General features: G+C 59.6%; 55 protein-coding genes and 1 tRNA gene (2 of these 56 cut by a window edge). 27 read left to right on the forward strand and 29 right to left on the reverse strand.

Annotated features, from left to right (window positions below):
- Both BLV67_RS12990 and BLV67_RS12995 read left to right on the forward strand, forming a co-directional pair.
- Positions 1–168: the 3' portion of a 3-hydroxyacyl-CoA dehydrogenase NAD-binding domain-containing protein gene (locus tag BLV67_RS12990; protein WP_069787984.1), read on the forward strand. 1,980 nt of this gene lie to the left of the window's left edge; 168 of the gene's 2,148 nt are visible here — the last part of the coding sequence; the start codon falls outside the window, past its left edge; its stop codon occupies positions 166–168.
- A 188-nt stretch (positions 169–356) separates the two neighbouring features.
- Entirely contained in the window at positions 357–1,082 is a 726-nt protein-coding gene (locus BLV67_RS12995) for an amidotransferase (RefSeq protein ID WP_065929918.1), read from the forward strand.
- On the opposite strand, the gene BLV67_RS13000 is transcribed toward BLV67_RS12995, so the two are convergent.
- The 3 genes from BLV67_RS13000 to BLV67_RS13010 all read right to left on the reverse strand — a co-directional run bounded on the left by BLV67_RS13000 (position 1,079) and on the right by BLV67_RS13010 (position 3,745).
- The gene (locus BLV67_RS13000; RefSeq protein WP_065929917.1) at positions 1,079–2,050 is read right to left on the reverse strand and encodes a magnesium and cobalt transport protein CorA; all 972 of its coding nucleotides are present in this window, start codon (positions 2,048–2,050) and stop codon (positions 1,079–1,081) included. The two genes, BLV67_RS12995 and BLV67_RS13000, sit on opposite strands and share 4 nt — an antisense overlap.
- A gap of 42 nt (positions 2,051–2,092) precedes the next feature.
- A complete protein-coding gene (locus BLV67_RS13005) occupies positions 2,093–2,839 on the reverse strand; it encodes a lysophospholipid acyltransferase family protein (protein ID WP_065929916.1) in 747 nt (248 codons plus the stop codon).
- 213 nt (positions 2,840–3,052) lie between these two features.
- Positions 3,053–3,745, reverse strand: coding sequence for a crotonase/enoyl-CoA hydratase family protein (locus BLV67_RS13010; RefSeq protein WP_069787985.1), 693 nt, complete (start codon positions 3,743–3,745; stop codon positions 3,053–3,055).
- Positions 3,746–4,081: 336 nt separating this feature from the next.
- Here BLV67_RS13010 and BLV67_RS13015 point away from each other — a divergent pair.
- Positions 4,082–4,171 (forward strand) — tRNA-Ser (locus tag BLV67_RS13015).
- A 268-nt stretch (positions 4,172–4,439) separates the two neighbouring features.
- Here BLV67_RS13015 and BLV67_RS13020 read toward each other — a convergent pair.
- Positions 4,440–4,712 (reverse strand): short-chain dehydrogenase, encoded by a 273-nt coding sequence (locus BLV67_RS13020; protein ID WP_065929915.1) that lies wholly within the window; start codon positions 4,710–4,712, stop codon positions 4,440–4,442.
- A 468-nt stretch (positions 4,713–5,180) separates the two neighbouring features.
- Here BLV67_RS13020 and BLV67_RS33675 point away from each other — a divergent pair, with 468 nt between their 5' ends.
- From BLV67_RS33675 to BLV67_RS13040, 4 genes are all read left to right on the forward strand, one after another.
- A complete protein-coding gene (locus BLV67_RS33675; protein ID WP_074854473.1) occupies positions 5,181–5,375 on the forward strand; it encodes a DUF4160 domain-containing protein in 195 nt (64 codons plus the stop codon).
- Positions 5,376–5,378: 3 nt separating this feature from the next.
- Positions 5,379–5,837 (forward strand): DUF2442 domain-containing protein, encoded by a 459-nt coding sequence (locus BLV67_RS13030; protein WP_065929914.1) that lies wholly within the window; start codon positions 5,379–5,381, stop codon positions 5,835–5,837.
- A 235-nt stretch (positions 5,838–6,072) separates the two neighbouring features.
- Positions 6,073–7,047 carry a hypothetical protein gene (locus BLV67_RS13035; RefSeq protein WP_069787986.1) on the forward strand — a complete coding sequence of 325 codons (975 nt, stop codon included), beginning with the start codon at positions 6,073–6,075 and terminating at the stop codon, positions 7,045–7,047.
- Positions 7,048–7,407, forward strand: a complete 360-nt coding sequence (locus BLV67_RS13040; protein WP_065929913.1) for a hypothetical protein — start codon at positions 7,048–7,050, stop codon at positions 7,405–7,407. It begins immediately after the preceding gene.
- A gap of 71 nt (positions 7,408–7,478) precedes the next feature.
- On the opposite strand, the gene BLV67_RS13045 is transcribed toward BLV67_RS13040, so the two are convergent.
- From BLV67_RS13045 to BLV67_RS13060, 4 genes are all read right to left on the reverse strand, one after another.
- Positions 7,479–8,519, reverse strand: a complete 1,041-nt coding sequence (locus tag BLV67_RS13045; protein WP_069787987.1) for an EamA family transporter — start codon at positions 8,517–8,519, stop codon at positions 7,479–7,481.
- Positions 8,520–8,587: 68 nt separating this feature from the next.
- On the reverse strand, positions 8,588–8,923 hold the full coding sequence (locus BLV67_RS13050) for a hypothetical protein (protein WP_056861597.1): 336 nt from the start codon (positions 8,921–8,923) through the stop codon (positions 8,588–8,590).
- A gap of 252 nt (positions 8,924–9,175) precedes the next feature.
- A complete protein-coding gene (locus BLV67_RS13055; protein WP_065929911.1) occupies positions 9,176–9,754 on the reverse strand; it encodes a DUF4337 domain-containing protein in 579 nt (192 codons plus the stop codon).
- Positions 9,755–9,808: 54 nt separating this feature from the next.
- Positions 9,809–10,693, reverse strand: coding sequence for a LysR family transcriptional regulator (locus tag BLV67_RS13060; protein WP_069787988.1), 885 nt, complete (start codon positions 10,691–10,693; stop codon positions 9,809–9,811).
- 93 nt (positions 10,694–10,786) lie between these two features.
- On the opposite strand from BLV67_RS13060, the gene BLV67_RS13065 reads away from it, so the two are divergent.
- Entirely contained in the window at positions 10,787–11,755 is a 969-nt protein-coding gene (locus tag BLV67_RS13065) for an NAD-dependent epimerase/dehydratase family protein (protein ID WP_065929909.1), read from the forward strand.
- Here the strand turns inward: BLV67_RS13065 and BLV67_RS13070 are convergent.
- Entirely contained in the window at positions 11,715–12,098 is a 384-nt protein-coding gene (locus BLV67_RS13070; protein ID WP_065929908.1) for a DUF2784 domain-containing protein, read from the reverse strand. The genes BLV67_RS13065 and BLV67_RS13070 overlap by 41 nt on opposite strands.
- Before the next feature lie 222 nt (positions 12,099–12,320).
- Between BLV67_RS13070 and BLV67_RS13075 the strand changes: the two genes are divergently transcribed.
- Positions 12,321–13,010, forward strand: coding sequence for an HAD-IA family hydrolase (locus BLV67_RS13075; protein WP_069787989.1), 690 nt, complete (start codon positions 12,321–12,323; stop codon positions 13,008–13,010).
- Between the two features lie 125 nt (positions 13,011–13,135).
- Here the strand turns inward: BLV67_RS13075 and BLV67_RS13080 are convergent, their stop codons facing one another.
- On the reverse strand, positions 13,136–13,882 hold the full coding sequence (locus BLV67_RS13080) for a 3-oxoacyl-ACP reductase family protein (RefSeq protein WP_065929906.1): 747 nt from the start codon (positions 13,880–13,882) through the stop codon (positions 13,136–13,138).
- 105 nt (positions 13,883–13,987) lie between these two features.
- Between BLV67_RS13080 and BLV67_RS13085 the strand changes: the two genes are divergently transcribed.
- On the forward strand, positions 13,988–14,911 hold the full coding sequence (locus BLV67_RS13085; RefSeq protein WP_069787990.1) for a LysR family transcriptional regulator: 924 nt from the start codon (positions 13,988–13,990) through the stop codon (positions 14,909–14,911).
- A gap of 10 nt (positions 14,912–14,921) precedes the next feature.
- Here BLV67_RS13085 and BLV67_RS13090 read toward each other — a convergent pair whose 3' ends face one another.
- The 3 genes from BLV67_RS13090 to BLV67_RS13100 form a co-directional block, all read right to left on the reverse strand.
- Entirely contained in the window at positions 14,922–15,641 is a 720-nt protein-coding gene (locus tag BLV67_RS13090) for an aspartate/glutamate racemase family protein (protein WP_069787991.1), read from the reverse strand.
- A 13-nt stretch (positions 15,642–15,654) separates the two neighbouring features.
- Complete coding sequence (locus tag BLV67_RS13095; protein WP_065929903.1) at positions 15,655–17,184, reverse strand: NCS1 family nucleobase:cation symporter-1; 1,530 nt, start codon at positions 17,182–17,184, stop codon at positions 15,655–15,657.
- A 471-nt stretch (positions 17,185–17,655) separates the two neighbouring features.
- The gene (locus BLV67_RS13100; protein ID WP_069787992.1) at positions 17,656–18,390 is read right to left on the reverse strand and encodes a phosphoadenylyl-sulfate reductase; all 735 of its coding nucleotides are present in this window, start codon (positions 18,388–18,390) and stop codon (positions 17,656–17,658) included.
- Between the two features lie 151 nt (positions 18,391–18,541).
- Here BLV67_RS13100 and thrH point away from each other — a divergent pair, with 151 nt between their 5' ends.
- Positions 18,542–19,159 carry a bifunctional phosphoserine phosphatase/homoserine phosphotransferase ThrH gene (thrH, locus tag BLV67_RS13105; protein ID WP_069787993.1) on the forward strand — a complete coding sequence of 206 codons (618 nt, stop codon included), beginning with the start codon at positions 18,542–18,544 and terminating at the stop codon, positions 19,157–19,159.
- A 98-nt stretch (positions 19,160–19,257) separates the two neighbouring features.
- Here the strand turns inward: thrH and BLV67_RS13110 are convergent, their stop codons facing one another.
- The 6 genes from BLV67_RS13110 to rloA form a co-directional block, all read right to left on the reverse strand.
- On the reverse strand, positions 19,258–19,614 hold the full coding sequence (locus BLV67_RS13110; RefSeq protein WP_065929900.1) for a helix-turn-helix domain-containing protein: 357 nt from the start codon (positions 19,612–19,614) through the stop codon (positions 19,258–19,260).
- Positions 19,614–19,916, reverse strand: a complete 303-nt coding sequence (locus BLV67_RS13115; RefSeq protein ID WP_069787994.1) for a type II toxin-antitoxin system HigB family toxin — start codon at positions 19,914–19,916, stop codon at positions 19,614–19,616. The genes BLV67_RS13110 and BLV67_RS13115 overlap by 1 nt, the downstream gene beginning before the upstream one ends.
- Before the next feature lie 227 nt (positions 19,917–20,143).
- Complete coding sequence (pabB, locus tag BLV67_RS13120) at positions 20,144–21,487, reverse strand: aminodeoxychorismate synthase component I (protein ID WP_069787995.1); 1,344 nt, start codon at positions 21,485–21,487, stop codon at positions 20,144–20,146.
- A 185-nt stretch (positions 21,488–21,672) separates the two neighbouring features.
- Complete coding sequence (locus BLV67_RS13125; RefSeq protein WP_065929897.1) at positions 21,673–22,659, reverse strand: alpha-L-glutamate ligase-like protein; 987 nt, start codon at positions 22,657–22,659, stop codon at positions 21,673–21,675.
- The gene (gene rloB / locus BLV67_RS13130) at positions 22,659–24,191 is read right to left on the reverse strand and encodes an osmotic stress tolerance membrane protein RloB (protein ID WP_069787996.1); all 1,533 of its coding nucleotides are present in this window, start codon (positions 24,189–24,191) and stop codon (positions 22,659–22,661) included. Before rloB ends, BLV67_RS13125 begins: the two co-directional genes overlap by 1 nt.
- Before the next feature lie 5 nt (positions 24,192–24,196).
- Positions 24,197–24,730: a retropepsin-like aspartic peptidase RloA gene (gene rloA, locus BLV67_RS13135; protein ID WP_058422048.1), complete on the reverse strand. Its 534-nt coding sequence runs from the start codon at positions 24,728–24,730 to the stop codon at positions 24,197–24,199.
- 272 nt (positions 24,731–25,002) lie between these two features.
- Between rloA and BLV67_RS13140 the strand changes: the two genes are divergently transcribed.
- From BLV67_RS13140 to prpD, 6 genes are all read left to right on the forward strand, one after another.
- Complete coding sequence (locus tag BLV67_RS13140) at positions 25,003–25,716, forward strand: GntR family transcriptional regulator (protein ID WP_065929895.1); 714 nt, start codon at positions 25,003–25,005, stop codon at positions 25,714–25,716.
- A complete protein-coding gene (gene prpB / locus BLV67_RS13145; RefSeq protein WP_017134742.1) occupies positions 25,713–26,606 on the forward strand; it encodes a methylisocitrate lyase in 894 nt (297 codons plus the stop codon). The genes BLV67_RS13140 and prpB overlap by 4 nt, the downstream gene beginning before the upstream one ends.
- A 42-nt stretch (positions 26,607–26,648) precedes the next feature.
- Positions 26,649–27,776, forward strand: a complete 1,128-nt coding sequence (gene prpC / locus BLV67_RS13150; protein WP_065929894.1) for a bifunctional 2-methylcitrate synthase/citrate synthase — start codon at positions 26,649–26,651, stop codon at positions 27,774–27,776.
- A gap of 198 nt (positions 27,777–27,974) precedes the next feature.
- Positions 27,975–30,569 (forward strand): Fe/S-dependent 2-methylisocitrate dehydratase AcnD, encoded by a 2,595-nt coding sequence (acnD, locus tag BLV67_RS13155; RefSeq protein ID WP_069787997.1) that lies wholly within the window; start codon positions 27,975–27,977, stop codon positions 30,567–30,569.
- A 10-nt stretch (positions 30,570–30,579) separates the two neighbouring features.
- Positions 30,580–31,770 carry a 2-methylaconitate cis-trans isomerase PrpF gene (prpF, locus tag BLV67_RS13160; protein ID WP_069787998.1) on the forward strand — a complete coding sequence of 397 codons (1,191 nt, stop codon included), beginning with the start codon at positions 30,580–30,582 and terminating at the stop codon, positions 31,768–31,770.
- 227 nt (positions 31,771–31,997) lie between these two features.
- Positions 31,998–33,482, forward strand: coding sequence for a 2-methylcitrate dehydratase (gene prpD / locus BLV67_RS13165; RefSeq protein WP_069787999.1), 1,485 nt, complete (start codon positions 31,998–32,000; stop codon positions 33,480–33,482).
- An 81-nt stretch (positions 33,483–33,563) separates the two neighbouring features.
- On the opposite strand, the gene BLV67_RS13170 is transcribed toward prpD, so the two are convergent.
- Entirely contained in the window at positions 33,564–34,886 is a 1,323-nt protein-coding gene (locus BLV67_RS13170) for an ABC transporter ATP-binding protein (RefSeq protein WP_065929890.1), read from the reverse strand.
- 14 nt (positions 34,887–34,900) lie between these two features.
- Complete coding sequence (locus BLV67_RS13175) at positions 34,901–36,646, reverse strand: ABC transporter permease (RefSeq protein WP_069788000.1); 1,746 nt, start codon at positions 36,644–36,646, stop codon at positions 34,901–34,903.
- A 207-nt stretch (positions 36,647–36,853) separates the two neighbouring features.
- Here BLV67_RS13175 and BLV67_RS13180 point away from each other — a divergent pair, with 207 nt between their 5' ends.
- Positions 36,854–37,876, forward strand: coding sequence for a hypothetical protein (locus BLV67_RS13180; protein WP_141722754.1), 1,023 nt, complete (start codon positions 36,854–36,856; stop codon positions 37,874–37,876).
- Between the two features lie 61 nt (positions 37,877–37,937).
- On the opposite strand, the gene BLV67_RS13185 is transcribed toward BLV67_RS13180, so the two are convergent.
- The 5 genes from BLV67_RS13185 to BLV67_RS13205 are packed head-to-tail and all read right to left on the reverse strand — an operon-like array spanning position 37,938 to position 43,423.
- Entirely contained in the window at positions 37,938–38,669 is a 732-nt protein-coding gene (locus BLV67_RS13185; RefSeq protein ID WP_065929887.1) for an alanyl-tRNA editing protein, read from the reverse strand.
- Positions 38,670–38,671: 2 nt separating this feature from the next.
- Positions 38,672–39,664, reverse strand: a complete 993-nt coding sequence (locus BLV67_RS13190) for a serine O-acetyltransferase (RefSeq protein ID WP_069788002.1) — start codon at positions 39,662–39,664, stop codon at positions 38,672–38,674.
- Positions 39,665–39,701: 37 nt separating this feature from the next.
- Entirely contained in the window at positions 39,702–40,616 is a 915-nt protein-coding gene (locus BLV67_RS13195) for a PLP-dependent cysteine synthase family protein (RefSeq protein ID WP_069788003.1), read from the reverse strand.
- Positions 40,617–40,631: 15 nt separating this feature from the next.
- Positions 40,632–42,494, reverse strand: coding sequence for a molybdopterin-synthase adenylyltransferase MoeB (gene moeB / locus BLV67_RS13200; protein ID WP_069788004.1), 1,863 nt, complete (start codon positions 42,492–42,494; stop codon positions 40,632–40,634).
- 35 nt (positions 42,495–42,529) lie between these two features.
- On the reverse strand, positions 42,530–43,423 hold the full coding sequence (locus BLV67_RS13205) for a DMT family transporter (RefSeq protein ID WP_167365880.1): 894 nt from the start codon (positions 43,421–43,423) through the stop codon (positions 42,530–42,532).
- A 160-nt stretch (positions 43,424–43,583) separates the two neighbouring features.
- Here BLV67_RS13205 and BLV67_RS13210 point away from each other — a divergent pair, with 160 nt between their 5' ends.
- Complete coding sequence (locus tag BLV67_RS13210; RefSeq protein WP_056861688.1) at positions 43,584–45,008, forward strand: aminotransferase-like domain-containing protein; 1,425 nt, start codon at positions 43,584–43,586, stop codon at positions 45,006–45,008.
- A 64-nt stretch (positions 45,009–45,072) separates the two neighbouring features.
- Here BLV67_RS13210 and ppsR read toward each other — a convergent pair whose 3' ends face one another.
- On the reverse strand, positions 45,073–45,891 hold the full coding sequence (gene ppsR / locus BLV67_RS13215) for a posphoenolpyruvate synthetase regulatory kinase/phosphorylase PpsR (RefSeq protein WP_003193298.1): 819 nt from the start codon (positions 45,889–45,891) through the stop codon (positions 45,073–45,075).
- A gap of 178 nt (positions 45,892–46,069) precedes the next feature.
- On the opposite strand from ppsR, the gene ppsA reads away from it, so the two are divergent.
- The 8 genes from ppsA (at position 46,070) to BLV67_RS13255 (ending at position 54,213) form a co-directional block, all read left to right on the forward strand.
- Positions 46,070–48,445 carry a phosphoenolpyruvate synthase gene (gene ppsA, locus BLV67_RS13220; protein ID WP_069788006.1) on the forward strand — a complete coding sequence of 792 codons (2,376 nt, stop codon included), beginning with the start codon at positions 46,070–46,072 and terminating at the stop codon, positions 48,443–48,445.
- 106 nt (positions 48,446–48,551) lie between these two features.
- Positions 48,552–49,541 (forward strand): alpha/beta fold hydrolase, encoded by a 990-nt coding sequence (locus BLV67_RS13225; RefSeq protein WP_069788007.1) that lies wholly within the window; start codon positions 48,552–48,554, stop codon positions 49,539–49,541.
- 234 nt (positions 49,542–49,775) lie between these two features.
- Positions 49,776–50,264 carry a ribonuclease E activity regulator RraA gene (gene rraA, locus BLV67_RS13230; RefSeq protein ID WP_170875840.1) on the forward strand — a complete coding sequence of 163 codons (489 nt, stop codon included), beginning with the start codon at positions 49,776–49,778 and terminating at the stop codon, positions 50,262–50,264.
- Between the two features lie 25 nt (positions 50,265–50,289).
- Positions 50,290–51,285, forward strand: a complete 996-nt coding sequence (locus BLV67_RS13235) for a zinc transporter ZntB (protein ID WP_065929882.1) — start codon at positions 50,290–50,292, stop codon at positions 51,283–51,285.
- An 86-nt stretch (positions 51,286–51,371) separates the two neighbouring features.
- Positions 51,372–51,617, forward strand: a complete 246-nt coding sequence (locus BLV67_RS13240; RefSeq protein ID WP_005790375.1) for a hypothetical protein — start codon at positions 51,372–51,374, stop codon at positions 51,615–51,617.
- Between the two features lie 2 nt (positions 51,618–51,619).
- Positions 51,620–52,444 carry a mechanosensitive ion channel family protein gene (locus BLV67_RS13245; protein ID WP_003193288.1) on the forward strand — a complete coding sequence of 275 codons (825 nt, stop codon included), beginning with the start codon at positions 51,620–51,622 and terminating at the stop codon, positions 52,442–52,444.
- An 87-nt stretch (positions 52,445–52,531) separates the two neighbouring features.
- Complete coding sequence (gene sigX, locus BLV67_RS13250; RefSeq protein WP_141722755.1) at positions 52,532–53,122, forward strand: RNA polymerase sigma factor SigX; 591 nt, start codon at positions 52,532–52,534, stop codon at positions 53,120–53,122.
- A gap of 107 nt (positions 53,123–53,229) precedes the next feature.
- Positions 53,230–54,213, forward strand: a complete 984-nt coding sequence (locus BLV67_RS13255) for an OmpA family protein (protein ID WP_065929880.1) — start codon at positions 53,230–53,232, stop codon at positions 54,211–54,213.
- Between the two features lie 59 nt (positions 54,214–54,272).
- Here BLV67_RS13255 and cobA read toward each other — a convergent pair whose 3' ends face one another.
- Positions 54,273–55,016 (reverse strand): uroporphyrinogen-III C-methyltransferase, encoded by a 744-nt coding sequence (cobA, locus tag BLV67_RS13260; RefSeq protein WP_065929879.1) that lies wholly within the window; start codon positions 55,014–55,016, stop codon positions 54,273–54,275.
- A 10-nt stretch (positions 55,017–55,026) separates the two neighbouring features.
- Positions 55,027–56,905 carry the 3' portion of a nitrate reductase gene (locus BLV67_RS13265; RefSeq protein ID WP_069788009.1) on the reverse strand. It continues 830 nt past the right edge of the window, so the window shows 1,879 of its 2,709 coding nt (coding positions 831–2,709); its start codon lies off the right edge, out of view; the stop codon is at positions 55,027–55,029.

The raw sequence follows: 56,905 nt of genomic DNA on the forward strand, positions 1-56,905 counted from the left end.
GGCATAGGTTTTGCCGCGTGGAGCGGCGGCGCGCTGCAGTTTATCAACCAGTATGGCCTGAACGACTTTATTGCCCGGGCGCGTTACCTGGCCGAGCAATACGGGGAGCGGTTCTCGCCGCCGGCGTTGTTGCTTGAGAAGGCTGCACGGGACGAAACCTTCCAGTGATCAAAATGTGGGAGCCGGGCTTGCCCGCGATAGCGGTATGCCAGCCACTGCAATATCGGCTGATATGACGCCATCGCGGGCAAGCCCGGCTCCCACAAGTGTTCACTCGGTGGGACTTGCTTTGCTGGGGTGTTTCAAGGCAGGCTCTGGGCTGTGCATTATTCCCATCACCGTGTCAGGTATTTTTTATGTCGCTACGCGTCTGTATCCTGGAAACCGATATCCTGCGTCCAGGCTTGATCGATCAATACCAAGGGTACGGGCAGATGTTCAAGCGCCTGTTCTCCAAGCAACCGATTGCCGCCGAATTCGTCATCTACAACGTGGTGCAGGGCGAATACCCGCCTGCCGACGAGGTGTTTGACGCCTACCTGATCACCGGCAGCAAGGCCGACTCCTTCGGCACCGACCCGTGGATCCAGACCCTCAAAACCTACCTGCTGGAGCGCTATAAGCGTGGCGACAAGCTGCTGGGCGTGTGTTTCGGCCACCAGTTACTCGCGCTGCTGCTGGGCGGCAAGACCGAGCGCGCCAGCCAAGGCTGGGGCATGGGCATCCACGACTACAAGCTCAACGCCAAGGCGCCGTGGATGAGCCCGGTGGTGGAAGAACTGACCTTGCTGATCAGCCATCAGGACCAGGTCACCACGTTGCCGGCCAACGCCACCGTGATCGCCTCCAGCGATTTCTGCCCGTATGCCGCGTACCACATCGAAGACCAGGTGCTGTGCTTCCAGGGCCATCCGGAATTTATCCACGACTATTCCCGCGAGTTGCTGGAGATTCTTCAGACAACACTCGGCGAAAAGGTCTACACCCACGGCGTGGCCAGCCTGGCGCGTGACCACCATGGCGCTACCGTGGCGGAATGGATGATGCGCTTTGTCGCCCACAAGCCAGATACGGCGGTTTAAAGCCAGCCCGAGCGTTTAAAGCTGGCCCATAAACTGGTGCAGCCCACCGCAATCAACCCGAGCACCGCAAAATAGCCGTAGTGCCATTGCAGCTCGGGCATGTTCTGGAAGTTCATCCCGTAAATCCCCGCCACCGCCGTGGGGAACGCCAGAATCGCCGCCCAGGCGGCGAACTTGCGCTGCACCACGCTTTGCCGTGAAGCCTCCAGTAACACACCAATCTCGATGGTCTGGCTGGCGATGTCGCGCAGGGTGGTGAGGTCTTCCATCTGCCGCGTCACGTGGATCTGCACATCACGAAAATACGGGCGCATATTCTTGTCGATAAACGGGAAACTGAGCTTCTGCAGCTCCTGGCTGATCTCCACCATCGGCGCCACATACCGCTTGAGGCGCAGCACATCGCGGCGCAGGCCATGCAGGTTCTGGATATCGCGCTCGCTCAGGGAACTGCACAGCACGTTGCGTTCCAGCTCATCAATCTCGGCGTGGATCGCTTCGCTCACCGGTTGGTAGTTTTCGGTGACGAAATCCAGCAGCGCATAGAGTACGAAATCTTCCCCATGCTCCAGCAACAACGGCCGCGCCTCACAGCGCTGGCGCACAAAACCGTAGGACGCCGAGTGACCGTTGCGCGCAGTGATGATGTAGCCATTGCCGGCAAAAATATGGGTTTCGATAAACTCCAGCTTGCCGTTCTCGCGCACCGGTGAATAGGTGACGATAAACAGCGCATCGCCGAAGGTTTCAAGCTTGGGGCGGCTGTGTTTTTCCAGGGCGTCTTCGATGGCCAGTTCATGCAGGTTGAACTGGCGTTGCAGGTTGGCCAGTTCCTGGGCGTTGGGTTCTTCCAGGCCGATCCACACGAAGTGGTCGGGTTTAGCGGCCCAGGCGGCGCCTTCGTCGAGGGTGATATCCGTGACTTTCTTACCGGCGCTGTAAACGGCTGCCGCAACAACTCTACCCATGGTGCTGATCGCTTCTTGTTAGGAGGACAGGTGTTGGGCAGCTTAGCTGGAGGGGAGTTCTATTGTTGCGGCATTTTGCAGTTCGCGGTCCATTGCCGCGATGCAGTCTTCCATCTGCGCCTGACAGGTCTGCATCAGCGCCGGGATGTCATCCGAAGTCAGCCCACAGGTTGGAATCGGCGGCAACGAGCGTATGAGCACGCCACCGCTGTTCCAGCGATTGAGCTGCATATGCTTGACGTAAGTGCTGGCGCACACCTGCACAATCGGTACGCCGGCCGCAATTGCCATATGGAACGCGCCTTTCTTGAACGGCAGCAAACCGTTACCCAGGTTGCGCGTGCCTTCGGCGAACACCCAAATCGAGGTGTCCTCATGCTGCAAGGTCTGTGTGGTGGTAAGCATCGCCCGGCGCGCCTTGTGCGCATTGCCGCGGTCAATCAACACGTTGCCCGCCAGCCAGAACAACTGGCCGAACAACGGCACCCACTTCAGACTCTTTTTGGCGATACACACGGTGCGATGGGGCACCACGTTGCCGAATATAAACAGGTCATAGTTGGACTGATGGTTGGCGATGACCACACAGGTGCCGGGCTTGTTACGCAGCGAGTCGACATCGGCCTTCAGGTGCAGGCCCAGAATACGCATGGCAGGCAATGCATAGAGGCGAGCACACAGGCGGCTGTTGTCCGGGTTGAACGGCCGGCACACACCCAAAAGCACGCCCAATACCCCGGCGACCATAAAGTGCAGGCCCATCAACAACATACGTAACAGAAAAAGCATCGACACAGCCCATCGGGACAAAAGGTGGCGCAGTGTACGGATGTGCACTGTATTCGGCAATTGCCCCTACAGACGTAGGAGATAGGCGATGTTTAAGCACATGTTTCAACGTCTGCCGACACAGCCCGACTAGAGCGGCTAAAGACGTTTCGGATTTATTTGTAAGAAAAAGCCCGACTCAAGGTCGGGCTTTGGCACATCAGCGATAGGGCATTAGCCCAGGTTGTGGCCCTGATCCTGAATAATTGCATCATCCAGGGCTTCCAGCAGTGCCTTACGCACCTTCAGCTTGGTGTGCTTGTGGGCATTCATATTGATCTTCTTCAACTGCCGCGCCGCTTCCAGGGCCGCTGCGTGCAACTCATCCGGCGCCACCACCTTATCCAGGAAGCCAGCGCCCAACGCGCCCTGCGGATCAAACATCTCGGCATTGATCACCGAACGATGAAACGCAGATTTACGCAAACGATCCCGCGCCAACTCGATACCGGCGTGGTGCATGGTCATGCCGATCGCCACTTCGTTCAGGCCAATGCTGAACGGGCCTTCCACACCAATCCGGTAATCCGCCGACAACAGCAGGAACGCACCCTTGGCCACCGCATGCCCAGGGCACGCCACAATCACCGGAAACGGGTGCGACAACAGGCGCCGCGCCAACGTCGAACCCGACGTCACCAGGCCAATGGCTTCTTTGGGCCCGGCCGTCATCACCTTCAAATCATAACCACCCGACAGAATCCCCGGCGTACCGGTGATGATCACCACCGCCCGATCCTTCTCGGCCTGATCCAGCGCAGTGTTGAACTCAGCAACCACTGCCGGAGAAATGGCGTTTACCTTGCCGTTGCTCAAGGTCAGGGTCGCGATACCGTCTTCGAAGTGGTAGGCAATCAACTCACTCATGACGCGGTTCCTTGTAGGAATTGTTATAGATAGGCTGTTAATAGAAGCGCATGCGCAGACGTTACCCACCACGCCCGCCCTGGTAAAGCGCCGTGACTGACTACACAGTCAGACTTTTGCCGCTTGCCCAAGGGTAGACGGCCCGCAGCAGGGCACAGCCGCCGTGCCAGACGCCCACGACCAATGCCCAAGAATGGCAGATTCACCGCCCCTCACCAGGCGAGTCACGGCATAACCGTCTAAGCGCATGAAAATTCTGAAAAAAACCTTTGCCATCAGAAAGGCTTTCGACTACATTAGCGCGCCTCGACAGACTGAACTGGTTTGACGAGATACGGTGAAGTGTCCGAGTGGCTTAAGGAGCACGCCTGGAAAGTGTGTATACAAGAAATTGTATCGAGAGTTCGAATCTCTCCTTCACCGCCACATTAAGTAAACACAAACCCCTGATTTTCCTAGAGAAAGTCGGGGGTTTGTGGTTTTTGGCGTTTGAAAAAGAGCCGTTTGGGAACATGCCTGGGAATACACCTCGCCAGACAGGGCTGCGCTAGCAAGCGTACTGAGGAATCGAAAAAGCAAAACGGGGGACGGTTTTTTTATTCTTCAAGCACCCCTGTGACAAACAAAACCCCTGGTTTCGTGAGAAGTCAGGGGTTTTATAGTTTCTGGCGTGTGAAAACGTGTCTTTTTTAAATCATGCGGCGCAAGGCATATCCATGCGCCGGCCTATCACGTCCAGCAAGTCGCAGCCATCGCGTAACGGGATTGAACACAGCAAGGCAAAATCACTGAGAACAACGGCATCACTGCTGATCTCGCTGCGCAGTGCAAGGTTCTCAAGGACTTGGGTGACGGCACGCAGCCGAAAACTCGCGGCGTCGAGGAGGATTTCCAGGGGGACGGTGGTATCGACAAAAAGAGCAGGGGTGGCGCTGTCGTTGCTGGTGAGGGCTATGTATTGGTTCATGCGTTAAGTCCGTTCACTTAGAGGAATATGAGCCACGCATTTGTCGCCAAACAAAAGGTGGCCGCTGTACGCAGGTTGGCGAACCGGTTTAAGAACGGACAAAGACCGGCAGACCCGAAGGTCTCCCACGCACAGCTGCCGTTGAGCAGCTTATTGCGTGCAGGCGCATCCCGCAAATCTGCCGGGAGACTTCTGCCGTCTTAATAGTCGAGTCGCCAAACCCGGCCGCCATGTGGGCGACCGAGTGACTATAGGCTCGACGATTTTGAAGTGCGAGGCCGACGCTTCTGAACGGTTTGTAGGACGTTGCCTGGATTGCTGGGCATGGGCAGTCCTACCTACGAACCCTGCAACCTTGAGAGCGGCAAATCGAGTAAGCGTTTGAAATTACACTTGTGCTAGGGAAATTTTTTCTCTAGCGTCCACCTCCATGTCGACCCTTCACAGTGGACGAAGCTGGAAATAAAAATCTATCCCGACGACCACGCACCGCCGCACTTTCACGTGCAGACGCCGGATGGCGAGTCGTTGGTTCAGATAGAAGGGCTTGTTGTGCTCGGTACGGGGGCAGAAACAAAGGCCTTGAAAGCCGCCCTGCTTTGGGCAAAAGCTCATATCGCGGATCTCAAGCGCGTATGGGATGAACAAAACCGGAGGAACTGACTTATGACCAGCAAGCTTCGCATCTCTGCTGTGCAACCAGTTGCCGGCAAGCATGCCTTACAGATCGAATGGAATAACGGCAAGCGGCATACCGTTGATCTTCTCGATCATATAAATGCCTTTTCGGTCCTCAAACCTCTTCTGGATTTGGCTCGATTTAGCCAAGTAGAAGTCGGTGAGTGGGGGTTTGATGTGACGTGGGGTAACGACCTCGAACTGTCAGCTGTCACGCTGCACCGTCTAGCATTGGAGCAATCCGGTGAGGTGATGCTGACACAGGATTTCCGGCAGTGGATGCTCAGTAACAACCTGTCCCTTTCCGCAGCGGCTGTGGAGTTGGGGTTCTCTCGCAGGACCATCACCGCCTATAGCAGCGGCGCTGCTTTGATTCCCAAGCATGTGGGGCTGGCGTGCAAGGGCTGGGAGTACGAGCATAAAGGTTACAAAGGGCACTACGCCTGAAGGTCCCGGTATTACGCAAAAAGGGCGGTCAATTGAGCCGCTCTAATTCATTTTGTTGAAAAGCTACCGTCCTGTGCGATGTGTACACATGATCAGTAGACGCGCGCAATGAGTAGGCACATACCTGGATTAAGGTAGTCCATTTCTGAAACGTTAAAACCACCCCTCTGCACGTCTTACCTACGCCGTTACGCTTTCTTATAGTCCTGCGCCTCAGCCACTTGGAGGTGCACGCATGCAGGGACCCTACGCATTTATCAATGAAAATCCCCAGCCTTATCCATTGCTTAAACTAAGCCTGGCGCTTGATCCGTATACACACACCAAGTTCGACACCCTCAACCAGCACATTCGCAACACGGTGGTGTTGCCGGGGCAATTGGTGATCATCGGGGATAGCCGAACCGCCGCTTGCACCGCTGAAGAAGCACAGCTGATGCGCTCGGCGCAAAATATAAAGCTCGCCCTGTTGGCGCACTCCGCAACTGACCAATTTCTGATCAAAAACTATGATCAGGTGCAGGCCATCTTGACCTATTCGTCCCTTGGCATCGGCAGTGCCAGCAGTGCATGGAGCAAGCATTTGGCGCAAGTTGAGAAGACCCTTATCGAAATCGAGGATTTGCATAAGCAGTATTTGAGCAAAGGTACCACTGGGGCGAGGGAGGAGTTTTTGGTTAAGCGAAGGTCGCTGTTTGCCAAGTTGGATAGCCAACTCTCGGGCATGGCGCGCTTTGGTACGGGGTTGAAAAACGAAGGTTCGATTAAAAAGATGTTGGGGATTTCCAGTAAAAGCTATTGGCACCACGGAGAAATTCGCGGGTACGAGGAAAGGGTCAAGCATTTGGCCAAGGCCTCGCAAATATTGAAGAAGGGGACTTACATTGGCATAGCGCTGGATGTTGGGGCGACGGCGCTGGAGATAACGGAGGCGTGTTCCACGGGGCGTGAGCAAGCGTGTACGCAGGCGACGTATGTTGAAGGGGGTAAGTTAGTGTTTGGAGTCGGTGGTGCATCGTTAGGTGGAAGTATAGGTGCCTCTGTAGGAATAGGCGCCTGCATGGTTGTTTTCGGCATACCTACAGCAGGTGCCGGAGCCTTGGGGTGTGCCATCGTTGGCGGCGCCACAGGCGGACTCGTTTTAGGCAAAGCTGCAAGCGCTCTCGGAGAAAGCACGGGAAAAGTTCTCTATGAGGCGGTGAGGGATTAAATGGTCTTCGAATACATCGGCATGTGTGCGGGCGTCATCATGCTGCTCAGCCTTCCTCTCACTTTTTTTGTCATGTTCAAAAAGCTCGATGCAGCAGAACGCTTTGTGGAGCACAGCGACTATGTAGCCATGCACAAGCGCATTTTTCGTAATGCTCCATTTGAAGGCCGACAAGTGCGCGTATTCGCCATGGCCACCATCATTCTTATGCCAAAAGTACTCCAATGGAGGCGTTTAGTGCGGGTTGAGGACGTTGAAAAAATCCCACGACATCTCAAATATTGGATGGTCATACCGACACTGATTGCTTTCACTTCCGCTACCGTCATGTGTGTCGCCTGGCTTTTTATAGAAAACTAATCCGCCTTTTTGGGCGACTGTCTTTCGCCCTTTCCCATATTGTCATCCGGTAGACTTCTGTCGTCAGGCCCTCAATGCCGATGCCGATGATGCACATCCGGAAAATGCGCATGGCTATGCCGCATCACACTATGAACATGCACATGACTGTGCGGCTGCGCCGAGTCCCACTCAAATCCGTGCTCATGCTGATGATGTTCATCGTGCACATGCCGATGCCCGTGTTCCGTCGCCTCATGCAGATGCTCATGGGCATGCCGCTCCGTCAGGTGCAGCCACACGCCCACGGCCATCAACGCTGATGCAATCCAGAACGCCACCGTTACCGATTCCCCAAATGCCAGCAGGGCAACGGCGGCACCCAGGAACGGCGCCGTCGAAAAGTAAGCGCCCGTGCGCGCACTGCCCAACCCGCGTAACGCCAGCACGAACATGACCAGGCTGATGCCATACCCCAAAAAACCAACCAGCAGGATAGGCGCCAGCTGTGCCACACCCGGAATCTGCGCGCCGAGGTAGAGCGCCAGGCTGCCATTCACCAGCCCGGCAATCAACCCCTTGGCGCCGGCGATAAACAGCGCATCCGAGGCCGAGACTTTGCGCGTCAGGTTGTTATCAATCCCCCAGCATGCACACGCCAGCGCCACGGCAAACGGCCCGGTCCAGTCGTGGCTGGCGCCGCCGCCGTCGGACCATGACAACACCACGCCGCCCAGCACGATCGCGAGCATGCCGAGGACGATGCGGCGGTCGGCGTTTTCTCTGAACACCAGCCAGGCGATCACGGCGGTCAGCACCGATTCAAGGTTGAGCATCAGGGAGGCGGTCGCGCCGGTGGTGCGGGTCAGGCCGAACATCAGGGCAACCGGGCCGAGGATGCCGCCGAAGGCGATGGCGCCGAGCAGCCAGGGCCATTCAGGGCGGGTCAGCCCGCTGGGTTTCCAGCCGCGATCACGGATAAGGCGCACGCAGGCCAGGCCGAGGCCGCTGCCGAGGTAGAGCAGGCCGGCAAGCAGTATGGGCGAAAGGTCCAGGCCGAGGCTTTTGGCGAGCGGGGTGCTGGCGCCGAACAGGGCGGCGGCGGCGAGTGCGTAAACGATGCTGAGGTTCATGGGCCGTCCTCGAAAGGTTGACCCATGATACGTCGCTTGCCAGGGTCAGCGCCCTGACAACTTGAGACTTACTGCGCGGTTTTCAGCTTGATCACATCACCCGAGATCTTGGTGGTGTAACCGTTCAGGACCCAGGCCCAGAACCATTTTTCCTGCACTTGAGTGTTGATCAGCGCGTCGCCGCCTTTGGCCTTGATGGCGGCATCCTGGGCGCGCACGAAGCGGCTGTTCTGGCCGATCGGGATGATGCCGAGCAACATCACGCCGGTGGCGCTGCCTTCACTGTGGCCCAAAACGGTGTATTGGCTGCTGTCGTACTGCGGGGATTTGATGGCGGTGCCGGTGCAGCCTGCGAGGGTGAAACCGAGAACAGCTGCGGCAACTACTTTACTGACGTACTTCACTGTGAAACTCCATGGACTGACCCCCGGGATTCAATTCTCGAGGGGGCGCTACTTTAATCCCCACACGGGCAGATTGAAATAAATTACCCGGATGTTTCATTTTCAGGCCTGCACGTAAAACGCGCCGTAGGACGTACGCGGGTCAGGATCTGGATTTCCAGAGTTCACCGCCGGGCATACGGGTAATGTGGGAGCTGGCCCACCGCAATCGCAGGCAAGCCAGCTCCCACCTGTTTAACCGCGTTCAGTCAGTCAGAGGTGCAGCCACGCCAGACTACCCAGCACCACTGCCACACCACCTGCGGTATAAGACATACGCTTGAGCCACTCCTTGCGCGTCAGCAACGTAATCGCCGCCAACGAAATTGCGATCTGAATCGCGGTCATCGCCTGCGCCCAGCGGTGATGCTGGTGCAGCGCCTCTTCGGATTTCTGATCCCATTCCTTGGATGTCGCCTCAAGCTTCTCGGCCTGTTTGCGCACCTCTTCCTTCTGGCCCTTGTAGCGCTCGATCTCGTCCTTGTAATGCGCGGCATCCACACCCGGAATATGCGTGGCCAGCTCCGCCAGGTTCTGGCGGCTGGATTTGGCCTGGTAGTAGTTCCACTGGTTGGCGGCTTCGGTCTTGATGATGGCGGCGTTGTTCTTGTCCATCGCTGCTTCGCTCTCGGTGGAGCCGGCCTGGTAGCTGAGCATGGCACCCAGGGTGGCCATCAATGCGGTCATTACGGCGATGCGGCTGGCAAAGTTGTCACCGCGCCCGTGCGCATGTTCGGTGGTGTGTTCAAGGTGTTTTTCGTGGGGGCTGGGGACTTCGAAGGCTTCGGACATGGGGGCGTCTATGAAGGGACTGAGGGAGTCTGATTCTTTACCAGTGAAGCTGTCTCAAGCCTGTACGTAACGCTGCAAACCCTGCACCAGCGCATCAAATGTCACGCGGCAGCGCGGGCTGTTGCGCAGGTCTTCGTGCATGGTCACCCAGGTGTCCAGTTTGAGCGCAAAGCCATCGGGCAGTACCCGACGCAAACGCGGGTCGCGCTGGGCCAGTTGCACCTGGCAGCCGCCGATACCGGCACCGGCGCGGATCAGCGCCAGTTGCGCCAGGTCGCTGTCGCTGCTGATGGCGAAGGCGCTGCGTTCAAAGCCCTTGATGGCCAGGCTGCGGATAAACGCGTTTTCCTGATCGAAACCGATGACGCAATGGTTGACCAGATCCTGCATGTGCAGAGGCATGCCATGCCGTTGCAGGTAATCGTCGCGGGCGTGCAAGCCGACCTCAATCAGGCCGACGCGCTGCGCCAGCAGTTGCGCCTGACTGGGGCGGACCATGCGCACGGCGATGTCGGCTTCCAGTTGCAGCAGGTCGCTGAGGCGGTTGGTCAGCACCAGCTCAACCCGCAGGCGTGGGTGTTGGCGGCGCAGCTGGGTGATGATCGGCGGCAGCACTTCCACGCCGACCACTTCGCTGGCGGACACCCTCACCACGCCGCGCACTTCATCGCCGTGGGCAGACGCGGCCCGCTCCAGGGCGGCGGCGGTGCGTTCCATGGTGTCGGCATGGGCGCGCAAGGTGTGGGCCACGGCCGTCGGCAGCAACCCGGTAGGCGAGCGGGTGAACAGCACCACGCCCAGCTCGGATTCCAGCGCAGCGATGTGCCGGCCCACTGTAGGCTGTGTGATACCGAGCTGCCGCGCAGCACCCGATAACGATCCCTCCTTGAGTACGCCGAGGAACGACCGGTAAAGCTCCCATCCAATTGTCGATGCCATGCATAAATGTATAGCGGCTGGATGGTCTTCGGCAATTTATCTATAGCAAGGCCGCACACACACTGGCCTCACCAACCCGTGTAGGAGAAGGTGATGAGCAAGGTTCTGGTGCTGGGTGCAACCGGCGGGATCGGCGGTGAAGTGGCGCGGCAACTGCACGCGTCTGGCTGGGAGGTGTGTGCGCTGACGCGGGATGTGGGCAAGGCCCGCCGGGCGAATGCCGACTTCTCCTGGGTCGAGGGCGACGCGCTCAACCGTGATGAGGTACGCGCCGCCGCCCGTGGTTGTGCGGTGATCGTGCATGCCGTCAACCCTCCGGGTTATCGCCATTGGGCTGAGCTGGTCATACCGATGATCGACAACAGCATTGCGGCGGCCATCGCCGAGGGCGCGACGATTGTGTTGCCGGGCACGGTCTACAACTTCGGGCCGGATGTGTTTCCGGTGCTGTATGAGGATTCGCCGCAGCACCCGCGAACGCGCAAGGGGGCTATTCGCGTACAACTGGAGCAGCGTCTGGAACAGGCGTCCCGCCGTGGCGCCCGTGTGCTGATTGTGCGCGCCGGGGATTTTTTCGGCGCGCGGGTGGCCAACAACTGGTTTGCCCAAGGCTTGATCAAACCCGGCAAACCGGTACACGCCGTGAGCTATCCGGGCGCGCCGGGTGTGGCGCACCAATGGGCTTATCTGCCGGACGTGGCGCGCACCATGGTCGAGCTGCTTGAACGCCGGTCAACCCTGGAGGCTTTTGCGCGCTTTCACATGGCCGGGCATATGGACACGGACGGCACGCAGATGACCCAGGCGATACAACAGGTGGTGCTGCGCAGGACCGGCCAGCAACCACGCGCAGGTCGTTTCCCATGGTGGTTGCTGAAAGTGGCTGCGCCCTTTGCCGTCACCCTTCGCGAGATGCAGGAGATGCGTTACCTGTGGCAAACCCCGTTGCGTCTGGACAACACGCGGTTGGTCGCGGCTTTGGGGCGCGAGCCGCACACGCCGCTGGAGCAGGCGGTGGAAGCTACATTGCTCGGTCTGGGTTGTTTGCCTGACGCCGTCTGATCAAGCGCACATACACCGCGATATTCACCAGCAGCACCACGGCGCCCAGCCCCAGCTGAATCTGTGGGGTCAGCCCGGCCGGGTAGATCAGTGCAAGGAGGTAATGCTCGATAAAACCGCCGCCATAACCGTCCTGCCCGGCGAGGTGACGCAGCAGGTTCTCCCAGCGGGTCAGCGGGCAGGGCAGATGGAACACTTCCACCGCCACGCCCCAGGTCGCAGCGGGCAGGTGCAGCCACATGACTGGCCGCCACTTGAGCGCCAGCAAGCCGCCAAACAGCACGAACAGGATAAAACACAGGTGGAACAGTACGAGGCTGTCGGCGGCAATGCGATAGAGCATGAAGAGGTTCGCTTTTATCAGGGCTGGCGTTGAGTTTGCAGGTAGTCGATAAACACGCGCAGTTTTTTTGGCGTGTTGCTGCGGTTGAAGTCATACAAGTACAGCGCACTGTGGGCACCTTGAATAGCGCCGCAGGGTGGAGGGCCGCCAAGGTTGCTTACCTACGCTGTAGGCCGCTATTGTGCTGAATCCTTTTAGTCCTTCCCCCAAGGTTCTGTTGCGATGAATGTACCGCGTACCGCAGTCGGTCCCATCAAGGCCGTGATTTTCGATATGGACGGGTTGTTGCTGGATACCGAAGGCATCTACACCGAAGTCACACGGATCATCGCCGAACGCTACGGCCGCACCTACGATTGGGGCATCAAGCAGCATATCATCGGCCGAGGCGCTCAGGACCTGGCCGAATATGTGGTGAAGGCACTGGACTTGCCGATCACACCGGCGGAGTTTCTGCAGATTCGCGAGCCTTTGATGAGCGAGCGTTTCCCCAAAGCCTTGGGCATGCCCGGCGCTGAAGCGCTGGTGCGGCACTTGAAGGCGCACAACATCCCGATTGCCGTGGGCACCAGTTCGTCGCGCCATTCGTTTGGCCACAAGACCACCTTGCACCGTGAATGGTTTGGTTTGTTCGGCACGATCGTCACCGCCGATGACCCTGAAGTGGGGGCCGCCAAACCTGCGCCGGATATCTTCCTCACCGCCGCCCGCCGCCTGGGTGTCGCGCCCGAGGATTGCCTTGTGTTCGAAGACTCGCCGTTTGGCGTGACCGCCGCCAAGGCCGCCCACATGACCGCCATCGCCGTGCCCGATGAAGCCATGGCCGACAGCAAGTACCAGCATGCCGACCAGATCATCCGCAAGCTGGCGGACTTTGACCTGGCGGCCTACGGCTTGCCACCGATGTCCTGACCCAACACGCTCAAAAAATGTGGGAGCTGGCTTGCCTGCGATAGCAATTTTGAGGACGCCATCGCAGCGATGCGGCGACCCGACAAGCCAGCTCCCACATTGGGTTTTGCGGTGCGGCAGAGGTTTTAAGCGCTGAAACCACCATCGATGGTCAGGCTCGCACCTGTGATGTAGCCCGCTTCCGGGCCGGCCAGGTACGCCACGAAGCTGGCAATCTCCTCCACCTGCCCATACCGCCCGACCGCCATCAACCCCATCAAACTCGCCGCAAACTCACTGTCCGCCGGGTTCATATCGGTATCCACCGGCCCAGGCTGCACATTGTTGATGGTGATGCCACGCGGTCCCAGATCCCGGGCCAGGCCCTTGGTCAGCCCCACCAGCGCCGCCTTGCTCATCGCATACGGCCCGCCACCGCCGAACGGCATGCGCTCGGCATTGGTGCTGCCGATATTGATCACGCGGCCGCCTTCGCCCATGTGTTTGGCCGCCTCCTGAGTGGCGATAAATACACTGCGCACATTGATCGCCAAGGTCTGATCGAAGTCTTCCAGCGTGAAGTCTTCCAGTGGCGCGATGGCCAGCACGCCGGCGTTGTTCACCAGAATATCCAGGCGCCCAAAGGCTTCGACGGTGGCGTTGACCGCGTTGCGAATTGCCGTGGCATCGGCGCTGTCGGCCTGAATCGCCAAGGCTTTGCCGCCTGCGCTGATCACGCTGTTTTGCAGTTCTTCGGCCTTGGCGGCGGAGCTGACGTAGGTAAAGGCGACGGTTGCACCCTGCGCTGCCAGACGCTTGACGATGGCAGCGCCAATGCCGCGGGAACCGCCCTGGATCAATGCAACTTTGCCGCTGAGGTTGAGTGTGGTCATGTCGATCTCCAAGTAGTTGATGGACCGAGTATCGGCCTCACCCACTCCAGCCGGTAGACCGTGATTGCTATAGTCTGTGTAAACCAAAAGTTTAGAGTGGTCGATATGGAGAGCTTTGGCAGTATCGAATGTTTCGTGCGCAGCGCCGAAGGTGGCAGCTTTGCCGAAGCCGCGCGGCATCTGAGTTTGACCCCGGCGGCAGTCGGTAAAAGCGTCGCCAAGCTGGAAGCGCGCCTGGGTGTTCGGCTGTTTCAGCGCAGCACCCGGCGGCTGACGCTGACCGAAGCCGGCAAGCTGTTCCTCGAAGAAGTCAGCGCCAGCCTCACCACCATCCAGAACGCGGTGGCCAACCTGGCCAGCGCCGAAGGGCGGCCGGTGGGAACCTTGAAAGTCAGCATGGGCACGGTGGTCGGCTGTTTATACATCGTGCCGTTGTTGGGTGAGTTTCTAAAACGCTTCCCGGATATCAGCCCCGACTGGCATTTTGATAATCGCCAGGTTGATCTGATTGGCCAAGGCTTCGACGCGGCATTGGGCGGCGGTTTTGAACTGCCTCAGGGCGTGGTCGCGCGTAAGCTCGCGCCGGCGCATCGAGTGCTGGTGGCCTCACCCGATTATCTGGCGACACGTGCGAGGGTGTTGCAGCCCGACGACCTTGAGCACTGCGAAGGCATTCTGATTCGTTCGCCACAAACCGGCCGCGTGCGGTCCTGGCAACTGACCGGCCGCCACGGCGGGCACGCGCCGCTGAACCTCAAGGCGCGCATGACCATGAGCGATTCCCAGGCGGCCTGCGTCGCGGCAGGTCAAGGGTTGGGCATCGCGCTGGTGAGCATGCCGTTTGCCGTGCCTTGGCTGGCGACCGGCAAGTTGGTACGCGTACTGCCCGACTGGTACGTCGACGATGGCAACATCTCCATTTACTACGCTGAACACAAACTGCTGCCCGGCAAGACCCGGGCGTTTGTCGACTTCATCATCGAGCAGTTTGCCGAGCAGAAACTGGGGCAAGCATTCAGCGCGATTTGATCAAGGCAATCTACCGACCTGGCCAGCCGATCACCTTCTTCGGCCTTGGCGTTGCGTAAGTCCTGATCTTCGACGTCGACAACCCCAGGCGCACCAGGGATTCGGCAATGGTCACCGCCGCCGTGACGCCATCTACCACCGGCACGCCGGTACGCTGGCGAATCTGCTCATCCAGCCCGGCCATGCCGCCGCAGCCCAGGCAGATGACTTCGGCCTTGTCGTCGCGAATGGCCAGCTCCGCCTCGCGCACGATGGCTTCCATGGCGGCCAGCGGGTCTTCTTCCAGTTCCAGCACTGCCATGCCGCTGGCGCGCACCGAGGCGCAGCGTTGATAGAGACCCGCGAGTTTCAAGCGGTCTTCAATCAGCGGCACGGTGCGGTCCAGGGTAGTCACCACCGAATAGGCATGGCCCAGAAACATCGCCGTGCTGGCCGCCGCTTCGGTGATATCCACCACCGGTACGTTGAGCAATTCCTGCAAACCTTCACGGCCGTGTTCGCCGTAGCCGGCCTGGATCACCGCATCAAACGGCTGGTCGTAGGCCATCACCCGGTCCATCACCGCGATGGCGGCCAGGTAGCTTTCAAAGTTGCCCTCCACTGATTCCGCACCGAAGAACGGGGTGAGCCCGACAATCTCGGTGCCCGGTGAAGCCACGGCCCGCGCCTGCTGGGCGATGGTCTCGGTGATGGAGGCGGTGGTGTTGACGTTGACCACGAGGATACGCATGGAATGTCCTTGATTAATGACTGACGTTATCGACTGCAATGCTTTCGCCGCTGACATCGGCGTAGAACCCTTGGCGCTTGGCAATCAGCAAGTACAACAGCCCTGCAATACCGGCGCCAAACAGCCAGGAAAACGGTGCCACACTGGCAAAACCCGGCAACAGCGCCAGCAGAATCGCGATGACTGCCGCCGGAATAAACGCCGCGACCGCGCGTAAATTGACCCCACGGCTGTAGTAATAAACGCCATTCGGGTCTTCGCTATACAGCTGCAGTACATCCACCTGGCTTTTACGGATCAGCCAATAATCGACCATGATCACCCCATACAGCGGCCCCAGCAGCGCACCCAGCCCGGAGAGGAAATACACGATCACCAGCGGGCTGTTGTAGAGGTTCCACGGCAGGATCAGCACCGCCACAGTGGCGCTGATCAACCCGGCGCGCCGGAAGTTCAGGTACTTGGGCGCCAGGTTGCTGAGCACAAAGGCCGGCGCGACAAAGTTGGCCATGATGTTCACCGCCACGGTAACGATCAGGAACGCCAGGCAGCCCAGCACGAGGAAGAAGGTATTGGGGATGGCCGCGATGATTTCGGTCGGGCTTTCGATCACCCGGCCATTGAGCTGGAACTGCCCGCCGCAGAGCAACACGGTGATCGCGGCAAACACCAGGATATTCACCGGCAAGCCCCAGAAGTTGCCGACCAGGATGGTCTTGCGGCAGGGCGAGGAGCGGGCGAAATCGCAGAAATTGAGGATCAGCGTGCCGTAGATGCTCAGCCACAGCGCGCCACCGGCAAAAATGTTGCGCCACATCTCGCCGCCGCTCAGAGGCTCGCGGATCGACCAGGCGATATTGCCGCCGACCTGAAAGTACATCCAGCCGGCCAGCGACGCCACGGTCACCAGAATCACCGGCCCGGCGAAGGCTTCATAGCGGCGCACCATTTCCATGCCGTAGGCCAGGATCGCCAGTTGCACAAACCAGATCGTTATAAAACACGCCCAGCCCAGGGTCGACAGGCCGAGAATCGAGTTGTGGTCATAGTCGGCAAATCCTGGATGAATCGCCGACAGCAGCACACGGAAAACCACCGAGGCCAGGTAGGTCTGAATACCAAACCAGGCAATCGCAATCACCGCGCGGATCAACGCCGGGATCTGCGCACCATGGATGCCGAAACTGATACGGCTGATCACCGGAAACGGCACGCCGGTTTTCTGGCCCATAAACCCCGACAAGTTCATGAAGAAATACACCAGCGCCGCGCCGATCCCCAGGGACAACAGGATCTGCCAGCCGCCGAGGCCCAGCGCATACAAGCCGATGGCAAACGAATAGTTGGCGATGTTGTGCACGTCGTTGGTCCACAACGCGAAGATGCTGTAACGCCCCCAGCGTCGGCCTTCGGCTTTGGTGGGCGCCAGGTCCTTGTTGTGCAGGCGTGGGCTGAGCACCAATGGGCCGAGGCTTGCCGCCTCGGGGTTCAGGGAAGAGGAGGGCAGATCCAGTGCGATGTCATTCGAGAGGCTTGTACGCATTCCGGCAGGCTCCGGCGCATCTGCAGGAACAGTGCAGATGGCAAAGTGTATGTATGTTTTGTATTTATTGTATACAAAGCGCTACTCACCTTAAGCCACACGTGTGCCAGTTTCGGGTCTATGAAAATATGGGCTAATTTCGTTTTTATAGGTTAGATAAATAACTAGCTGAATTAAAAGAAATATAAATTGACCGATTGAACAGGTATTTATTTTTTGACGGGGAGGCGCGTTATTGAAGCGTCGAACAGCGTGCGTAAATGGGTGTTACGTTTTGGTGCGAATGCCCCAGAATTGCACACATAAATGGCACTTATGGTTACATTGATGTGTACATTTTCTATAGGCGGTGCAAAACAAAATGTGGGAGCGGGCTTGCTCGCGAAGACGGCGTGCCAGTCGACTTATAAGTGACTGATCCACCGCCTTCGCGAGCAAGCCCGCTCCCACACTTTTTTACCGTGTTAGCTTTCAAGCCTTGCTGATGATATTCCCAGCATGCAGCCCACATTCCTTCTGCGTGGCTTCCTCCCACCACCAACGCCCTTCGCGCTCGTGCTGGTTGGGCAATACCGGGCGGGTGCAGGGCTCGCAGCCGATGCTGATAAACCCGCGCTCATGCAGGCTGTTGTAGGGCAGCTCCAGCATGCGGATGTAGCCCCAGACTTCCTCGCTGGTCATCTGCGCCAGCGGGTTGAATTTGTACAGGGTGCGCTCCGGGGTGGATAACGCCGTATCGATCTCCAGCGCCGCCACCTGGCTGCGAGTGCCGGGGCTCTGGTCACGGCGTTGGCCGGTGGCCCAGGCGTTCACGCCGGACAGCTTGCGGCGCAGCGGTTCGATCTTGCGTATGCCACAGCATTCACCATGGCCGTCTTTGTAGAAGCTGAACAGGCCTTTCTCTTTGACGAAGGGTTCCAGCTTGCTCTGGTCCGGCGAAATCAGCTCGATGTCGATCTTGTAGAAGTCGCGCACCTGCTCGATAAACCGGTAGGTCTCCGGGTGCAGGCGGCCGGTGTCGAGGCTGAACACCTTGACGTTCTTGTTCAGCTTCCAAGCCATATCGACCAGCACCACATCCTCGGCACCGCTGAAGGAAATCCACAGGTCATCACCGAACTGGCCGAATGCCAGTTTGAGAATGTCCTGGGCGGATTTGTTGGCATAAGTCGCGGCGAGTTCAGCGACGTCGAAGGCTTGGTTCATCAGGACGGTTCCTACAGGTCAGTGGCGCTGAGCGCTCTATAGGGGAGCGATGGTATCAAAATCCGCTCTGCGTTGCGGCGCCGCGCTTGAATCGCTAGAGTTCGGCAGTCCTTTTGCTCGCTCAACTAATAACATCCAATAGGAGTGTCTTGTGGAAATTGCCTGTCTCGACCTGGAAGGGGTGCTGGTCCCGGAAATCTGGATCGCCTTCGCCGAAAAAACCGGTATTGAATCCCTGCGGGCCACCACTCGTGACATTCCCGACTACGACGTGCTGATGAAGCAGCGTCTGCGCATTCTTGACGAGCATGGGCTCAAACTTGCCGATATCCAGGAAGTGATCGCCACCCTCAAGCCGCTGGATGGCGCTATGGAGTTCGTCAACTGGCTGCGCGAACGCTTCCAGGTAGTGATTCTGTCGGACACCTTCTACGAATTTTCCCAGCCATTGATGCGCCAGCTCGGTTTCCCGACCTTGCTGTGCCACCGCCTGATCACTGATGAAAATGATCGAGTGGTGAGCTATCAACTGCGTCAGAAAGACCCTAAGCGCCAGTCCGTGCTGGCGTTCAAGACCCTTTACTACCGCGTGATCGCCGCTGGCGATTCCTACAATGACACCACGATGCTGGGTGAAGCTGACCGTGGGATTCTGTTTCATGCGCCGGAAAATGTGATTCGCGAGTTCCCGCAGTTCCCGGCGGTGCACACCTTTGAGGACTTGAAGAAAGAATTTATCAAGGCGTCGAATCGGCAGTTGAGCCTGTAATACACCCAGCGCTGTTGATGGCCCCATCGCAGGCAAGCCAGCTCCCACATCACCCGTGGGAGCTGGCTTGCCTGCGATGAGGTCCGTGCGGCCACTGCTTAAACTCCGGCCAGTAACCGCTCATAAGGAATGCTCAAGCCTTCGTGCAGCCGTTTGATCATCGACAGGCTCAGCTTGCGCTTGTGGTTCAGCACCTCTGACACCCGCCCGCTGGTGCCAATGAAGGGCTCCAGATCACGGGCTGTCATGCCAAGCTGTTCCATGCGAAATTTAATCGCTTCCACCGGGTCCGAAGGTGGCATGGGAAAGTGTTCCGCCTCGTACTTCTCGATGAGTACGGCGAGAATTTCCAGCTCGTCACCCTCAGGCGAGCCGATTGGCGCGCCCCAAAGCTGCTCCACACGCGCAAGCGCGGCAGCCAGGTCTTCCTGGGAATGAATAGGTTTGATGTTCATCACACGGTCTCCGCGTTGATCTGGTCATATTGCATATGGGTGCCCGCGAAACGCACGAACCCCAGCTGTCGTTGATAGTCGATCGCCATGATCACTCGATACTTGTTGCCGCCCACGTTAAACACCACCCGGCTGCCCTTGAGAATACTCGCCGTTCTAAGCTCTGCCTTGAGTGCCTGTGGCGTTGTGTAAGTGGTCCTCTCCATATGGCGATACAGCTCGACCAGCGGTGTCTTGGCATCGGTATAAGCGGGATGGCTTTCCCAGAATGTCCGTAAGGTCGAGAGAGCGATTATCCGCATCGCTGTATCCTCCCAATTTGGGAGATATTAGGTGGGGTTGGTGTGAGATGCAATCTCGGAATTAATTTCTGACGAATAGGCAGTCGCTTCATGTGATCCTTCACAGGTGGCGGGTGGACGGTCTGAACCGGACGCTATCGGCCCGCTCATACTTCGTCCACAGCCGTTCTGATTCAGGTTTTTTCTGTCGCTGGGCGCCGCGTGCGAGCGCCAGGAAAGGCGGGGTGCTACAGGTTTTCCAACGTGTGTAACAAGACCCGTACTTTGGTCAGCGACTCTTGATACTCTGCCTCCCATTGCGAATCCGCCACGATCCCGCCGCCGCCCCAGCAGTTCACGTGCCCGTCCTTGACCAGCAGACTGCGGATGGCGATGGAGCTGTCCATTTCGCCGCGTACATCCAGATACACCAGCGAGCCGCAGTACAACCCGCGCCGGGTCGGCTCCAGCTCATCGATGATCTGCATCGCGCGGATCTTCGGCGCGCCGGTGATGGAGCCGCCAGGGAAGCTGCCGGCGATCAGGTCGAGGGCGTCTTTGTCATCGGCCAGCACCCCGGTCACGCTGCTCACCAAGTGGTGCACATTGGGGTAGCTTTCCAGGCTGAACAACTCCGGCACCTTTACCGAGCCGGTGCGGCACGTGCGGCCGAGGTCGTTGCGCAGCAGGTCGACAATCATCAGGTTTTCGGCGCGATCCTTGGGGCTGGCCAGGAGTTCGGCGGCGTTGGCGGCATCCTCTTCCGGCGTCAAACCCCGCGGGCGGGTGCCTTTGATCGGGCGGGTCTCCACCTGGCGTTCGCTGATCTGCACGAAACGTTCCGGCGACAGACTGAGTATCGCGCCGTCATCCGGCAAGCTCTGAAACCCGGAAAACGGTGTAGGGCAGGCCTCACGCAGCGCGCAATACGCGACCCAGGGATCGCCGGCACAGGGCGCGCGAAAACGTTGCGCAAAGTTGACCTGGTAGCAGTCGCCTGCCTGGATGTAGGCCTGAATACGCACGATGGCCTGTCGGTAGGCCTCGGGCGTGAGGTCCGGCGCCATGGGACCGTTCAGCTTGAAGGTGTCAGATGATTCAGCCGTTGGTTGCCCAAACAGGTCGAGCAACCGAAGCCGTTCGCTGTCGGCCAACGCAGGGTGGAATACCAACTGGCTGGTCTGCGCCTGGTGATCGCTGATCAGCGCCCAGGCATACAGGCCGAAGCGCGCATCCGGCAGGTGCAGGTCATCCACGGCCCAATCAGGCAGTTGCTCCAGGTGCCGGCCAAAGTCATAACTCAAGTAGCCAATCAGGCCGCCAGCGAAGGGCAGCGCGTAACCTGCCGGCAGATCCGCTTCGCCCAATTGCGTCAGGTTTGCCCGCAAGCGTTGCAGGAAATCAGCGCCACTTTCGTCAGGCGCTACCGTCAATGTCGCGTGCGGCCAGGCGCTGAGCAGGTCATAACGCCCGCGTTCGGCAGCCGGGCGGCCACTGTCGAGCAGCACTGCGCCAGGGGCATGACGAATCGCCGCAAAGTAGTCGGCGGGGTTGGCCCGGTAGGGCAGCGGGTGTACGGAGCAGGTCGACATTGCAGGGTGGATCAGCTGTTGGCGTGGGGGTGGCGATTGTAGTCCCCTCAAGGGTTTGGTCCTAGAGGGGATGTCGGTGATAGCTGGATAGAGGTGTTGCTTGTCAGAAAGCTATCGCAGGCAAGCCAGCTCCCACATAAGAACGCGATCAACCTGTGGGAGCTGGCTTGCCTGCGATGAGGCGATCAGCCTTCCACCGCAGGAATATGCCCAAACATTTCCTGCACAAACTTCACGCGTTCTTCCGCAGTTTCCGTCACGCCAGCCGCTTTGAGTTCGTCCAGTCGCGCTTCCACCGCGTGGGTACGCAAGGTCAAACCGCAGTCATTGGCGATTTGGATATTCAGCCCCGGCCGCGCATTCAGCTCCAGGATCAACGGGCCTTTTTCCTGGTCCAGCACCATGTCCACACCGATATAGCCCAGACCGCACAGCTCGTAGCAGCCGGCCGCGAGCTTCATGAACCCGTCCCAGTTGGGCAGTTGCACGCCATCCACCGCGTTGGTGGTGTCGGGGTGTTTGGTAATGATGTTGTTCAGCCAGGTGCCGCGCAGGGTCAGGCCGGTGGCGAGGTCCACGCCCACGCCAATCGCGCCCTGGTGCAGGTTGGCCTTGCCGCCGGACTGACGGGTCGGCAGGCGCAGCATGGCCATCACCGGGTAGCCCATCAGCACGATAATGCGGATATCCGGCACGCCTTCGTAGCTGATGCTCTTGAAGATCTGGTCGGGCACCACGCGGTATTCGATCAGTGCGCGGTCGCGGTGGCCGCCCAGGGAATACAAACCGGTGAGGATGCTGGAGATCTGGTGCTCGATTTCTTCATGGCTGATGATCTTGCCGGACACCGTGCGGTAGCGCCCTTCAAACCGGTCGGCCACCACCAGGATGCCATCACCGCCCGCGCCCTGGGCCGGTTTGATCACGAAGTCGCTGCGCCCGCCGATGATTTCGTCGAGCTTGTCGATTTCCTTCTCGGTGGAAATGACCCCGTACATCTCGGGCACATGGATGCCCGCGGCAATCGCCCGTTCCTTGGTGATGATCTTGTCATCCACGATCGGGTACAGGCTGCGCTTGTTGTACTTGAGCACGTAGTCGGCGTTACGCCGGTTGATGCCCATGATCCCTCGCGCTTCGAGGGCCTTCCAGGTTTTCCAGAAGCCGAACATTACGAGTCAGCCTTGAGGAAGGCCTTGAAACGCACCAGCTCGGTGAGGCGATAGCCGCGATGGCGACCCATGGCCAGCATGAAACCCACCAGGATCAACAGGATGGCCGGGAAGGTGAACACAAAGTAGACCAGCTCCGGCACGCTCATGATGATGTGCGCCAGGGCAGCGGCGAACAGGGTGCCCACGGCCACTTTCAACGCATGGTTGGCGCCGCGTTCTTCCCAGGTGATCGACAGACGCTCGATGGTCATGGTCAGAATCACCATCGGGAACAGCGCCACCGACAGGCCGCGTTCCAGGCCCAGCTTGTGGCTGAACAGGCTGATGGCCGCAATCAGCACCACCACAAAGGTCAGCACCACCGAGAGCCTCGGCAGCATCTGCAATTTCAGGTGTTCCAGGTACGAACGCAGCGAAAGGCCCAGCGCGGTGATGATGGTAAACAGCGCAATGCCGAAGCCCAACTGCGTCTCGCGAAACGCCAGGGCGATCAGTACCGGGGTGAAGGTGCCCAGGGTTTGCAGGCCGATCAGGTTGCGCAGGATCAGAATCACCAGCACGCCGATGGGGATCATCACCATGATCATGAAGGTCTGCTGGGTTTGCAGCGGCAAGCCGTACAACGAGTATTCGAGGAAATTGGCGTCGGTGTTTTCGTCGGTCAGCTTGGCCAGGCGAATCGCGTTCATCTCGCTGTTGTTGAGGCTGAAGGTCACCATGGCTTTCTTGCCGCCCTCCACCGAAATCAGGTTTTCATCACCGGTCCACCACAGCAGGCGGTCGGACGGCAGGCCCTGCTCGCCGGTTTCCGGGTTGAAGTACAGCCAGTCATTGCCGTTGAAGCTGCGCAGCCACAGTTCCGGGGTTTGCGGCTGGTCGGCGACCAGCCGGATAGTGTGGACTTTTTCCACCGGCACATGGGCGATCGACAGCAACAGTTCGACGATCTTGGCTTTGTGCGGCGTGGACGGGTCGCCCGCCAGCAGCAGCTTTACATTGTCGTCGTTGAGGTTGTTGGTGCGCTTGATCGCTTCGGTGATAAAGGTCTCGACGTCGGCCGAATGCTGGCGGATCGGCGCCAGCAGGGCTTCGGCGGCGATTTTTTCCGGGCCTTCGACGGCGATGCTGTCGCGGAAGGTCGGGCCTTTGACCTTGACCTTTTCGCCGCTGTAACGCTTGGTCAGCACCAGGCGGTAATACAACGTCTGGTTGCCCTTGGCGCGGCGCGCCGACCAGGTGACCTTGCGGTTGCCGTCGGCGCGGTTGACGCTCACGCCGTAATTATTGGAAATAAAACTCTCGTTAAGGCTGACGAAGTCGCGGCTCAGGGGCGGCACGAACATCGAAATTTTCACCGGGTCCTTGGGGTTGGCGACGAATTCGACCTTGGCGTCGATGTTCCACAAGTCGTCGGTGGCGTCTTCGGTGACGGGGATGCCCAGCACGAAAATCTGGTAAGCGGTGACCGAAATACCCAATACCACCAGGATGGTGATGAGGATTTTCAGGTGCAGGGTCAGAGAGCGCATTCGGTTTACTCGGCGGTATGAGCGTCGGCGGCGCAGGCGGGTTTGCCCGCTGCGTATTTAAGACTGGGGTCGACCAGCGCATCAAAGCGTTTCAACGCTTCGGAGCCGATCAGCAGCGGGTATTGGAAGGCGCTGCGGTCAGTCAAGTTCACTTCGATGCTGCGTAAAGCGGTGCCCATGCAGATATCCAGGGCAATCACTGGGCGGGCGGTGTAGTTCTTGTCCTCATCGGGGTCGTAGTCACCGGCGCGGCGCTTGATCTTGCTCACGCGGGCCAGAGGACGTTCGATGGGGTGGGAATGGGCGGTGTCGATGGCGAGATAAAAGCGAACCCAGGATTCGCCGTTGCGCTTGAAGCGCTTGATATCGCGGGCGCTCAACGAGGCGGTCTTGGCGCCGGTGTCGAGTTTGGCGGCCACTTCCAGGTCGATGCCGGCCAATTTGGCGTATTCATTCAGGCCATACACGGTCTTCTCGGCGGCAACGCCAAGGCCAGGTATGCACAGTAGGCAAATAAGAAGGAAGGGCTTGAGTCTCATAGATCCTGACGCGGTGCAGTGCGATGTTTAATTCAAGGCGACTGGCATTGCTGCGCAAACTCCCTCGTGCGCCGTTTCATCAAGTGATGTCAGGCAAAAGCGGCGGGCATTCTAACATGATGCTTTTCTGGCGCCAGCGCTGGCAGGCGGCCATGCCCTGTGAAGGTGCGGCAAGGGTTATTAGACGATTGTCGACAATGTGTATTTATTCTTTGACTAACAGGGCTTGATTGGCTAGTTTTTGCGGCATTGCTTTTAAAGGTGTCGACAATATGCTGGATCAACTGGAAACGCCGATGGTGGCGCAAGACGATTCCCAGACCATGTCCGAGAACGTTTTCCGGCGCATCCAGGCCGCCATCGTCAAAGGCGAGATCGCTCCCGGCAGCAAAATCTCCGAACCGGAGCTGGCGCGCACCTACGGCATCAGCCGTGGCCCTTTGCGTGAGGCTATCCACCGCCTCGAAGGCCAGCGCCTGCTGGTGCGCGTACCTCACGTCGGCGCCAGAGTGGTGTCCTTGAGCCATGCCGAGCTGATCGAGCTGTATGAAATCCGCGAATCCCTGGAAGGCATGGCTTGCCGCCTGGCGGCCGAGCGCATGACCGACGCGGAAATCGAAGAGCTGCGCCAGGTGTTGCACACCCATGAGCGCGACGAAGCGTTCCAGGCGGGCCTGGGCTACTACCAGCAGGAGGGCGACTTCGATTTTCATTACCGGATAATTCAAGGCGCCGGTAACCGCACCCTTACCCAAATGCTCTGCGGCGAGCTGTACCAGTTGGTGCGCATGTACCGCATCCAGTTTTCCGCCACCCCTAATCGTCCACGCCAGGCTTTTGCCGAGCATCACCGCATTCTTGACGCGATTGCCGATCGCGATGGTGAACTGGCCGAGTTGTTGATGCGCCGCCATATCGGCGCTTCCAAACGCAATATTGCCCGTCACTTCCCGGACGGCGCTCCTTCATCACGAGGTGAGTCATGAGTTCCAACAATAAAACCACTCCAGGCCAGCGTTTTCGTGACGCCGTTGCCAGTGAACAGCCCTTGCAGGTGGTCGGTGCCATCAACGCCAACCACGCGCTGCTGGCCAAGCGCGCCGGTTTCAAGGCGATTTATCTGTCAGGCGGCGGCGTTGCCGCCGGTTCCCTGGGCGTGCCGGACTTGGGCATCACCGGCCTGGATGACGTTCTCACCGACGTACGCCGCATCACCGACGTGTGCGACCTGCCGCTGCTGGTCGACGTCGACACCGGTTTCGGCTCCTCGGCGTTCAACGTGGCGCGCACCGTCAAGTCGATGATCAAGTTCGGCGCCGCCGCCATCCACATCGAAGATCAGGTCGGCGCCAAGCGTTGCGGGCATCGCCCGAACAAAGAAATCGTGTCCCAACAGGAAATGGTCGACCGCATCAAGGCCGCCGTGGACGCACGCACCGACGACAGCTTCGTGATCATGGCGCGCACCGACGCGCTGGCGGTTGAAGGCTTGGAGTCGGCGCTGGAGCGTGCCGCCGCCTGCATCGAAGCCGGCGCCGACATGGTGTTCCCGGAAGCCATCACTGAGCTTGAGATGTACAAGCTCTTTGCGTCAAAGGTAAAGGCCCCGATCCTGGCTAACATTACCGAGTTCGGTGCAACCCCTCTCTATACAGTCGATCAACTGAAATCTGCCGATGTTTCCATCGTGCTGTACCCGCTCTCGGCTTTCCGCGCCATGAACAAGGCCGCCGAGAACGTCTACACCGCGATCCGTCGCGACGGTACGCAACAGAACGTGATCGACACCATGCAAACCCGCATGGAGCTTTACGATCGCATCGACTACCACACATTCGAGCAGAAGCTCGATGCGCTGTTCGCCGCGAAAAAGTAACGAACGCGCCTCCCTGAATAACTACAAAATTGGAGAAGAACCATGGCTGAAGCAAAAGTACTGAGTGGCGCCGGCCTGCGTGGCCAAGTGGCCGGGCAGACCGCACTGTCCACCGTCGGCCAGGCCGGTGCCGGCTTGACCTATCGCGGCTACGACGTGCGCGAACTGGCCGCCGATGCGCAATTTGAAGAAGTTGCCTACCTGCTGCTCTACGGCCAATTGCCGAGCAAAACCGAATTGGCCGCCTACAGCGCCAAACTCAGCAAACTGCGCGACCTGCCGCAAGCGCTTAAGGAAGTGCTGGAACGCATCCCCGCCGACGCCCACCCGATGGACGTGATGCGCACCGGTTGCTCGTTTCTGGGCAATATCGAGCCCGAGAAAGACTTCAGCGCCCAGCACGATGTCACCGACCGCCTGCTCGCCGCTTTCCCGGCGATCATGTGCTACTGGTATCGCTTCAGCCACGACGGCAAGAAGATTGACTGCGTGACCGACGAGCCAAGCATCGGCGGCCACTTCCTGCACCTGCTGCATGGCAAGAAGCCCAGCGAGTTGCACGAGAAGGTCATGAACGTGTCGCTGATCCTCTACGCCGAGCACGAATTCAACGCCTCGACCTTCACCGCCCGCGTGTGTGCTTCAACCCTGTCCGACCTGTATTCCTGCGTGACCGCCGCCATCGGCTCGCTGCGCGGCCCGTTGCATGGCGGCGCCAACGAAGCCGCGATGGAGATGATCGAGCGTTTCGGCTCGGCCGAAGAAGCCGTCGAAGGCACCCTCGGCATGCTGGCGCGCAAAGACAAGATCATGGGGTTTGGCCACGCGATCTACAAAGACAGCGACCCGCGTAATGAAGTGATCAAGGGCTGGGCGAAAAAGCTCGCCGATGAGGTCGGCGACAAGGTGTTGTTCCCGGTCTCGGAGGCTATCGACAAGACCATGTGGGAGCAGAAGAAGTTGTTCCCCAACGCCGACTTCTACCATGCCTCGGCGTACCACTTCATGGGCATCCCGACCAAGCTGTTCACGCCGATCTTCGTGTGCTCGCGCCTGACCGGCTGGGCCGCGCATGTGTTCGAGCAGCGCGCCAATAACCGCATCATCCGTCCAAGTGCCGAGTACATCGGCGTTGAGCAGCGCAAGTTCGTGCCAATCGAACGTCGCTGAGTGAAGAGCCTGGCGATCCTGAAGTGGTAACCGAATCAAAAATGTGGGAGCGGGCTTGCTCGCGAATACGGTGTGTCATTCAACACATCCGGCGACTGTTCCACCGCTTTCGCGAGCAAGCCCGCTCCCACATTTTGATCGCATTCCACCTCGGAGTCAGTCGGCACCTTGTGAACCTACCGTGACCGAGTCCTGACGATGAACACTGAATTTCGCAAACCGCTGCCCGGCAGCCGCCTGGATTTCTTCGACGCCCGCGCGGCTGTCGAGGCAATCACCCCCGGCGCCTACGCCACCTTGCCGTACACCTCGCGCGTACTCGCCGAAAACCTGGTACGCCGCTGCGACCCGGCCACCCTCAACGCTTCCCTGAGCCAACTGATCGAACGCAAGCGCGACCTCGATTTTCCGTGGTTCCCGGCGCGTGTGGTGTGCCATGACATCCTCGGCCAGACTGCGCTGGTCGACCTCGCCGGCCTGCGCGATGCCATTGCCCTGCAAGGCGGTGACCCGGCGCAGGTCAACCCGGTGGTGCCGACCCAACTGATCGTCGACCACTCCCTGGCCGTCGAAGCCGGTGGTTTTGACCCCCAGGCCTTCGAGAAAAACCGCGCCATCGAAGACCGTCGCAACGAAGACCGTTTCCACTTTATCGAGTGGACCAAAAAGGCCTTCAAAAACGTCGACGTGATCCCGCCGGGCAACGGCATCATGCACCAGATCAACCTGGAGAAAATGTCTCCGGTGATCCAGGTGCGCGACGGCGTGGCCTTCCCCGACACCTGTGTCGGCACCGACAGCCATACCCCGCACGTAGACGCCTTGGGCGTGATCGCCATCGGCGTCGGCGGCCTTGAAGCCGAGAGCGTGATGCTCGGCCGCGCCTCGTGGATGCGCCTGCCGGAAAGCGTCGGCGTGGAGCTGACGGGCAAGCTGCAACCGGGCATCACCGCCACCGACATGGTGCTGGCGCTGACAGAGTTTCTGCGCAAACAGAAAGTCGTGGGTGCCTGGCTGGAGTTCTTCGGCGAAGGCGCTTCGGCACTCACCCTGGGCGACCGCGCGACCATCTCCAACATGGCCCCGGAATACGGCGCTACCGCCGCGATGTTCTACATCGACCAGCAGACCATCGCCTACCTGAAACTCACCGGCCGTGAAGACGAACAGGTCACACTGGTCGAGCAATACGCCCGCCATACCGGCCTGTGGGCAGACGACCTCAAGGGCGCGCAATACGAGCGTGGCCTGACCTTCGACCTGTCCAGCGTCGTGCGTAACATGGCCGGCCCGAGTAACCCGCATGCGCGCGTGGCGACCAGTGATCTGGCGTCCAAAGGCATCTCCGGCCAGTGGGACGAAGTGCCGGGGCAAATGCCCGACGGCGCGGTGATCATCGCCGCCATTACCAGTTGCACCAACACCAGCAACCCGCGCAACGTGATTGCCGCAGGCTTGCTGGCACGTAATGCCAACCAGCTTGGGCTGACGCGCAAGCCCTGGGTCAAGTCCTCGCTGGCGCCGGGCTCGAAAACCGTGGCCATGTACCTGGAAGAAGCCGGCCTGGGCCGTGAGCTGGACAAGCTCGGCTTCGGCGTGGTGGCGTTTGCTTGCACGACGTGCAACGGCATGTCCGGAGCGCTTGACCCGGTGATCCAGCAAGAAATCATCGACCGCGACCTGTACGCCACGGCCGTTTTGTCGGGTAACCGCAACTTCGACGGGCGTATTCACCCGTATGCCAAGCAAGCGTTCCTGGCTTCGCCGCCGTTGGTGGTGGCCTATGCGATTGCCGGTACCATCCGTTTCGACATCGAAAAGGACGTGCTGGGCCTGGATGCCGACGGCAAGGAAATCCGCCTGAAAGACATCTGGCCGAGCGACGAAGAGATCGACGCTGTGGTCAAGGCCTCGGTCAAGCCGGAGCAGTTCCGCGCCGTCTATATTCCGATGTTCGCGATCCACGAAGACACCGGCCCCAAAGTCGCGCCGCTGTACGACTGGCGCCCGCAAAGTACCTATATCCGTCGCCCGCCATACTGGGAAGGCGCGCTGGCCGGTGCGCGTCCGCTGAAGGGCATGCGCCCGCTGGCGGTACTGCCGGACAACATCACCACCGACCACCTGTCGCCGTCCAACGCGATCATGCCGGGCAGCGCCGCGGGTGAATACCTGGCGAAAATGGGCCTGCCGGAAGTCGACTTCAACTCCTACGCGACGCACCGCGGCGACCACTTGACCGCCCAGCGCGCGACCTTCGCCAACCCGAAACTGTTCAACGAAATGGTGCTGGAAAACGGCAAGGTCAAGCAGGGTTCCCTGGCGCGTGTCGAGCCCGAAGGCCAGGTCACGCGGATGTGGGAAGCCATCGAAACCTACATGGAACGCAAGCAACCGCTGATCATCATCGCCGGCGCCGACTACGGCCAGGGCTCGTCCCGCGACTGGGCGGCCAAAGGCGTGCGCCTGGCCGGTGTAGAGGCGATTGCCGCCGAAGGGTTCGAGCGCATCCACCGCACCAACCTGGTGGGCATGGGCGTGTTGCCGCTGGAGTTTTTGCCGGGCACCGACCGCCACACACTGAAGATCGACGGCAGCGAAACCTATGACGTGGTCGGCCAGCGTACGCCGCGTGCGCAGCTGACGCTGGTGATCAACCGCAAGAATGGCGAACGTGTCGAAGTGCCGGTGACGTGCCGCCTGGACACCGCCGAAGAAGTGTCGATCTACGAGGCGGGCGGCGTATTGCAACGTTTTGCCCAGGACTTCCTGGAATCGGCGGCGACCGCTTGAGGGGATAACCATGGCACATGCAGCGCAAATCAAGATCCCCGCCACCTACATGCGTGGCGGTACCAGCAAGGGCGTGTTTTTCAGCCTCAAGGACCTGCCCGAATCGGCGCAGGTGCCGGGTGCTGCTCGCGATGCCTTGCTGTTAAGGGTCATCGGCAGCCCTGACCCCTACGACAAGCAGATCGACGGCATGGGCGGTGCGACCTCCAGTACCAGCAAAACCGTGATCCTGGCCAAAAGCACCCGCGCCGATCACGACGTGGACTACCTGTTTGGTCAGGTCTCGATCGACAAGCCGTTTGTCGACTGGAGCGGCAACTGCGGCAACCTGTCGGCGGCGGTGGGCTCGTTCGCCATCAGCGCCGGGCTGGTTGACCCTGCCCGCGTGCCGCATAACGGTGTGGCGGTGGTGCGGGTGTGGCAGGCCAATATCGGCAAGACCATCATCGCTCACGTACCGATCACCGACGGCGCGGTGCAGGAAACCGGCGACTTTGAGCTCGACGGCGTGACCTTCCCGGCCGCCGAAGTGCAACTGGAGTTCATGGACCCGGCAGCGGAAGAAGAGGGTGGCGGTGGCTCGATGTTTCCCACCGGCAACTTGATCGACGACCTGGAAGTGCCGGGAGTCGGCACCTTCAAGGCGACGCTGATCAACGCGGGCATCCCGACGATCTTCATCAACGCCGAAGACCTCGGCTACACCGGCACCGAACTGCAAGGCGCGGTCAACAGCGACCCGAAAGCGCTGGCGATGTTCGAGACCGTGCGGGCCTATGGCGCGTTGCGCATGGGTTTGATCAAACACCTGGACGAAGCCGCCCAGCGCCAGCACACGCCGAAGGTCGCGTTTGTGGCCAAACCTTTGGATTACGTGGCCTCCAGTGGCAAGGCAATCAAGGCCGGTGATGTGGATTTGCTGGTGCGCGCACTGTCCATGGGCAAGCTGCACCACGCGATGATGGGCACGGCGGCGGTGGCGATTGGCACGGCGGCGGCGATTTCCGGCACCCTGGTCAACCTCGCGGCCGGTGGTGTGGAGCGCAACGCGGTGCGGTTCGGGCACCCGTCCGGCACCTTGCGCGTGGGCGCCGAGGCCACCCAGGTTAGCGGCGAATGGGTGGTGAAAAAAGCCATCATGAGCCGCAGCGCACGGGTGCTGATGGAAGGTTTCGTGCGCGTGCCCGGCGACGCGTTCTAAAGACCAACACAATCCCTTTTGGGGAGTGGGCTTGTGTGGGAGCGGGCTTGCTCGCGAAAGCGGTGTATCAGTCACCTTATGTGTAGCTGACACACCGCTTTCGCGAGCAAGCCCGCTCCCACAGGGGTTCAACACTATCCGAACTACCAAGGCAGGCAACCAGACCGGCCTTAACATGATCAACCGTGAGCCCGAGGACTAACCCCAACCCACTTTGGAGTACTGCCATGAGCGCCAACGTCGACCAGAACAACCGCCCCGACTACGACCAGGTCCTGCAGGACATTGCCGACTATGTCCTCAACTACCGTATCGATTCCCGGGACGCCCTGGACACCGCCCGCAACTGCCTGATGGATACCCTCGGCTGCGGCCTGCTGGCCCTGCGTTTTCCCGAGTGCACCAAGCACCTGGGGCCGATTGTCGAAGGCACCGTCGTGCCGTTCGGCGCGCGTGTGCCGGGCACCTCATTGCGCCTGGACCCGGTCAAGGCTGCCTGGGACATTGGCTGCATCGTGCGCTGGCTCGACTACAACGACACCTGGCTCGCCGCCGAATGGGGCCACCCTTCGGATAACCTCGGCGGCATCCTCGCCGTGGCTGATCACGTGTCGCAAAAACGTGTGGCCAACGGTGACGCGCCACTGACCGTGCGTGTGGTGCTGGAAGCGATGATCATGGCCCACGAAATCCAGGGCGTGATTGCCCTCGAAAATTCCTTCAACCGCGTCGGCCTCGATCATGTGCTGCTGGTGAAAGTCGCCTCCACGGCGGTCACCGCCAAGCTGATGGGCGCCAACCGTGAACAGCTGCTGTCGGCGTTGTCCCATGCCTTTGTCGATGGGCAGGCGCTGCGCACCTATCGCCACGCACCCAATGCCGGTTCGCGCAAATCCTGGGCGGCCTGGGATGCATCGAGCCGTGGCGTGCGCCTGGCCGATATCGCAATGCGCGGCGAGATGGGCATCCCCGGTGTGCTGAGCGCGCCGCAATGGGGTTTTTATGACGTGCTGTTCAGCCACACCAACAAAGACCTCGCACTCAAGCCTGAGGACAAGCGTGGGTTCAGCCTGCCCCAGCCTTATGGCACCTATGTGATGGAAAACGTGTTGTTCAAGATCAGCTTCCCGGCCGAGTTCCATGCGCAAACGGCCTGTGAGGCGGCGGTGGCCTTGCACCCGCTGGTCAAGGAGCGTCTGCATGAAATCGAACGCATCGTGATCACCACGCATGAGTCGGCGATTCGCATCATTTCCAAAGTCGGGAAACTGGCCAATGCCGCCGACCGCGACCACTGCCTGCAATACATGACTGCCGTGCCGTTGGCCTTCGGCAATCTGGTGGCCGAGCAGTACGAAGATGAGTTCCACGCGGCGCACCCGATCATCGATGAGCTGCGTGACAAGATGGAGATCGTTGAGGACTTGCGCTACAGCCGCGAATACCTGGAGGCCGACAAGCGCTCCATCGCCAATGCCGTGCAGGTGTTTTTCAAGGACGGCACCCACACCGGGCAGGTCGCGGTGGAATACCCGATTGGGCATCGTCGCCGTCGGGTGGATGGGATTCCGTTGTTGGAGGACAAGTTCAAGGCCAACCTGGCCACGCGGTTTACCGCGCAGCGCAGTGGCGAGATTTTTGCGTTGTGCAAGGATCAGGCGCGGCTTGAGGCCACGCCGGTGAATCGGTTTGTGGACCTGTTCGTAATCTGACAAACACCCGAAAACTAACTGGGGAGCCAGCTCCCACATTGGTTCGGTGTTGCTCAATAAAAAATGGTCGACTTCACGCCGTTACATACTGCCTTCCACATCATCCAGGCTAAACGTCTCGGTATGGTCGTCATACGAAAAAATCTCCGCATAACGCCCCCACGCAATCACGCTTTCGAGGGTTTTTTCCACGAACGCTTCGGTCATCGAGTCTTCCAACTCCTGCTCGAAGCGCACCCGTGGCGCGCGGTGCCCGCTGCGCTCAAGCAACACCTGATGAATCCGCGCGGCCAGGGGCACGTGTTTGATCAAATGCTCGGCGAACAGGGTTTTGCGTTCCTGGGTGCCGTAGTCGGCGAACAGCTTGCCGGCGTCGGTGAGGGTGATGTCGGCACCCTTGAGTTCAGCGAAACCCAAATGCTCGAGCATCTCGGCCACCGGAAACAGGTCATCGACCTCCAGCAAGCGCCGTTCGGCCACGGTGGGCAAACCGGCGTGGCCGTTGTAAGGCTCGGCGGCCAGGGTTTCGATCAGGCCGGCCATCAGGTTGGTGGACACCTCCGGCAGCAGGCTGCCCATTTTCAGCTCGGGTATGCCACGGCTGGCATCGGCGCTGCGTCGGTCGGTCATCAGGGCGTAGATGTCATCGACCATTTGCCGGAACGTCGGGTCCAGGCGGTTGCGCGGGTGTGCGAACGGCACTTTGATCTCGGCGACCACGCGGCCGGGGTTGGATGACAGCACCAGGATGCGGTCGCACATCAGCACCGCTTCTTCAATATTGTGGGTCACGATCAGGATCGACTTGATCGGCAACTGCTTGCCGCTCCACAAGTCCAGCAGGTCGGTACGCAGGGTTTCGGCGGTGAGCACGTCAAGGGCCGAGAAGGGCTCGTCCATCAGCAACAGCGTCGGGTTGACCACCAGGCCACGGGCAAACCCCACGCGCTGGCGCATGCCGCCGGACAGCTCGCGCGGGTAGGCGTTTTCAAAGCCGTCGAGGCCGATCAAGTCGATGGCGGCCAAGGCGCGCCGGCGGGTTTCCTTGCGCTCGACTTGCAAGGCTTGCAGGCCGGCTTCGACGTTTTCCAGCACGGTGAGCCAAGGGAACAGCGCAAAGGTCTGAAACACCATGGCCACGCCTTCGGCCGGGCCGTTGAGCGGCGCGCCGTTGTAGCGCACTTCGCCGGATGACGGCTGGATCAGCCCGGCGATAATGCGCAGCAGGGTGGATTTGCCCGAGCCGGAGCGGCCAAGCATGCCGACGATCTCGCCTTCGTGCAGGCTCAAGTCGACGCCGCTGAGCACTTGCAGCTCGTCTTTACCTTTGCCGAATACCCGGTTCACGTTTTTCAGCGAGTAGATTTGCGGGGTATCGGCAGTGTTTTCGGTATAGGTAGTCATCACAGCGAATCCCATCAATTCAGACGAAGTTTGTTTTCAGCGATGGCGTACATCGGTCGCCAGACCGCGCGGTTGAACGCCACCACAAAAATCGACATCACCACCACGCCCAGGGCAATTTTCGGAAAGTCGCCGGCGGCGGTGGTTTGCGCGATGTAGGCGCCCAGCCCATGGGCGACCACGTTGTCCTGGCCCCAGGACACGTACTCGGACACGATGCTGGCGTTCCAGGCACCGCCCGAGGCAGTAATGGCGCCGGTGACGTAATAGGGAAAGATCCCCGGCAGCATCACCTTGCGCCACCACAGCCAGCCGCGAATGCGGAAGTTGGCGGCGGCTTCCTTGAAGTCATTGGGGAAGGCACTGGCGCCGGCAATCACGTTGAACAGGATGTACCACTGGGTGCCCAGCACGATCAGCGGGCTCAGCCAGATATCCGGGTTGAGGTTGTAGTGCAGGATCACGATCACAAACACCGGGAACAACAGGTTTGCCGGGAAGGCCGCGAGAAACTGCGCCAACGGCTGGATTTTTTCCGCCAACGCAGGGCGCAAGCCGATCATCACGCCCAACGGCACCCAGATCAGCGAGGCGATCAGGATCAGCCCGGCCACCCGCAGCAAGGTGATCAGGCCCAGTACAAAGACATGGCCGACTTCGGCGAGGGTCACTTCGGTGCCGACGTATAGCACGATGTGGTACAGCGCATACGCGGCCAGCAGCGCAATCAGCGTGCCCCACACCCAGTCGATCACTTTTGAGGCTGCCGGTGTTTCAGCCGGCAACGCCTTGAACGCACCACCCGCCAGGCTGAAACGCTTATTGCCGATCCGGCTGAAGGCACGGGTGATGGGGCGCAGGATGCGCTGCACGATGCGCGTGCGCTGGATCAGGTTCAACAGCCAGGATTGTGGCGCCGCGCCCTGGGATGCGGTGGTTTCCATGCGGAACTTGTCAGCCCAGGCCACCAGCGGGCGGAACAGCAACTGGTCGTACAGCAGGATCACCACAATCATCGCCAAAATCACGTAACCCACGGCGTGCAGGTCTTTCTGGGCGATCGCCAAGGCCAGGTACGAACCGACGCCCGGCAGGGTGATGGTCTTGTCGCCGACGGTGATGGCTTCGGAAGCCACTACGAAGAACCAGCCGCCGGACATGCTCATCATCATGTTCCACACCAGCCCCGGCATGGCGAATGGCACATCGAGCTTCCAGAATTTCTGCCAGCCGGAAAGCCGCAGGTTGGTCGACACCTCCACCAAGTCGTGGGGCAGCATGCGCAGCGACTGATAGAAGCTGAACGTCATGTTCCAGGCCTGGCTGGTGAAGATCGCAAAAATCGCCGCAAGCTCGGCGCCGAGTACACGCCCGGGGAACAGCAGCAGGAAGAACGTCACCGTGAATGAGATGTAGCCGAGTACCGGCACCGATTGCAGGATATCGAGCACCGGCACCAGCAGCTTTTCAGCGCGCCGGCTTTTGGCCGCCAGGGTGCCGTACAGCAAGGTGAACACCAGCGCCGCGACCATGGCCGCGAGCATGCGCATCGTGGTGCGCATTGCGTATTCCGGCAGGTTGGCCGGGTCCAGGGAAATGACTTCACTCTGCAACGTGGCGATGGGCGCCCAGGTTTCCCGGGCCGTGAGGGAGAAAAACAGCAGAAAGCCGATCACCAGCGGCAGCGCGACCAGATCCCAGCGGTTGGGCAGCAAGCGCAGAGTGGATGCCGGCAGGTAATCGCGGAACACTTTGTTCATAGGCATTCAGTCCTGCAGCGTTCAGGTTCAGGGGCGTAATGGGGGTGAGCTTAGCTGCTGCACGAATGCCCCACCGAGAAGGGCGGGCGCTGTGTTCGTGAGTCAGGGGCAACGAGAGGTTGCAGGCGGGATTGTACGTTTCTGAATGTTACAAGCGCATAAATTTGCTGTCAGTTTCCTGTACGAACTGCGGCTTGGGCATCCGTTTTGCCTGAGTTGATCAACCTTCAGGAAAGGGCTGATTGCGCTGCCGACATAATTAGCTACCCACACATCCTGTATTTCAGGAACCGCTTTCAGACAAATGCCAATCAATGGGTCAGATCGCTTGCCGCAGCAAGTCTCTGCCAACCCACCACTCAGCATCATCTGGATTTGAGAAAGCATCTTATGATTAGCGTAAATACCCCGCCACAAACGAATTACCCTGTGGGCCACGAAGCGTCTCAACATTCGAAGCCGCCCCGTCAGGACAGCAAGGCCGATACCTCAAGTGATGTCGGCACACAGGGCGATGCTGCAGCGCCTCGGCCCCCCATGACGCCAGAGCAGCGCGGTCAGTTATCGAGCCACAGCACCCTCGTTAACCCGCCGCAATTGCAAAAGGCGGGCTCACAGGATGAGACGCTGGAGTTGGTGGGTAAAAATAACCAGCTCCTGATCGACTTCAAGGCGTTTATCACAGAGTGCGAGGGCAAAATCGTCAAACTCAAAAACGAAATTGTCGAACTGCGTGAGCAACTGAGTGCTCCACGCAAAGGCGCCGATGAGGCTCCCATCGAACTGCCTCAAACGTCTCAGGAACCGGTTAACCCGGTTGTTCCGGACGGCCAGACAACTGAAGTTGCCCAGGGTCAGGATCTTGAGGAGGCACTCAAGCTGAATACGCAGTTACGCGCAGATATCAGCAGGCTGATGCAGCAGATGACGCAGGCCTTTGAAGCGTTGGGCAAGGAGCTTAAAAGTATGACTGAGCACGTCAAGACGATGAGCACAGCTGAAACCCGGACGCCGACGGATAAGTCCATGATGACCACCCGCGATGAGCCGGCGGATTCGCCCAGCGAGTCACCCACGCAGGCAGCGCCCACCTCTGATCAATTCAGGGTGGACAACGCTAATATCGAAGCGGGTATTGCTGAGATGAAGTCCTATTACAGCACGCAAATTTCAATGCTTGAGGAACAGGTAAAGGTGTTGAGAAAACACCTTGATGAGGCGAAACAGTAGGGCTTAGCTTCACTGCGGCAAGCGTGGTCTCCGGCGCCCACGCTTGGCCGAATTGCGTACTTTATCCCTCAAACCGCAGGATCACCCGGCGGTTGTGCTTGCTCTTCTTCTCAATTTTTTCGCAGAACACCCGGCCGATTTCTTCGGTGTTGATCACATGGGTGCCACCGCAGGGCTGGATATCGATCCCGGCGATTTCTATTACCCTCACTGAGCCCTGGATGACCGGTGGCGCCACCGCCTGGGTGCGGGTGATCTGCAGCAGGGTCGAGTATTCCGAAGCGGGCATCGACAAGGTTTTCACCCCATGGGCTTGTTCGATCAAGGCATTGAGGTCGCGGGTGATGCTGTCCTTGTCGAGGGTCATTTCCGGTAAGTCGAAGTCCAGGCGGCCTTTGTCTGCGCTGATGCTGCAGCCGGTGACGGGCGCATCAATGATCGAGCACAGCAGGTGCAGGCAGGTGTGCATTTTCATGTGCTGGTAGCGCCGTTCCCAATCCAGGCCGGCATCCACCTGTACGCCGGCCGTCAATTGCTCGGGGCAATGTTCAACCTGGTGCCAGATGATCGAGCGCAACACCGGGTCGCGCACGGTGCCGGTCACGTTGACCCGCGTGCCATCGGCCAGGGTCAGGTGCCCGGTGTCGCCCGGCTGCCCGCCGCCGGTGGGGTAGAACAGCGTGTGTTCCAGGGCAATGCCCTGTTCGCTGACGGCAATCACCCGGGCGTTGAAAGCGTTCTGGTAGGGCGCGCTGTCAAACAGCGCCAGGGTTTCCATGGTATGCACGGACATGTTCAACCTCCGACGATCAGTGGGCTGGCTTGCAGCAGGTGACGCACCATTGCGCTCAAGCCAGGCGGGGAGAGCAGGGTGATCTCAAATTCGGGGCCACAGACTTTCAGGTTCAGCGGCAAGCGGGGCAGATGGTCGCCGGTGTCCAGGCGACGCAGGCGAAACTGCAAGTGATGACGCTCCTCCACCGTGGGCTCCAGCATCAGCCCGTGCAAAGGGTGAAAGTCGGCATCCAGCACCGTGACCTTGTGGCTGGCGCTGACTTCGCCGACCACGTGCAAACGCTCATCCAGCGCGAAAGCCCCCAGGTAATTGCTGTGATCCGATTCGGCGTTCTTTTGTAACTGGATCTGGTTGACCACCTTGACCTTGGTGCCCGCCGGTACATCCTGGGTGATCACACACGAAGGGCTGATAAACACGTTGTCGCCAATCTGCACATAGCCCAGCACGCGCGCCCCGGAGCCGACCTCGACGTTATTGCCCAGGCGCGGGTGGCGTTTGCCGTCCGGGTTGTTGGCAATGCCTCGGGCACCGAGGGTCACGCCGCAGAGGATGTAGCAATCGTTGCCGATCTCGCAGGTTTCGCCGATCACGGTGCCGAAACCGTGGTCCAGCACAAAGCGCCGGCCGATCCGGGCTGCAGGGTGGATTTCGGCGCCGGAGAGGATTTTGCCCTGGTTGCTGAGCTTGAGGGCCATGCGTGAGAACAGACCGTTGGCCTGGTCGGGAAAATTCCACACCAAGTGTGCCAGCCGGTAGAACAACACCGCCTTGAACGAGGCGTAGGACTCCAGGATCAGTTCGCCCCGCCCACGGGATGCCGGGTCGCGGTAGGCATAGGCAATCAAGTCCTCTGCCACGGCCTGGGCGGCATTCTGGATCAATGGCGCCAAATGCGGTTCCAACTGCTTCATCTGCGCAGGCGTCAGGGTCTGGATGAGGTGGGTCAGCAACTCATCGTGCAACTGTTGCATGTCGATAAAGCCCCCCATGGAGGCACCCCCACAGTCTGGTTGGTTGAAAAACCGGTTATTCGAAATTGGGCAGGTAGCTGTCGGCATTGTCGTAGACCATGGTCAACACCACCGTTTCGGGCGGGAGTTCGGGGGCGAGTTGGGCGATGGCCACCATGTTGGCGGCCGAAGACAAACCCAGGCTGATGGCGTCGGTGCGCATGATGCGTTTCATCATGTCGATGCAGGCCAGGCGCGAGACCTTGAGCATGCCGTCAATGACACCCACGTTAAGAATGCTCGGGATCAAGCCGATCGACAGGCCCTGGATATGGTGCGGCGCGTGCTGGTCCTTGAGCAGGTCGCATTCTTCCGGCTCCACGCCCATGACGCGCATCGCAGGCCAGGTCGCCTTGAGGGTTTCGCCGATGCCCGTGATATGGCCACCGGTGCCGATGCCGCTGACGAAATAGTCCACGCGCTGTTCACCGAAGGCGCGGAGGATTTCCGGTGCGGTGGTGTCGCGGTGGGTCTGCGGGTTGGCGCCGTTGCGCTGCTGGTTGAGCATCACGAAATTGGGGTTTTCCAACTGCAGTTCCATGCACTTTTCGCCGTGGGAATTGTTCCCGAGGCGGCTGTCCGACAGCACCACCTTGGCGCCGTACAGGCGCAGCAGTTTCTGCTTCTCGGGGCTGTAGTTGTCAGGGATCACCAGCACCACTTTGTAGCCCAGCACATTGCCGGCCATCACCAGGCCAATGCCGGTATTGCCGCCGCTGGGCTCGATGATGGTTTGCCCGGAATCGCGAATCAGCACACCTCGACGTTCTGCGTCGAGGATCATGCCCAGGGCGATACGCGCCTTGTGGCTGCCGCCAGGGTTGAGGGATTCGAGCTTGGCGTAGACCTCGATGCCGAGGTCTTCGGAAAACTGCGCCAGGCGCACGATCGGCGTATGGCCGATCACGTCGAGAATGGAGTTATGCAACATCGCTCAGCCCCCGGATCAGTACAAAGGCATGTCGGGTTCGACGTCGCGAACCCAATGTTTCATGCCGCCCTGCAGGACTTTGGTATTGGCGAAGCCGGCGGCCAGCAGAGTGCTGGCCGCTTGCTCGGCGCGGGTTCCGGCGTAGCAGATCAGGTAATGGGTATTGTCGCGGCTCAGGCTGCCCAATTGCCCGTCCAGTTCGGCCAGCGGGATATGCACCACGCCCGGCAATTTGCACACTTCCAGCTCGCTGGCGTCGCGCACATCCAGCAACACGTCGGCGCTGCGTGGGTGTTCGAGCAGTTGCTTGAGCACGCGTGGTTTGATGTAGCGCTCTTCGGCCAATGCGGGCTGGCTCGGAACGGCATCCGCGCAAACGGCAGGCGCGACGTTTTCGCTGTGGCGCAGGTCTGAGCAGCATGGGCAGTCGGCACGGCGTTTGAAGCGGATCTCGCTGAACTTCATGGCCAGCGCGTCGAAGCGCATCAGGCGGCCCGACAGCGGTTCGCCGATGCCGATGAGCAATTTGATCGCTTCGGTGGCCTGGATCATGCCGACCACACCCGGCAGCACACCGATCACGCCACCGGCGCTGCAATTGGGTGCCAACTCGGCCGGCGGTGCTGAAGGAAACAGGCAGCGGTAGCACGGCCCGCCTTTGTAGTTGAGCACGCTGATCTGCCCGTCGAAACGGTAGATGGCGCCGTACACCAACGGCTTGCCCAATTGCACGCAGGCATCGTTGACCAGGTAGCGGGTGTCGAAATTATCAGTGCCGTCGATCACCAGGTCATAAGCGCCGACCAGCTCCAGCGCATTGTCGGCATTGAGGGCGGTGTTGTGGGCATTGATCTGGATATGGCTGTTGAGGTCTTGCAGCCGCCGCTTGGCCGACTCGACCTTGGGCATGCCCAGGGTGCTGTTGCCGTGCACGATCTGGCGTTGCAGGTTGCTGCTCTCGACCACATCGAAATCCACCAGGCCCAGGGTGCCGATGCCGGCTGCCGCGAGGTACAGGCTGATGGGCGAGCCCAGGCCGCCGGTGCCGATGATCAGCACCTTGGCTTTTTTGAGGTTCAACTGGCCTTCACGGCCGACGCCGGGCAGGGTGATATGGCGCACATAGCGCTGGACTTCTTCATTGCTCAGTGCGTCGACATCCATGCCGCCGGAGGTGGCCAGCAGCACTTCGATCCTGGCCTTTTCCGGCAAGGGTTCATCGGCGCCGATCAATGCTTCTTCGGCGGTGAACAGGAAGTGTTCCTTGAGCTGGTTGTTGTTTTCGTGGAACAGGTGCGAGCGCAGCTGCGGGTGGCTGCTGCAGAGGTTTTCAATGACTTCGCGCAATGTCGATCCAGTGCCCTCAAGGGTCGATTCCGGCAGCTTGGCCACGCGAACCAGGATATCGGGGAAAGAGACAGCGTTCATGGACAACTCCGTGTGCAGGTCGTTGAAGGGTTTAAGGGCGAATTGCTTGCCATCCCAGGCAAACAGCTTTGAGCCCAGGGCCTGGCCCTGGCGCACGTCCACCACCAGGTAGCTGACGGGGTGGATCGGCTCACCCAGGAACAGTGCCTTGTCCTGGTCTTCATCACTGAAATAGGCGCCGACGTCCGGGTGGGAGTGGTAAATCACCACCACCGGGTTGTCGCTGCGAAACGCCTTGTTCAGCAGCAGGGTGTCGGCCACCGAAAAGGTATAGCCATTGGCCGCGCTGCGCGGGTACATCTCGGGGTTCTTGTGGTGCAACTCATTCTGGATATTGTTGCCCAGGTACACACTGCCATCGGCGAAGACAAAACCGCAGCATTCGTCCGGGTAGCTGCAGCTGGCATGGGCATAGATCTGTTCCAGAGCGGTGGGGCGGAGGACTTCCATGTTTCTCTCGCGTTGTTGTCGTTGTGGTTTAAGGGTCAATTTTTCTTGGCCAGGAGTTTTTCAACCGGCAACTTGGTGATTGCAAAACCTGCCAGCAGAATGGCCGAGTACAGCATCAGGTCACGGGAAATCTCCACGCCTTCGTACCAGGCGCCGATGATCACCGCGAACACCGGGAAAATAATGAACACGAACGACAAAATGATCGGGCTCAAACGTTTGAGCAGCATGAAATACACAATAAACCCGCCCACCGACGCCACCAGCCCGAGGTAGAACAGCGCACTCCACGAGCGCAGGGTGATGTTTTCGAAGGTCGGTGTTTCAAACCACAGGCCGGCCACGAACAGCATCAGCCCTGCGATACCGATGGGCAGTGTGTTGTAGGTAATCACGCTGATGGCGCTGCCTTTTTGCTTGGTGATGACGTAGCACAAGGCATGCATGATCGCGGCGGTCAGAATCGCCAGCACGCCGAAGAATTCGGCGTGGTCCAGGTGCAGGCCCTGGCTCTTGATGATCATGTAGAGGCTGCCGAAACCGATGCCGATGCCGAGCACCTGGGAAAAGTAGATGCGTTCGCGCAAAAACAGCGCGGAGAAAATCAGGATGAACACCGGCATGCAGCTGAACAGCAGCGCGGTGAGGCCGGACGACACATGCATTTCGCCGTAGTTGAGCAAGTAATAGGGAACGCTGAAATACGACAGGGTCACGAATACGAAGAACCAGCGGCTTTCACGCGGGAACAGGATCGGCTCGCGGCGCACCAGGGCAAAACACAGGAACAACGGGAACGCGATCAGAAAGCGCAGCCCGGCAGACGTCAGCGGCGGCACGCTTTCGACGGCGATCTTGATGCCCAGCCAGGTGGTGCCCCAACTCAGGCACACGATAAGAAACATCACGCTGGTGACCAGACCGGCCAACCACTGTTTCTGATTTTTTGTTTTTGTAGTGTTTTCAAGAACGGCGGACATTGGCATCGTTTATTGCTTCCCTGAGCCGGAATTGAACTCTATATTGACTGTGTATTAAGTTGTTTCATTCGGTGATTGAACCCGTAAAAGCACACTATTAGGGCGAATGATGGCTGTCAAAACAAATATTGACATGGTGTCAATTATGCGTGAGGGGTTGGCCAGCGGTCAGGGCGTGAAGTACAAACGCCTGTCCGATGTGATGGAGCGGGGCATCCTTGAAGGCTTGATTGAGCCGGGGCGCAAACTGCCGCCCCATCGGGTGCTTTCCGATAATCTCGGCGTGACCATCGGCACCATCAGCCGCGCCTACGGCGAGCTGGAGCGATTGGGGTTAGTGGTTGCGCGTGTCGGTGACGGCACCTTCGTGCGCAAGCGTGGGATGGAGCGTCAGCGTGATGAAGGCTTTCGCAACGTCAGCGAAGAGCCGCGCCAGTACTTCGACATGAGCCGCAACATGCACATTCCCGGGCAAGAAACGGTGTTCCTGGCCCAAAGCTTCCAAACCTTGTCGACCAACGCCAAGTTCCTCCAGGACATCAGCGCCTACACGCCGGACGCCGGCTTGCCGCGCTACCGCGAGGCCGGTGCGCAATGGCTGGTGCAGCGCGATTTTCATCCGATTCCCGAGCAGGTCATCTGCGTCAATGGCGGCCAGCATGGCCTGCTCTGCGCCATGATGGCGTTGCTGCGGGCGGGGGATACGGTGGTCACTGAGCAACTGACTTACCCAGGGCTTATCACCGCCGCACGCATGCTCGGTGTACGGCTGATCGGCCTGGAGATGGATGATGAAGGCGTGCTGCCCGGTGCGCTGGATGAAGTCTGTCGTAATCACCGGGTTTCGGCGTTGTACTGCACCCCGACGATCCAGAACCCGACCACGGCCGTGCTGTCCGTTGCACGCCGGGAAGCGCTGGCCAAGGTGTGCCGCGAGCATAATCTGCTGATTCTGGAAGACGAAGCCCACGGCGTGTTGGTGGAAGATCGCCCGCCGCCGCTGAGCTTTTTCGCCCCCGAGCGTACGATTTTGATCAGCAGCCTGAGCAAGGCGGTGTCTGCCGGTTTGCGCGTGGGGTATGTGCATGCGCCACCGGCCTTGGTCAGCCGGATTTCAGCGGCCTTGCGCTCGACCTGCTGGATGGCCACGCCGGTGACGCTGGAGCTGGCGACACAGTGGATCGAAAACGGCACGGCGGAATACCTGCTGCGCCAGCAAATCAACGAGATCAGCCGGCGCAAGGCCCTGGTGCGTGATCTGCTGGTGGGTTTGGAATACCGCACTCACCTCAACAGCCCGCATTTCTGGATTGAAGTGCCGGAGCCCTGGCGTGCGTCGGAAATCGAGGCGGAGCTCAAGCAGAATAATTATCTGATCGCCACCGCAGAGGCGTTTGCCGTAGGGCAGACGGCGGTGCCGCAGTTTATTCGGGCGAGTATCTGTAATACGTCGGGTGACGATCAGTTGCTGCGTGAGGGCTTTGACGCGCTCGCCACCGCGCTGGGGCAGGGCGGTGACAGGTTTCAGCTGTAGGCAAGCATATACACCGACCTAATGTGGGAGCGAGCAAGCCCGCTCCCACATTTTGAATGCGGTGTTACTTGAAGCGGCGTTCCACACCTTTCTCCACCAGAATTTTCGCCGAAATCTCTTCCACCGAAAAATGCGTGGAATTGATGTGCGCAATGTTCTCGCGACGGAACAGATTTTCCACTTCGCGCACTTCGAATTCGCACTGGGCATAGCTGGAGTAGCGGCTGTTGGGCTTGCGCTCGTTGCGGATGGCGGTAAGACGGTCCGGGTCGATGGTCAGGCCGAACAGCTTGTGGGAATGCGCACGCAGGGCGGCAGGCAGCGTCAGGTGCTCCATGTCGTCTTCGGTGAGCGGGTAGTTGGCCGCACGGATACCGAATTGCATGGCCATGTACAGGCAGGTCGGGGTCTTGCCGCAGCGAGACACCCCCACCAGGATCAAGTCGGCCTTGTCATAGTAGTGGGTGCGAGCGCCGTCATCGTTGTCGAGGGCGAAGTTCACCGCCTCGATACGCTCCATATAGTTGGAGTTATGGCCAATGGAATGGGACTTGCCCACGGAATAGGAGGAATGTTCACTCAGCTCCTGTTCCAATGGCGCCAGGAACGTGGAGAAGATGTCGATCATGAAACCATTGGAGGTTGCCAGGATCTCACGAATGTCCTGGTTGACGATGGTGTCGAAAATGATCGGGCGAAAACCGTCTTTTTCAGCCGCCAGATTGATTTGTTGTACCATGGCCCGCGCTTTATCCACGCTGTCTATATACGGCCGCGTGAATTTGGCGAAGGTAATGTTTTCGAACTGCGCGAGCAGGCTCTGGCCCAATGTTTCGGCTGTAATGCCGGTGCCGTCGGAAATAAAGAAAGCAGATCGTTTCATTTGAGCCCTGGGCCTTAAGCTGATGGCGAATCTTGGATATGATAGGCGCGATTTTGCCGTCCCGCAGTGGGCCGCATTCTCACTTATTTTCCAGGTCCAGGCCACAAGCGCTGGCGTTTGCTCCTACTGAGCTGCCGGCGTCCTGAGCTTTTCCAACACAGAAAGTGGAGAGATCACCTTGGTAGAGTACGTAGTTTCCCTCGATAAGCTCGGCGTCCATGATGTAGAGCATGTGGGGGGCAAGAACGCATCCCTCGGCGAGATGATCAGTAATCTTGCAGGCGCTGGCGTCTCGGTGCCCGGTGGTTTCGCCACCACGGCCCAGGCTTACCGCGATTTCCTCGAGCTGAGCGGCCTTAACGCCCAGATCCACGCCGCGCTGGACGCTCTGGATGTCGATGACGTCAATGCCCTGGCGAAAACCGGCAGCCAGATCCGCCAATGGATCATGGACGCCGAGTTCCCCGAGAAGCTCAACGAAGAAATCCGTACCGCCTTTGCGGCATTGTCGGCCGGCAACCCGGACATGGCCGTTGCCGTGCGCTCCTCGGCCACCGCCGAAGACTTGCCGGACGCCTCCTTTGCCGGCCAGCAGGAAACCTTCCTGAACATCCGCGGCGTTGAAAACGTGATCCGCGCCGCCAAGGAAGTGTTTGCCTCGTTGTTCAATGACCGCGCTATTTCCTACCGCGTACACCAGGGTTTCGACCACAAGCTGGTGGCCCTGTCTGCCGGTGTGCAGCGCATGGTGCGTTCGGAAACCGGCACCGCCGGTGTGATGTTCACCCTGGACACCGAATCGGGTTTCCGTGACGTGGTGTTTATCACCGGCGCCTACGGCCTGGGCGAAACCGTCGTGCAAGGCGCGGTCAACCCGGACGAATTCTACGTCCACAAACACACCCTTGAGGCCGGCCGCCCAGCCATCCTGCGCCGCAACCTGGGCAGCAAGGCCATCAAGATGATCTACGGCGACGAGGCCAAGGCCGGTCGCTCGGTGAAAACCGTTGAAGTCGACAAGGCCGAACGTGCGCGTTTCTGCCTGACCGACGCAGAGGTCAGCGAACTGGCCAAACAAGCGATGATCATCGAAAAGCACTACAAGTGCCCGATGGACATCGAGTGGGCCAAGGACGGTGACGACGGCAAGCTGTACATCGTGCAAGCGCGCCCGGAAACCGTGAAGAGCCGCACTTCGGCCAACGTGATGGAACGCTACCTGTTGAAAGAAACCGGCACCGTGCTGGTGGAAGGCCGCGCCATCGGCCAGCGCATCGGCGCCGGCAAGGTGCGGATCATCAATGACGTGTCCGAAATGGACAAAGTCCAGCCCGGCGACGTGCTGGTCTCCGACATGACCGACCCGGACTGGGAGCCGGTGATGAAACGCGCCAGCGCCATCGTCACCAACCGTGGCGGGCGTACCTGCCACGCAGCGATTATTGCCCGTGAGTTGGGGATTCCTGCAGTTGTGGGTTGCGGCAACGCCACCCAACTGTTGAAAGACGGTCAGGGTGTGACGGTGTCCTGCGCCGAAGGCGACACCGGCTTCATCTTTGAAGGTGAGCTGGGCTTCGACATCAAGCAAAACTCCATCGATGCCATGCCGGACCTGCCGTTCAAGATCATGATGAACGTCGGTAACCCCGACCGCGCCTTCGATTTCGCACAGTTGCCGAACGCCGGTGTGGGCCTGGCCCGTCTCGAGTTCATCATCAACCGCATGATCGGCGTGCACCCCAAGGCCCTGCTGAACTACGACGGCCTGCCGCTGGAGATCAAGGAAAGCGTCGACAAACGCATTGCCGGCTACAACGACCCGGTGGGTTTCTACGTCGAGAAGCTGGTGGAAGGCATCAGCACCCTGGCGGCGGCGTTCTACCCGAAAAAGGTCATCGTGCGCCTGTCGGACTTCAAGTCCAACGAGTACGCCAACCTGATCGGCGGCAAACTCTACGAGCCCGAAGAAGAAAACCCGATGCTGGGCTTCCGTGGCGCTTCGCGTTACATCAGCGAAGCCTTCCGCGACTGCTTCGAGCTGGAATGCCGTGCCCTCAAGCGCGTGCGCAACGAGATGGGCCTGACCAACGTCGAGATCATGGTGCCGTTTGTACGCACCCTGGGCGAAGCGAGCCAAGTCGTCGACCTGCTGGCTGAAAACGGCCTGACTCGCGGCGAAAACGGCCTGCGCGTGATCATGATGTGCGAACTGCCGTCCAACGCCATCCTGGCCGAAGAGTTCCTGGAGTTCTTCGACGGTTTCTCCATCGGCTCCAACGACCTGACCCAGCTGACCCTGGGCCTGGACCGTGACTCGGGGATCATCGCGCACCTGTTTGATGAGCGTAACCCTGCGGTCAAGAAGCTGCTGGCCAATGCTATCCAGGCCTGTAACAAGGCCGGCAAGTACATCGGCATCTGCGGCCAAGGCCCTTCCGACCACCCGGACCTGGCCAAATGGCTGATGGAACAGGGTATCGAAAGCGTTTCCTTGAACCCCGACTCCGTGCTGGAAACCTGGTTCTTCCTGGCGGAAGGCCAAGCGTCCGCTTAAAGGCGTGACGTCAAAAGTGCCGGTCCCCCAGCCTGGGTGACCGGCATTCTTATCTGTACAGGGCGGAACTCCATCCGGACGCCGCCCTTTTTTGTGCAAGAGCATTATGCAAAGCAGCAGCAACCTATTTCCCGTCGCCTTGATCAGCGCTGAACGTCGTGGCGACCTGAGTGAAGATGTGTACCGCCTCAAACCCGGTAACAGCCCCGACGGCACCGTCGAGCTGGCTGTGACCCGTTTGGGCCTGGCGGATGCCCCGGAAAACCGGGGCACGCCGGTTATTTTATTGCACGGTAGTTTTTCCAATCGGCGCTTCTGGTATTCGCCCAAAGGCATCGGCTTGGGCGCTTACCTGGCGCGTCAGGGATTTGATGTATGGATCCCGGAAATGCGCGGCCATGGCCTGTCCAAGCGCAATCAGGCCTACGCCAGAAATCGCGTCGCCGATTACGCGCGTTACGATTTGCCGGCGATCGGCGCATTTGTCCGAGAACAAAGCGCACAAATCCCGCACTGGGTAGGCCACTCCCTGGGCGCCACCGCCCTGGCAGCGGCCCTGGGCGGTCAACACCTTGGCGCGCCAGCCGTGGCGTCGGTGGCGCTGTTTGGTTGCCAGGTCAGCCGCACCCACTGGCCATTGAAGATTCCGCCGCTGGAGTGGACCGGCCGGTTGCTCTTGAAACGTTTTGGTGAAGTATCCGGCGTACGGCTCAAACGCGGCCCCGAGGACGAACCGGCGGGCGTGATGATCGAAGCGATGCGCTGGAATGGCCTGTTCGGTCGTTTTGGCGATGGCAAGCAGGACTGGTGGAAAGGCCTGGCCGATGTCGACGTGCCGCTGCTGGCGGTCAGCGCTGCTGGCGATCAACAGGATCCGGACTGGGCGTGTCGCAAATTATTTGAACAAGTGGGCTCTGAGCACCGCCAATACCTGTGCCTGGGGCGCAAGCAAGGTTTCAGCGGGGATTTCGGACACGTCGAGATGCTGGTCAGCAAGGCCGCCCAGGCTGAAGTGTGGCCGTTGGTGGCGCAGTGGTTGAAAGACCCGCTGACACCGTTGTTCGCGGCAGAGCTGCAGGTCATCGCAATGGTTTGACGCAGCCGCTCTGCCAGGGGCGTTTCACTCGCGCGAGGTTGCGGCTAAGATATGACGCGGCAAACGTTTCTGGTCATATTCAGTCGTGCAGTGACTATTGCGTTGCGACGGTGTGAGTCTGATCATGGCCGCGACTGACGAGAGCGCACTTAAAGTTCAACCGCTGTGACGCGTTTTTCTGATGTACACCCTGGGATGTTCGACCTCTTCCTTGATGACAGGAGTTTCCCGATGATCCATTACGTGACGCCCGATCTGTGCGACGCCTACCCGGAGCTGGTGCAGGTAGTTGAGCCGATGTTCAGTAACTTCGGTGGCCGAGACTCCTTTGGCGGTGAAATCGTCACCATCAAGTGCTTCGAAGACAACTCGCTGGTCAAGGAACAAGCCGACCAACCAGGCGCCGGCAAGGTGCTGGTGGTCGACGGCGGCGGTTCCCTGCGTCGCGCGCTGCTGGGCGACATGATCGCCGAGAAAGCTGCAAAAAATGGCTGGGAAGGGTTGGTGATCTACGGTTGCGTGCGTGATGTCGATGTCCTCGCCCAGACTGACCTGGGTGTGCAGGCGTTGGCGCCTCACCCGATGAAGACCGACAAGCGCGGCATTGGCGACCTGAACGTGGTAGTGACGTTTGCCGGCGTCACCTTCCGCCCGGGGGAATACATCTATGCCGACAATAATGGCGTGATCGTTTCGCCAAGCCCGCTGAAAATGCCTGAATAAACCGCAGTAGCCGAAAGGGGTGAGGATGTTCGAGGAAGAAAACGCGCAGTGGGGGCTGGTGCATGCCCTGGTGCTGGACGGTAAAGGCGGTGCGCGTTCGATTGCCCGGACTGAGCTCGACGATTTGCAGCTGCAGCCCCGGGAAAGCCTGTGGCTGCATTGGGATCGCAGCCATCCCCAGACCCAGACCTGGTTGCGTAAATCCAGCGGTCTGAGCGAATTCGCCTGCGACCTGTTGCTGGAGGAAAATACCCGTCCGCGCCTGTTGCCGCTGCCGGACAGCGAATTGCTGCTGTTTCTGCGCGGGGTCAACCTCAATCCGGGCGCCGAGCCGGAAGACATGGTTTCGGTGCGTATTTTCGCGGCCGCCAGCCGCGTGATTTCCCTGCGCTTGCGCCCATTGCGGGCTACCGACGAGCTGCTGGTGCAACTGGCGGAGGGCAAAGGGCCAAAAACCGCCTCTGAACTCATCCTTTATATGGCGCAGTACCTGACCAATAAAGTGCAGGATCTGGTCACCGACCTGTCCGAAGTCGTCGATTTAGAGGAAGAAAAACTCGATGCCGACGAACGGTATACGCCGGAGCACGGCAACGTGTTGCAGATCCGCCGACGGGCTGCGGGATTGAAGCGTTTCCTGGCGCCGCAGCGGGATATTTTTGCCCAGCTGACGCGGATCAAATTGCCGTGGTTCTGTGACGACGATGCTGACTACTGGAACGAATTGAACAACAGCCTGACCCGTTACCTGGAAGAGCTCGAACTGACCCGGGAGCGCGTGGGGCTGGTACTTGAGGCCGAAGACCGGCGCTTGAGCGTGCGCATGAATCGCACCATGTACCGCTTCGGGATCATCACCGGGATCTTCCTGCCGATGAGTTTTCTGACCGGTTTGCTGGGCATAAATGTGGGCGGGATTCCCTTCTCCGCCAGCCCCTACGGATTTGTGATTGCCTGCTTGTTGATGGTCTCGGTAGCACTGGGGCAATGGTGGCTATTTCGACGATTGCGCTGGGTTTGACCTGAATATGACCTGAACGCAGGCAGGGTCACATGTGACCCCAAGAATTTAACCCTCGTCTTTTAACTCACTTGCGAGAGGTCTTTATGCACGATCCGTTCGAACAGTCTTTGCGTGACATGCTCAATGCTTCGCCATCCAACCGTGATGACGATGCCTGCCTGGGCCGCGTGTTGAAAACCGCCAACCGTCAGGTGGGGGCGGGTGACCTGTTCGGGCTGCTGGGTCGTTGGTTGCCGGCGTTGATGATGGCCCTGAACAATGGTTCGGCCCACGTATCGCCGGTTTCGCGTCGTAAACCTCTTGCTCGCACTGCTGATAAGGCTGATTGAATATGGAACTTGATCTCTGGACCCAGAGCTTGGTCACCGCGATGACCGCATTGTGGACCAAGGTGGCGAATTTCATTCCCAACCTGTTTGGTGCTCTGGTTTTGGTGTTGCTGGGCTTTGTCGTGGCCAAGTTGCTCGATACCCTGCTGTCCAAGTTGCTCGCAAAATTGGGGCTGGACCGCTTGATGGCGGGCACGGGCCTGACTAAGCTGCTGGGCCGCGCCGGGTTACAGGTGCCGATCTCTACCCTCATCGGGAAGATCGTTTATTGGTTCGTTCTGCTTATTTTTCTGGTTTCTGCGGCGCAATCCCTTGGACTTGAGCGAGTTTCAGCTACGCTCGACATGCTGGCGCTGTATTTGCCGAAGGTTTTCGGCGGCGCGCTGGTGTTGCTGGTAGGTGTTTTGCTGGCGCAACTGGCCAACGGGCTGGTGCGCGGGGCCGCTGAAGGCGTGGGGCTGGACTATGCTGCGGGCCTGGGGCGAATCGCCCAAGGGCTGGTGATCATCATCAGTATTTCCGTCGCGATCAGCCAGTTGGAGGTCAAAACCGACCTGCTCAACCACGTGATTGTGATTGTTTTGATTACCGTTGGTCTGGCCGTTGCACTGGCCATGGGGTTGGGAAGCCGGGAAATTGCCGGTCAGATTCTTGCGGGAATCTATGTGCGTGAGCTGTATCAGGTTGGGCAACAGGTGCGTGTGGGCGAGGTCGAAGGGCAAATCGAGGAGATCGGCACGGTCAAGACGACGGTGCTGACCGATGACGGTGAGCTGGTATCGCTGTCCAATCGGATTCTCCTCGAGCAGCAGGTCAGTAGCCGCTAACCCGGCAAATCCTGCTAATGTACGCCGCCGCAAACCCGGGTGACCGGGCTGTAGCGGACATTGACCTGACTGTCGGCACGACTTGTTTTGAATAAAGCCCAAACGCTGTCCATGCGCTATGACCCCCGTGAGCTCTCTGATGAGGAGTTGGTCGCGCGCTCGCACACGGAGCTGTTTCACGTAACACGCGCGTACGAAGAATTGATGCGCAGATATCAACGCACTCTGTTCAACGTTTGTTCAAGGTATTTGGGGAACGATAGAGACGCCGATGATGTCTGTCAGGAAGTGATGCTCAAGGTGCTATACGGCCTGAAGAACTTTGAGGGAAAATCGAAGTTCAAGACATGGCTCTATAGCATCACGTACAACGAGTGCATCACGCAGTATCGTAAGGAACGGCGAAAGCGTCGCTTGATGGACGCTTTGAGCCTGGATCCCCTTGAGGAGGCGTCTGAAGAAAAGGCGCCGGTACCCGAGGAAAAGACCGGGCTTGATCGCTGGTTGGTGCATGTGAATCCGATTGACCGTGAAATTCTGGTGCTACGATTTGTCGCAGAGCTGGAGTTTCAGGAAATTGCTGACATCATGCACATGGGTTTGAGTGCTACAAAAATGCGTTACAAGCGTGCTCTTGATAAATTACGTGAGAAATTTGCGGGCGAGACTGAAACTTAGTGCGTGGCAAATATCTCTTACGTGTAGGCAAGTTCTGTTAGACTTGTCGCCGAGTTGTCCCCCGGTTTGTGGGACTGCTTTACAATCACCAGATGGGGATTTAACGGATGAAACTGAAAAACACCTTGGGCTTTGCCATTGGTTCTCTTATTGCCGCTACTTCTTTCGGCGCACTGGCACAAGGCCAAGGCGCAGTTGAAGGCGAGCTGTTCTACAAGAAGCAGTACAACGATAGCGTCAAGCACATCGAAGACGGCTTCAACCCAGGCGCTCGCATTGGTTACTTCCTGACCGACGACCTGTCGTTGAACCTGTCCTACGACAAAACCAACCACACCCGTTCGAACGACGGTACTGGTAGCCAGAAGATCGGTGGCGATACTAGCAGCGTGACTGCTCAGTACCACTTCGGCCAGGCTGGCGTTGACAGCCTGCGTCCATACGTAGAAGGCGGTTTCGGCCACCAAAGCCGTGGCAACGTCAAAGCTGACGGCCACAGCGGTCGCGACCAGTCCACCCTGGCTATCGCCGGCGCTGGCGTGAAGTACTACTTCACCAACAACCTGTACGCTCGTGCCGGTGTTGAAGCTGACTACGCGCTGGACAACGGCAAGTGGGACTACTCCGCACTGGTCGGCCTGGGTGTGAACTTCGGCGGTAACGCCGGCGCAGCTGCTCCGGCTCCTACCCCAGCACCAGCTCCAGAGCCAACTCCAGAGCCAGAAGCTCCAGTTGCTCAGGTTGTTCGTGTTGAGCTGGACGTTAAGTTCGACTTCGACAAGTCCGTTGTTAAGCCTAACAGCTACGGCGACGTGAAAAACCTGGCCGACTTCATGGCTCAGTACCCAGCTACCAACGTAGAAGTTGCTGGTCACACTGACTCCATCGGTCCAGACGCTTACAACCAGAAGCTGTCCCAGCGTCGTGCTGACGCTGTTAAGCAAGTCCTGGTTAAAGACGGCGTTGCTCCTAGCCGCATCACCGCGGTAGGTTACGGCGAATCCCGCCCAGTTGCTGACAACGCAACTGAAGCTGGTCGCGCTGTTAACCGTCGCGTAGAAGCGTCGGTTGAAGCTCAAGCTGCTCAGTAATTACTGAGTAGTAGAAAAAGCCCGGCTTAGGCCGGGCTTTTTTTTGCCTGAAATTTGCCTCAGGCGCTCGCTGACACGGCAATGCAGGCGGCTTGCTCTGCGCCAGCAACACTGCCGATCACCAGGATCGCCGGGCTTTTCAGAGCAAATACCTGTGCATCGGTGTGCATGTGCGCCAGAGTGCTCCGGCACTCGCGTTGCTGAGGCAACGAAGCGTTCTCGATCATCGCTACCGGCATATCCGCTGCCATTGCGCCCTCCAGCAATTGCTGACGAATCTCCTCCAGCTTCGCCACGCCCATATACACCACCAATGTCGTACCGCCCTCGGCCAAGGCGCGCCAGTTCAGGCTGCTGTCATCCTGGGTATGCGCAGTGACCAGCGTCACACCGCGACTGACCCCGCGCAGCGTCAGGGGAATATCGCAGTTCGTTGCACCCGCCAGGCCCGCGGTAATCCCGTTGACCAATTCCACTTCAATCCCGTGTTCACGCAACCACATCGCCTCTTCGCCGCCGCGGCCGAAGATACACGGGTCGCCGCCTTTGAGCCGTACCACGCATTTGCCTTGGCGCGCATAGCGCAACATCAGGCGCTGGATAAAATCCTGGGGGGTCGAACGGCAGCCGCCGCGCTTGCCCACGGTGACTACCCTGGCGTCCGGGCAGTGTTCCAGCACCCTAGCGTTGACCAAGTCATCGATCAGCACCACATCGGCCGCGTGCAGGGCGCGTACCGCTTTGAGGGTTAACAGCTCCGGATCACCGGGGCCTGCGCCTACCAGCCAGACTTTTGCGCTCATGTTTATCCCCTCACACACTGATTGCGATTGGCAGCGACGTGCTGGCCAAAAGACGTTTGATTTCCGGAACGCAGGAGCCGCATTGCGTGCCGCACCCCAGTTCCTGTTTAAGCCCGGCCAGGTCCAGGCCACGGCCAATACCGGCACATACCGCGCTTTCACTGACGTTCTTGCAGTTGCACACAATTTTGCTGCTGGCCGCTGCGCCTCCCGGGGGTGCACTGAGCGGCGCAAGTAACCAGCGCCGAAGTTGATCGTCGGCACGGCCTTCCAGCCACAAACTCTGCAGCCAATGTCGCGCCAGGGTTTCGCCGGCCAGGCGCAGTGCGGTAATGCGGCCTTTTTCGATTTTTACCCGCTTGCCAATCGAACGGCGCGGATCGTCATAGGCCATGACCGGGCCGTCATTGAGGCCCAGCAGTTCGTCGATACGGGTTAACAGGTGCAAGTCGGGCGCTTCGGTATGGGCTGCGCGCAGCAGAAGAGCCGGCCGTTCACGCCCGGCCAGGCTCACGCTGACGTAGGCAAAGCCCTCACACAGCGGACGTAGCGCGTCAAAGTGTTGCTGCACGTTTCCTTCGATCAACGCGAACAACTGCCACGGTAGTTGCACGGCCTCCAGGCGCACGCCGCTGTGTTTGAGTTCGGGCTGTTTCGACAAGGGATCGAACGCCGGCTGGGTAAGGGCATTAACACCGCCCTTGAGAAAGCGATCGCCCCAATGCATGGGCAGGAACGCCTGGCCTGGGCGCACGCTGTCATCACTGCTGACGGCGACAATCACACTGGCGCGACGGCTTTTCAGGCTGACCAGGTCGCCGTCTTTGAAACGATGCCGACGCAGCTCATCCGGGTGCAGGCTCAGCAAGGCTTCATTGACATGTCCGAACAATTGCGCGGCCGTGCCGGTGCGGCTCATGCCGTGCCATTGATCGCGCAGGCGCCCGGTGATCAGGGTCAGTGGGAAGCGGGCATCACGTTGTTCTTTGGCGGCGCGGTAAGGGTCGGCGATAAAGTGCGCACGGCCGCTGTCTGTCGGGAACACACCCTCGGTGTACAGACGCGGCGTGCCGGCGTGTGCGCCCTCTGGAAATGGCCATTGCTGCGGGCCGAGCCGGTCGAGCAGGGCATGGCTGATACCCGACAAGTCGAGGTCGCGGTGGCGGGTCAGCACCTTGTATTCATCAAAGATCTGCGCCGGTTGCTCGAAAGCGAACAAGCTCGGCAACCCTGGACGCAAGCGTTGCTCCAGGCGCTGTGCGAAATCCACGGTAATCGCCCAGTCCGGTCGTGCTTCCCCAGGTGGGACGATGGCGCGGCGTACGTGGGAAATCCGCCGTTCGGAATTGGTCACCGTGCCTTCTTTTTCGCCCCAACTGGCGGCGGGTAACAGCAGGTCGGCGTAGGCGGCGGTTTCGGTCGTGCGAAAAGCTTCCTGCAATACCACGAATGGGCAGGCCGCTAATGCCGCACGCACGCTGTTCTGGTCCGGCAAGGATTGCGCGGGGTTGGTGCAGGCAATCCACACGGCTTTGATCTTGCCGGCCTGGATCTGTTCGAACAGTTCGATAGCCGTCAGCCCGGTAGGCGCCGGCAACGTTTCGACGCCCCAATAAGCCGCGACTTCGGCCCTGTGTTCAGGGTTGGCCGCCGCGCGATGCCCCGGCAGCAGGTTCGACAAACTGCCGGTTTCGCGCCCGCCCATGGCATTCGGTTGGCCGGTCAGGGAAAACGGCCCGCAACCCGGCCGACCAATAGTGCCGGTGGCCAGGTGCAGGTTGATCAGCGCACTGTTTTTGGCACTGCCGGCGGTGGACTGGTTGAGCCCCATGCACCACAGCGAGAGAAAACTGCTGGAGGTGCCGACCCACTCTGCACACAGGCGCAAC

This window comes from Pseudomonas salomonii (assembly GCF_900107155.1).
Classification (GTDB): domain Bacteria; phylum Pseudomonadota; class Gammaproteobacteria; order Pseudomonadales; family Pseudomonadaceae; genus Aquipseudomonas; species Aquipseudomonas salomonii.

Coding starts and splice junctions, on each gene's coding strand:
- BLV67_RS12995 (WP_065929918.1), top strand. CDS start 357: ATGTCGCTACGCGTCTGTATCCTGGAAACCGATATCCTGCGTCCAGGC.
- BLV67_RS13000 (WP_065929917.1), bottom strand. CDS start 2,050: ATGGGTAGAGTTGTTGCGGCAGCCGTTTACAGCGCCGGTAAGAAAGTC.
- BLV67_RS13005 (WP_065929916.1), bottom strand. CDS start 2,839: ATGCTTTTTCTGTTACGTATGTTGTTGATGGGCCTGCACTTTATGGTC.
- BLV67_RS13010 (WP_069787985.1), bottom strand. CDS start 3,745: ATGAGTGAGTTGATTGCCTACCACTTCGAAGACGGTATCGCGACCCTG.
- BLV67_RS13020 (WP_065929915.1), bottom strand. CDS start 4,712: ATGAACCAATACATAGCCCTCACCAGCAACGACAGCGCCACCCCTGCT.
- BLV67_RS13030 (WP_065929914.1), top strand. CDS start 5,379: ATGACCAGCAAGCTTCGCATCTCTGCTGTGCAACCAGTTGCCGGCAAG.
- BLV67_RS13035 (WP_069787986.1), top strand. CDS start 6,073: ATGCAGGGACCCTACGCATTTATCAATGAAAATCCCCAGCCTTATCCA.
- BLV67_RS13040 (WP_065929913.1), top strand. CDS start 7,048: ATGGTCTTCGAATACATCGGCATGTGTGCGGGCGTCATCATGCTGCTC.
- BLV67_RS13045 (WP_069787987.1), bottom strand. CDS start 8,519: ATGAACCTCAGCATCGTTTACGCACTCGCCGCCGCCGCCCTGTTCGGC.
- BLV67_RS13055 (WP_065929911.1), bottom strand. CDS start 9,754: ATGTCCGAAGCCTTCGAAGTCCCCAGCCCCCACGAAAAACACCTTGAA.
- BLV67_RS13060 (WP_069787988.1), bottom strand. CDS start 10,693: ATGGCATCGACAATTGGATGGGAGCTTTACCGGTCGTTCCTCGGCGTA.
- BLV67_RS13065 (WP_065929909.1), top strand. CDS start 10,787: ATGAGCAAGGTTCTGGTGCTGGGTGCAACCGGCGGGATCGGCGGTGAA.
- BLV67_RS13070 (WP_065929908.1), bottom strand. CDS start 12,098: ATGCTCTATCGCATTGCCGCCGACAGCCTCGTACTGTTCCACCTGTGT.
- BLV67_RS13075 (WP_069787989.1), top strand. CDS start 12,321: ATGAATGTACCGCGTACCGCAGTCGGTCCCATCAAGGCCGTGATTTTC.
- BLV67_RS13080 (WP_065929906.1), bottom strand. CDS start 13,882: ATGACCACACTCAACCTCAGCGGCAAAGTTGCATTGATCCAGGGCGGT.
- BLV67_RS13085 (WP_069787990.1), top strand. CDS start 13,988: ATGGAGAGCTTTGGCAGTATCGAATGTTTCGTGCGCAGCGCCGAAGGT.
- BLV67_RS13090 (WP_069787991.1), bottom strand. CDS start 15,641: ATGCGTATCCTCGTGGTCAACGTCAACACCACCGCCTCCATCACCGAG.
- BLV67_RS13095 (WP_065929903.1), bottom strand. CDS start 17,184: ATGCGTACAAGCCTCTCGAATGACATCGCACTGGATCTGCCCTCCTCT.
- BLV67_RS13100 (WP_069787992.1), bottom strand. CDS start 18,390: ATGAACCAAGCCTTCGACGTCGCTGAACTCGCCGCGACTTATGCCAAC.
- BLV67_RS13110 (WP_065929900.1), bottom strand. CDS start 19,614: ATGAACATCAAACCTATTCATTCCCAGGAAGACCTGGCTGCCGCGCTT.
- BLV67_RS13115 (WP_069787994.1), bottom strand. CDS start 19,916: ATGCGGATAATCGCTCTCTCGACCTTACGGACATTCTGGGAAAGCCAT.
- pabB (WP_069787995.1), bottom strand. CDS start 21,487: ATGTCGACCTGCTCCGTACACCCGCTGCCCTACCGGGCCAACCCCGCC.
- BLV67_RS13125 (WP_065929897.1), bottom strand. CDS start 22,659: ATGTTCGGCTTCTGGAAAACCTGGAAGGCCCTCGAAGCGCGAGGGATC.
- rloB (WP_069787996.1), bottom strand. CDS start 24,191: ATGCGCTCTCTGACCCTGCACCTGAAAATCCTCATCACCATCCTGGTG.
- rloA (WP_058422048.1), bottom strand. CDS start 24,730: ATGAGACTCAAGCCCTTCCTTCTTATTTGCCTACTGTGCATACCTGGC.
- BLV67_RS13140 (WP_065929895.1), top strand. CDS start 25,003: ATGCTGGATCAACTGGAAACGCCGATGGTGGCGCAAGACGATTCCCAG.
- prpB (WP_017134742.1), top strand. CDS start 25,713: ATGAGTTCCAACAATAAAACCACTCCAGGCCAGCGTTTTCGTGACGCC.
- prpC (WP_065929894.1), top strand. CDS start 26,649: ATGGCTGAAGCAAAAGTACTGAGTGGCGCCGGCCTGCGTGGCCAAGTG.
- acnD (WP_069787997.1), top strand. CDS start 27,975: ATGAACACTGAATTTCGCAAACCGCTGCCCGGCAGCCGCCTGGATTTC.
- prpF (WP_069787998.1), top strand. CDS start 30,580: ATGGCACATGCAGCGCAAATCAAGATCCCCGCCACCTACATGCGTGGC.
- prpD (WP_069787999.1), top strand. CDS start 31,998: ATGAGCGCCAACGTCGACCAGAACAACCGCCCCGACTACGACCAGGTC.
- BLV67_RS13170 (WP_065929890.1), bottom strand. CDS start 34,886: ATGACTACCTATACCGAAAACACTGCCGATACCCCGCAAATCTACTCG.
- BLV67_RS13175 (WP_069788000.1), bottom strand. CDS start 36,646: ATGAACAAAGTGTTCCGCGATTACCTGCCGGCATCCACTCTGCGCTTG.
- BLV67_RS13185 (WP_065929887.1), bottom strand. CDS start 38,669: ATGTCCGTGCATACCATGGAAACCCTGGCGCTGTTTGACAGCGCGCCC.
- BLV67_RS13190 (WP_069788002.1), bottom strand. CDS start 39,664: ATGGGGGGCTTTATCGACATGCAACAGTTGCACGATGAGTTGCTGACC.
- BLV67_RS13195 (WP_069788003.1), bottom strand. CDS start 40,616: ATGTTGCATAACTCCATTCTCGACGTGATCGGCCATACGCCGATCGTG.
- moeB (WP_069788004.1), bottom strand. CDS start 42,494: ATGGAAGTCCTCCGCCCCACCGCTCTGGAACAGATCTATGCCCATGCC.
- BLV67_RS13210 (WP_056861688.1), top strand. CDS start 43,584: ATGGCTGTCAAAACAAATATTGACATGGTGTCAATTATGCGTGAGGGG.
- ppsR (WP_003193298.1), bottom strand. CDS start 45,891: ATGAAACGATCTGCTTTCTTTATTTCCGACGGCACCGGCATTACAGCC.
- BLV67_RS13225 (WP_069788007.1), top strand. CDS start 48,552: ATGCAAAGCAGCAGCAACCTATTTCCCGTCGCCTTGATCAGCGCTGAA.
- BLV67_RS13235 (WP_065929882.1), top strand. CDS start 50,290: ATGTTCGAGGAAGAAAACGCGCAGTGGGGGCTGGTGCATGCCCTGGTG.
- BLV67_RS13240 (WP_005790375.1), top strand. CDS start 51,372: ATGCACGATCCGTTCGAACAGTCTTTGCGTGACATGCTCAATGCTTCG.
- BLV67_RS13245 (WP_003193288.1), top strand. CDS start 51,620: ATGGAACTTGATCTCTGGACCCAGAGCTTGGTCACCGCGATGACCGCA.
- BLV67_RS13255 (WP_065929880.1), top strand. CDS start 53,230: ATGAAACTGAAAAACACCTTGGGCTTTGCCATTGGTTCTCTTATTGCC.
- cobA (WP_065929879.1), bottom strand. CDS start 55,016: ATGAGCGCAAAAGTCTGGCTGGTAGGCGCAGGCCCCGGTGATCCGGAG.